This is a genomic window from Labilibaculum antarcticum (genome assembly GCF_002356295.1).
GTDB lineage: Bacteria > Bacteroidota > Bacteroidia > Bacteroidales > Marinifilaceae > Labilibaculum > Labilibaculum antarcticum.
The window spans coordinates 173,015-230,685 of the sequence record NZ_AP018042.1 but is presented as its reverse complement, the minus strand read 5'-3'; the positions used below and the strand labels follow the sequence as shown (position 1 = coordinate 230,685).

At 35.1% G+C, this 57,671-nt stretch carries 46 protein-coding genes (2 of these 46 running past the window's edge); 30 read left to right on the top strand and 16 right to left on the bottom strand.

Annotation, left to right across the window (positions count from 1 at the left end):
* Together ALGA_RS00835 and ALGA_RS00830 are read left to right on the top strand one after the other, a co-directional pair.
* Positions 1–640, top strand: the 3' portion of a protein-coding gene (locus ALGA_RS00835; RefSeq protein ID WP_096427497.1) for a hypothetical protein. It extends 218 nt beyond the left edge of the window; only the last 640 of its 858 coding nucleotides appear in the window; its start codon lies off the left edge, out of view; it ends in the stop codon at positions 638–640.
* A 40-nt stretch (positions 641–680) separates the two neighbouring features.
* Positions 681–1,112, top strand: a complete 432-nt coding sequence (locus ALGA_RS00830; RefSeq protein WP_096427496.1) for a hypothetical protein — start codon at positions 681–683, stop codon at positions 1,110–1,112.
* A 10-nt stretch (positions 1,113–1,122) separates the two neighbouring features.
* On the opposite strand, the gene uvrA is transcribed toward ALGA_RS00830, so the two are convergent.
* On the bottom strand, positions 1,123–3,930 hold the full coding sequence (gene uvrA / locus ALGA_RS00825) for an excinuclease ABC subunit UvrA (protein ID WP_096427495.1): 2,808 nt from the start codon (positions 3,928–3,930) through the stop codon (positions 1,123–1,125).
* A 200-nt stretch (positions 3,931–4,130) separates the two neighbouring features.
* Here uvrA and ALGA_RS00820 point away from each other — a divergent pair, with 200 nt between their 5' ends.
* The 4 genes from ALGA_RS00820 (at position 4,131) to ALGA_RS00805 (ending at position 6,222) form a co-directional block, all read left to right on the top strand.
* Entirely contained in the window at positions 4,131–4,718 is a 588-nt protein-coding gene (locus ALGA_RS00820) for an RNA polymerase sigma factor (protein WP_394339907.1), read from the top strand.
* A gap of 112 nt (positions 4,719–4,830) precedes the next feature.
* The gene (locus ALGA_RS00815; protein WP_096427493.1) at positions 4,831–5,070 is read left to right on the top strand and encodes a hypothetical protein; all 240 of its coding nucleotides are present in this window, start codon (positions 4,831–4,833) and stop codon (positions 5,068–5,070) included.
* A gap of 101 nt (positions 5,071–5,171) precedes the next feature.
* Entirely contained in the window at positions 5,172–6,026 is an 855-nt protein-coding gene (locus tag ALGA_RS00810) for an SPFH domain-containing protein (protein WP_096427492.1), read from the top strand.
* Between the two features lie 10 nt (positions 6,027–6,036).
* Positions 6,037–6,222 (top strand): Arc family DNA binding domain-containing protein, encoded by a 186-nt coding sequence (locus ALGA_RS00805; protein ID WP_096427491.1) that lies wholly within the window; start codon positions 6,037–6,039, stop codon positions 6,220–6,222.
* A 41-nt stretch (positions 6,223–6,263) separates the two neighbouring features.
* On the opposite strand, the gene ALGA_RS00800 is transcribed toward ALGA_RS00805, so the two are convergent.
* The 5 genes from ALGA_RS00800 to ALGA_RS00780 form a co-directional block, all read right to left on the bottom strand.
* Positions 6,264–6,908 carry a YgjV family protein gene (locus ALGA_RS00800; RefSeq protein ID WP_096427490.1) on the bottom strand — a complete coding sequence of 215 codons (645 nt, stop codon included), beginning with the start codon at positions 6,906–6,908 and terminating at the stop codon, positions 6,264–6,266.
* A 122-nt stretch (positions 6,909–7,030) separates the two neighbouring features.
* Positions 7,031–8,233, bottom strand: a complete 1,203-nt coding sequence (locus tag ALGA_RS00795) for a 6-phosphofructokinase (RefSeq protein ID WP_096427489.1) — start codon at positions 8,231–8,233, stop codon at positions 7,031–7,033.
* Between the two features lie 128 nt (positions 8,234–8,361).
* A complete protein-coding gene (locus tag ALGA_RS00790) occupies positions 8,362–9,018 on the bottom strand; it encodes a DUF4159 domain-containing protein (RefSeq protein WP_096427488.1) in 657 nt (218 codons plus the stop codon).
* A 7-nt stretch (positions 9,019–9,025) separates the two neighbouring features.
* Complete coding sequence (locus tag ALGA_RS00785) at positions 9,026–9,727, bottom strand: 16S rRNA (uracil(1498)-N(3))-methyltransferase (protein ID WP_096427487.1); 702 nt, start codon at positions 9,725–9,727, stop codon at positions 9,026–9,028.
* Positions 9,728–9,808: 81 nt separating this feature from the next.
* Entirely contained in the window at positions 9,809–11,002 is a 1,194-nt protein-coding gene (locus ALGA_RS00780; protein ID WP_162845357.1) for a Pycsar system effector family protein, read from the bottom strand.
* Positions 11,003–11,312: 310 nt separating this feature from the next.
* On the opposite strand from ALGA_RS00780, the gene ALGA_RS00775 reads away from it, so the two are divergent.
* From ALGA_RS00775 to ALGA_RS00760, 4 genes are all read left to right on the top strand, one after another.
* Positions 11,313–12,119 (top strand): SdiA-regulated domain-containing protein, encoded by an 807-nt coding sequence (locus ALGA_RS00775; protein WP_162845356.1) that lies wholly within the window; start codon positions 11,313–11,315, stop codon positions 12,117–12,119.
* Between the two features lie 42 nt (positions 12,120–12,161).
* A complete protein-coding gene (locus ALGA_RS00770; protein ID WP_096427484.1) occupies positions 12,162–15,776 on the top strand; it encodes a BamA/TamA family outer membrane protein in 3,615 nt (1,204 codons plus the stop codon).
* A gap of 61 nt (positions 15,777–15,837) precedes the next feature.
* A complete protein-coding gene (locus ALGA_RS00765) occupies positions 15,838–16,239 on the top strand; it encodes a response regulator (RefSeq protein WP_096427483.1) in 402 nt (133 codons plus the stop codon).
* Positions 16,240–16,346: 107 nt separating this feature from the next.
* A complete protein-coding gene (locus ALGA_RS00760) occupies positions 16,347–18,710 on the top strand; it encodes a type IA DNA topoisomerase (RefSeq protein ID WP_096427482.1) in 2,364 nt (787 codons plus the stop codon).
* Positions 18,711–19,027: 317 nt separating this feature from the next.
* Here ALGA_RS00760 and ALGA_RS00755 read toward each other — a convergent pair whose 3' ends face one another.
* From ALGA_RS00755 to ALGA_RS00745, 3 genes are all read right to left on the bottom strand, one after another.
* On the bottom strand, positions 19,028–19,534 hold the full coding sequence (locus tag ALGA_RS00755) for a SixA phosphatase family protein (protein ID WP_096427481.1): 507 nt from the start codon (positions 19,532–19,534) through the stop codon (positions 19,028–19,030).
* A gap of 35 nt (positions 19,535–19,569) precedes the next feature.
* Positions 19,570–21,681 (bottom strand): polyphosphate kinase 1, encoded by a 2,112-nt coding sequence (gene ppk1 / locus ALGA_RS00750; RefSeq protein WP_096427480.1) that lies wholly within the window; start codon positions 21,679–21,681, stop codon positions 19,570–19,572.
* A 136-nt stretch (positions 21,682–21,817) separates the two neighbouring features.
* Positions 21,818–22,285, bottom strand: a complete 468-nt coding sequence (locus ALGA_RS00745) for a hypothetical protein (RefSeq protein ID WP_096427479.1) — start codon at positions 22,283–22,285, stop codon at positions 21,818–21,820.
* A 388-nt stretch (positions 22,286–22,673) separates the two neighbouring features.
* On the opposite strand from ALGA_RS00745, the gene ALGA_RS00740 reads away from it, so the two are divergent.
* Positions 22,674–23,144: a hypothetical protein gene (locus ALGA_RS00740; RefSeq protein ID WP_145957553.1), complete on the top strand. Its 471-nt coding sequence runs from the start codon at positions 22,674–22,676 to the stop codon at positions 23,142–23,144.
* Between the two features lie 556 nt (positions 23,145–23,700).
* Positions 23,701–23,898, top strand: coding sequence for a YwbE family protein (locus tag ALGA_RS00730; protein WP_096427476.1), 198 nt, complete (start codon positions 23,701–23,703; stop codon positions 23,896–23,898).
* A 49-nt stretch (positions 23,899–23,947) separates the two neighbouring features.
* On the opposite strand, the gene ALGA_RS00725 is transcribed toward ALGA_RS00730, so the two are convergent.
* From ALGA_RS00725 to ALGA_RS00705, 5 genes are all read right to left on the bottom strand, one after another.
* Positions 23,948–28,420, bottom strand: coding sequence for a hypothetical protein (locus ALGA_RS00725; protein WP_096427475.1), 4,473 nt, complete (start codon positions 28,418–28,420; stop codon positions 23,948–23,950).
* A gap of 129 nt (positions 28,421–28,549) precedes the next feature.
* Positions 28,550–29,392 (bottom strand): 50S ribosomal protein L11 methyltransferase, encoded by an 843-nt coding sequence (gene prmA / locus ALGA_RS00720; RefSeq protein ID WP_096427474.1) that lies wholly within the window; start codon positions 29,390–29,392, stop codon positions 28,550–28,552.
* Between the two features lie 102 nt (positions 29,393–29,494).
* Complete coding sequence (gene tpiA / locus ALGA_RS00715; RefSeq protein WP_096427473.1) at positions 29,495–30,250, bottom strand: triose-phosphate isomerase; 756 nt, start codon at positions 30,248–30,250, stop codon at positions 29,495–29,497.
* Positions 30,247–31,500, bottom strand: a complete 1,254-nt coding sequence (locus ALGA_RS00710; RefSeq protein WP_096427472.1) for a BT_3928 family protein — start codon at positions 31,498–31,500, stop codon at positions 30,247–30,249. The genes tpiA and ALGA_RS00710 overlap by 4 nt, the downstream gene beginning before the upstream one ends.
* A 16-nt stretch (positions 31,501–31,516) precedes the next feature.
* Positions 31,517–32,059 (bottom strand): DUF1599 domain-containing protein, encoded by a 543-nt coding sequence (locus ALGA_RS00705; protein ID WP_096427471.1) that lies wholly within the window; start codon positions 32,057–32,059, stop codon positions 31,517–31,519.
* Between the two features lie 101 nt (positions 32,060–32,160).
* On the opposite strand from ALGA_RS00705, the gene folP reads away from it, so the two are divergent.
* The 18 genes from folP to ALGA_RS00615 all read left to right on the top strand — a co-directional run bounded on the left by folP (position 32,161) and on the right by ALGA_RS00615 (position 55,489).
* Complete coding sequence (gene folP, locus ALGA_RS00700; protein WP_096427470.1) at positions 32,161–33,036, top strand: dihydropteroate synthase; 876 nt, start codon at positions 32,161–32,163, stop codon at positions 33,034–33,036.
* A gap of 52 nt (positions 33,037–33,088) precedes the next feature.
* Positions 33,089–33,880, top strand: coding sequence for a diadenylate cyclase CdaA (cdaA, locus tag ALGA_RS00695; protein ID WP_096427469.1), 792 nt, complete (start codon positions 33,089–33,091; stop codon positions 33,878–33,880).
* 10 nt (positions 33,881–33,890) lie between these two features.
* Positions 33,891–34,757, top strand: a complete 867-nt coding sequence (locus ALGA_RS00690; RefSeq protein WP_096427468.1) for a TIGR01777 family oxidoreductase — start codon at positions 33,891–33,893, stop codon at positions 34,755–34,757.
* A gap of 203 nt (positions 34,758–34,960) precedes the next feature.
* Entirely contained in the window at positions 34,961–35,905 is a 945-nt protein-coding gene (locus ALGA_RS00685; RefSeq protein ID WP_162845355.1) for a response regulator, read from the top strand.
* Between the two features lie 48 nt (positions 35,906–35,953).
* Complete coding sequence (locus ALGA_RS00680; protein WP_096427466.1) at positions 35,954–37,438, top strand: PAS domain-containing sensor histidine kinase; 1,485 nt, start codon at positions 35,954–35,956, stop codon at positions 37,436–37,438.
* 13 nt (positions 37,439–37,451) lie between these two features.
* Entirely contained in the window at positions 37,452–38,831 is a 1,380-nt protein-coding gene (locus ALGA_RS00675) for a sigma-54-dependent transcriptional regulator (protein WP_096427465.1), read from the top strand.
* 353 nt (positions 38,832–39,184) lie between these two features.
* Positions 39,185–39,610, top strand: a complete 426-nt coding sequence (locus ALGA_RS00670; protein WP_096427464.1) for a hypothetical protein — start codon at positions 39,185–39,187, stop codon at positions 39,608–39,610.
* A gap of 160 nt (positions 39,611–39,770) precedes the next feature.
* Complete coding sequence (locus tag ALGA_RS00665) at positions 39,771–39,959, top strand: helix-turn-helix domain-containing protein (RefSeq protein ID WP_096427463.1); 189 nt, start codon at positions 39,771–39,773, stop codon at positions 39,957–39,959.
* 208 nt (positions 39,960–40,167) lie between these two features.
* Complete coding sequence (locus tag ALGA_RS00660; protein ID WP_096427462.1) at positions 40,168–44,931, top strand: T9SS type B sorting domain-containing protein; 4,764 nt, start codon at positions 40,168–40,170, stop codon at positions 44,929–44,931.
* A 1-nt stretch (position 44,932) separates the two neighbouring features.
* Positions 44,933–45,952 (top strand): PorP/SprF family type IX secretion system membrane protein, encoded by a 1,020-nt coding sequence (locus tag ALGA_RS00655; protein ID WP_096427461.1) that lies wholly within the window; start codon positions 44,933–44,935, stop codon positions 45,950–45,952.
* 176 nt (positions 45,953–46,128) lie between these two features.
* A complete protein-coding gene (locus tag ALGA_RS00650) occupies positions 46,129–46,635 on the top strand; it encodes a CsgE family curli-type amyloid fiber assembly protein (protein WP_096427460.1) in 507 nt (168 codons plus the stop codon).
* 17 nt (positions 46,636–46,652) lie between these two features.
* Positions 46,653–47,075 carry a curli production assembly/transport component CsgF gene (locus ALGA_RS00645; protein WP_197705659.1) on the top strand — a complete coding sequence of 141 codons (423 nt, stop codon included), beginning with the start codon at positions 46,653–46,655 and terminating at the stop codon, positions 47,073–47,075.
* 34 nt (positions 47,076–47,109) lie between these two features.
* Entirely contained in the window at positions 47,110–48,573 is a 1,464-nt protein-coding gene (locus ALGA_RS00640) for a CsgG/HfaB family protein (protein WP_096427459.1), read from the top strand.
* Positions 48,574–48,934: 361 nt separating this feature from the next.
* Complete coding sequence (locus ALGA_RS00635) at positions 48,935–50,566, top strand: hypothetical protein (RefSeq protein ID WP_096427458.1); 1,632 nt, start codon at positions 48,935–48,937, stop codon at positions 50,564–50,566.
* 345 nt (positions 50,567–50,911) lie between these two features.
* Positions 50,912–52,753 (top strand): hypothetical protein, encoded by a 1,842-nt coding sequence (locus ALGA_RS00630; RefSeq protein WP_096427457.1) that lies wholly within the window; start codon positions 50,912–50,914, stop codon positions 52,751–52,753.
* A gap of 76 nt (positions 52,754–52,829) precedes the next feature.
* Positions 52,830–53,363: a hypothetical protein gene (locus tag ALGA_RS00625; protein WP_096427456.1), complete on the top strand. Its 534-nt coding sequence runs from the start codon at positions 52,830–52,832 to the stop codon at positions 53,361–53,363.
* A gap of 176 nt (positions 53,364–53,539) precedes the next feature.
* Complete coding sequence (gene csgH / locus ALGA_RS00620) at positions 53,540–53,920, top strand: curli-like amyloid fiber formation chaperone CsgH (RefSeq protein WP_145957552.1); 381 nt, start codon at positions 53,540–53,542, stop codon at positions 53,918–53,920.
* A 30-nt stretch (positions 53,921–53,950) separates the two neighbouring features.
* Positions 53,951–55,489, top strand: a complete 1,539-nt coding sequence (locus tag ALGA_RS00615; RefSeq protein WP_096427454.1) for a carboxypeptidase regulatory-like domain-containing protein — start codon at positions 53,951–53,953, stop codon at positions 55,487–55,489.
* A gap of 94 nt (positions 55,490–55,583) precedes the next feature.
* Here ALGA_RS00615 and rplS read toward each other — a convergent pair whose 3' ends face one another.
* Together rplS and ALGA_RS00605 are read right to left on the bottom strand one after the other, a co-directional pair.
* Positions 55,584–55,931 carry a 50S ribosomal protein L19 gene (gene rplS / locus ALGA_RS00610; protein WP_096427453.1) on the bottom strand — a complete coding sequence of 116 codons (348 nt, stop codon included), beginning with the start codon at positions 55,929–55,931 and terminating at the stop codon, positions 55,584–55,586.
* A 265-nt stretch (positions 55,932–56,196) separates the two neighbouring features.
* Positions 56,197–57,671 carry the 3' portion of a dipeptidase gene (locus ALGA_RS00605; RefSeq protein WP_096427452.1) on the bottom strand. It continues 238 nt past the right edge of the window, so only the last 1,475 of its 1,713 coding nucleotides appear in the window; its start codon lies off the right edge, out of view; the stop codon is at positions 56,197–56,199.

Genomic DNA, 57,671 nt, shown 5'->3' with positions numbered 1-57,671 from the left:
TTTACTGAATAAAACCGAGAATTTAGCTGGATATTCTACTAGTCCATCTAGAGCAATTGCACTTGGGGTGTATTGCGCTGATTTAAGCTATGCAAGTTTGAACGAGCAATATCAAATTTCAATGGAGTATATTAATGTGTCTAGGAATCTTGCAGAATCATTAGGTGTGTTAAGAACAGTTGAACAAGATAAGGTTCGCTTACTTGAAAATAATGTGACGAATAAAGAACTCATTGTTGATATTATTTCGGAGATTTATATGGAGTCAAACGAACAATTACGTGAGCAAGACAGATATTCACTAGCCACTTTGATGCTAATTGGTGGATGGGTGGAAAGTATGTATATAGCGACTCAAAGTGTTAATCCAAGGGATAAATCGCATCATGAATTAATCAAACAAATTTTAGATCAGAAGTTGTCTCTTGAGAGTATTAAAGCTGTTTTACGAGACAATCAGTCAAACCCTGTTATTAAACCCATTTATCTCGATATATTGCAATTGGAGAAATTATTTGAGATAAGTATTAAAAATACAGACAAGAAAGAGGATGAAGAATTTATTGATTCTGTTGATGGATTAGTATTTGTACAACTAATTGCGAAAGTGGGTGATATAAGAGAATATCTAGTGCATTAATACGGAATTAATTTAAGATTTAAACATACAGTATTTAAATATGAAATATTATTTACTATCTACTTTGTTTGTATTCGTTGTTTCTATTCAGGTAGGGACTTCTCAGTGCCGGGATTTTGCAAAAACAAATTGCAAACCAAAGCTTGAAAATTACGTTCACGATGGAAATTACAATGGTGTTTTTTTAAATCAGCAAGAAGAGGTAGAATTGCATAAAGCTTTTTTTACGGGGCAAGAATACAGGATCGTAGTGGGTGGTGAAGAGCACATGCCAAAAATTCATTTTAAGATTACCGACTCGGATCAAAATCTGATTTTTGATAATGAGGAAAGTAATTATATTGATCATTTTGATTTTGAACTGGATGAGGCTAAAACACTGGTTATATCATTGGATTTTATTAAAGAAGAACCCACAGGATTAAAATTAGAAAGTGGTTGTGTTTCTATTTTATTTGGAATGAAATTATAAAAAAAGGTTCCTAAATGGAACCTTTTTTAGTTAGTTTTTCTTTTAAATATTTCCCTGTATAGGATGCAGAGCAATTAATAGCATCTTCCGGAATTCCTTCAAAAACAATTTCACCTCCTTTAATTCCACCTTCAGGGCCTAAATCGATTAACCAATCGGCACATTTTATTATTTCCATATTGTGTTCAATAATAATCAAGGTGTGTCCTCTTGATATTAGGGCATTAAATGCATCCATTAATTTATGAATATCATGAAAATGCAATCCTGTAGTTGGCTCATCGAATACAAATAGACAAGGTTCTGCTTTTTCTTTAGCTAAAAAGGAAGCTAGTTTCACCCTCTGACTTTCGCCACCGCTTAATGTGCTGGATGATTGTCCTAGTTTCACATAGCCCAATCCAACATCAACTAATGGTTGTATTCGCTGAACGATTTTCTTTTCGGTAGTGCTTTTTCCTTCGGAAAAGAATTCTGTGGCTTCATTTACAGTCATCTCCAGAATATCATGAATATTCTTTTGATTGTATCGAACTTGCAGAATATCATCTTTAAATCTTTGTCCTTTACAGCTTTCACATTGTAAGTAGATATCAGCCATAAACTGCATTTCTACCTTAATAATTCCTTCTCCTTGACATTCATCACATCTGCCGCCATCAATATTAAAAGAGAAATGTGAAGGTTTAAAACCGCTATATCGAGAGGCTTTTTGGTCGGCAAATAGTTTCCTGATTTCGTCGTACGCTTTTAAGTAAGTTACAGGGTTCGATCTTGAAGATTTACCAATTGGATTCTGATCAACAAACTCAATATCCCGAATTAGATGCAAATCTCCTTTTATAGTATCGAAATGACCACTTTTATCGGAATAACCGCCGTAATGTTTCTTTAAGGCAGGATACAAGATTGTCTTTATCAACGAAGATTTTCCTGATCCACTAACGCCGGTGATTACAGACATGATGTTCAGTGGAAATTTAATGTTTAGGCCTTTTAAATTATTCTCCCTTGCACCAATTATTTCAATGTAATTATTCCATTTTTTTCGGGTGGCTGGCACCGGAATCATCATTCTGCCTGATATGTATTGCGCAGTCAAACTTTCCGAGGACTCTTTTAACTGCTCAAGATCTCCATGAAATACCACTTCACCGCCTAGTCTGCCAGCATAGGGGCCTATGTCGATAAGTTCATCTGCCGCCAAAATAATATCTTCATCGTGTTCAACAACAATAACCGTATTTCCTAAATCACGTAATTGCCTCAAAACTTTAATAAGTAATTCAGTATCTCTCGAATGAAGGCCGATACTCGGTTCGTCGAGAATGTATAATGAGCCAACAAGACTACTACCTAGTGATGTTGCTAAATTAATACGTTGTGATTCTCCTCCGGATAAGCTACTAGACAATCGATTCAGTGTTAGGTAACCCAAACCAACATCCGATAAGAAATTAATACGGTTTTTAATGTCAACCAGTAATCTACTGGCAATTTTTTCATCTGTTTTATCCAGCTGTAAATTCTGGAAAAAAACACTGAGTTCATCCAATGGCGTTAAAACCAAATCCTGAATATTTTTGTCATTTACTTTAATGTAGCCAGCTTCTTTTTTCAAGCGGGTCCCTCTACAGTCAGGACATATCGTTTTTCCTCGGTAACGAGATAACATCACCCGAAATTGAATCTTATATTGTTTAGCTTCCAGGTATTTGAAAAAATCATTCAAACCCTTAAAGTGCTTATTCCCGCTCCATAGTAGTAGCTTTTCCTCTTCGTTTAGTTCAAAATAAGAACGATGAATTGGGAAATCGAATTTGTCAGCAGAATAGATTAGTTTATTTTTCCATTCCTGCATTTTCTCACCTTTCCAGCATACAACAGCATCATCGTATATGCTAAGAGTCTTGTTAGGAATAACCAAATCTTCGTCGATACCGATTACTTTACCAAAACCTTCGCAGGTTGGGCAGGCACCAACTGGATTGTTGAAGCTGAAGGTGTGCACATTTGGATCTTCAAATACGATACCGTCTGCCTCAAAACGATTCGAGTAAGATTTGTAATCAGTACTGCCATCGATAGAAAGAAGGCATTCTCCTTTTCCTTCGTAAAATGCAGTTTGCAGGGAATCAGCTATTCTGTTTTGAGTATCTTCATCAGAAGAAACCCGTATTCTGTCAATCACAATATGTATGGGCTCATCTTTTTGAAGAAGATCCTGGTTTTCAATTGCATCAAAAATTTTGTGGATTTCACCTTTACTTTCTATTCTTGAAAATCCTTGTTGAGATAAAACTTCCAACTGTTCTTTTTTATTTCGATCTCCATTGCGAATTTCTGCTAAAATCATTACCGGAATACCTTCATCCTGACTAAGAATAAATTTCACAACATCGGTAATGGTGTACCTTTTTACAATTGCATTCGAAATGGGAGAGTAGGTTTTCCCAATTCTTGCGAAAAGAAGTTTTAGGTAATCGTAAATTTCAGTCGAAGTACCAACAGTTGAACGAGGGTTTCTTGTATTTACCTTCTGTTCAATTGCGATTGCAGGTGGTATTCCTTTAATGAAATCAACCTCTGGTTTGTCAATTCGTCCTAAAAATTGTCTTGCATAGGATGATAAACTTTCAACATACCTTCGCTGTCCCTCGGCATAAAGTGTATCAAATGCCAGAGAGGATTTCCCTGATCCTGAAAGGCCAGTGATAACAATAAACTTATTTCGAGGAATTTTAAGGTCAATATTCTTTAGATTATGAACTTTTGCCCCTTTTATATAGATGTATTTTTCTGAATTCTTGTCTGCCATATTTGTAATCCGATCATAGATTAGGTTTCTTATAAGTTTACTAAAATCGAATCTACAAAGATATTTAACTTCTAAACATTTTCAAATCTCATTAAAAATTAGTTTCTTGCATACTATTAGGAATATTTAGTAATCATCAATAATAAAGGAGACCTTGCTTATAGATTAACTTTACACTGTTTTATTAAATAGCTGTGAAATTGAGAAAGATTAATCCTACTGATTATGATCTCGTTAAGCAATTCATTGATGGTAACGATGATAGTATTGATACTCTTGTGATCCGACATAAGGACAGAGTATATACCTATATTTATCTAATCGTAAAAAATCATCAGCTTTCCGAGGACTTATTTCAGGATACCTTTATAAAGGTAATCCGATCTCTCCGTTTGGGGAAATATCAAGACAATGGGAAATTTTTGGCTTGGGTGCTAAGAATTGCTCACAATTTAATTATTGATCATTTTAGAAAAGAAAAGCAAAATAAAACCTTTTCGAAAGATGATTATGAATTGGATATATTCAATTCAGCAAAATATTGTGAGGAAACCTACGAAGATGAATTAATTCGAAATCAGATTCATTCTGATATCCGTAATTTGGTTGACGAACTACCAGATGATCAACGGGAAGTCGTAATTCTTAGACATTATAAAGGTTTGAGCTTTAAAGAGATTGCGAACCAGACTAATGTTAGTATTAATACTGCATTAGGACGGATGCGTTATGCTCTAATTAATATGCGAAAAACAATTGAAGATCGAAATATGAGTTTGACGTTTTAATAATAGATGTATTTATAAGACTGAAAAGTGATCGCTTTTGAGTCTTTTTCATGCTTAAATACTAAAGTAGAATTTAAAGCGTTAATAGGGAAATAGAAATAATTATTTGCCTATGAAAGATTTTTATACTCTTTTAAATTTTGATCGTAAAAATACCGGACAAGAAATGATTTCGCTTATGGATCGGCTTGCAAATTCTGATGTGTTTGAATCTGCTGAATTGCCTGAATATCTTGACAGATTCAAAGTAGAGTCAAAAACAAATCTTCTTCATCGTATTTTGGGATTTCGTCAATCCACAAAAAATGTAAATCTGAAATTTCCAGATATTGCAGAAATCTTATTAAACTAAAAATAAACCGGGGCATATGCTCCGGTTTTTTTTGTTCCAAAATTTTCAGATTCAAAAAAAAGACGTATATTGATATCAAAATGATATCAAAATAAATGATTATGAGAGAAGAAAAGAGTTATTCTGCAAAATCAGGATTTTTAATGGTTTTCATTGTCCTTGCTCTGTTAGTAATTGGCATAGGCGGATTACTAATGGTAAGGAATCCATTTTTCGTTATTTTTATTCCTTTGATTATTGCTTGTATACCTGGTTTTACAATTGTTAACCCAAATGAAACCTCTGTTTTGGTGCTGTTTGGAGCATATAAGGGAACCATACTGACTAATGGATTCTTTTGGGTAAATCCATTTATGGTAAAAAAGAAAGTGAGTTTGAGAGCCCGAAATTTGGATAGTGATCCAATAAAGGTGAATGACAAAATTGGAAATCCAATTATGATCGGAGTTGTTTTAGTTTGGAGAGTTCGTGATACTTACAAAGCTACTTTTGATGTGGATAACTTCGAACATTTTGTAAATATTCAGTCTGAGGCTGCTATTCGACATATGGCTGGTTCGTATCCGTATGATAATTTTGAGGATGAACAGGCTGAGATTACCTTACGTTCGGGTGGAAATAATGTAAGTGAATTATTGGAAAGCGAATTGACGGATCGATTAGCGATTGCAGGGATTGAAGTCATGGAAGCAAGGATTAACTATCTTGCGTACGCATCTGAAATTGCAGGTGCTATGTTGCGTCGTCAGCAAGCTACGGCAGTAGTTGCAGCACGTTTTAAAATTGTTGAAGGTGCTGTAAGTATGGTTGATATGGCTTTGGATCAATTGGCACAAAAGAATATTGTTGATCTTGATGAGGATAAGAAAGCTACTATGGTTAGTAATTTGATGGTGGTACTTTGTTCCGATAAAGATGTAACTCCAGTAGTAAATACCGGAACGTTGTATCAATAATTGATTAATTATGGCAAAAAAGAAATCATTTGTTCTGCGTCTTGATCCTGAGATGTACAAAGTGTTGGAAAAGTGGGCTGTTGATGAATTTCGTAGTACGAATGGGCAAATAGAATGGATTTTGAATAAAGCCTTAAAGGAGGCAGGACGAAAAAAGGATAATGGCTCGGAAGATGCCATTAAATTAGAAGAATAAAAAAAGCCCAAATGTTGCATTCAACATTTGGGCTTAACTTATTATGAGGATTTTTTTAATGTTTTTTGCATGATGGATTTGCCATCTTTCTCGGATGGTTCAAATCCCATTTTTTCCATATATATTAGATTCATTTTTGTATCGCAATAAACAGAATCGATATTGTGTTTGTGTAAAATATTACTCAATTGATTGTATAAATAAACCCCTACTTTAAAGTCGCGATATTGTGGTAAAGCATAATCTAATTCAATTCGTAATCCGGATTGGTCTTTAGATCCGATGAAAATTCCTGCAACTGCCATATCTCTCAGTACGAACATTCCCAATTGTCCTTTTTCCATTTTATAATCTGGAAAGAAACTCTTAATGTCCCTTTTATAAAAGTCAAGAAAATGCATTAATAATTCGTCATTTTCCTTTATCTCAATTATTTTAAAGTCTTCTTTGCGTTTGTACATTTTCTGTAGGTTATACACGTTTGCGCAAACAATAAGGAAATTCATTATTCCGACAGGTAGTGAGCCAATTAGAAATCCATAAGTAGAAAAAAGAATAGCTCCTGCTAAATTGTACCACCTCAATTTTACAATTGAAGTCATTGTTAAAGAAACTAAAACTAATACCGAAGCGGCATAGCCAATCCATTCAAGTAATTGAATGCCTAAAATGTTGTATTCCAGCATGATAAGTTAGATAGTGAAATCAATAATTAATAAAATGATTCAAAAAATGGTTGGTAGGTTCTTTTAAAAATAGAAACCTTCCGATAGCGAAAGGTCTCTCAATGTACTAAACATTTTTCTTCTTACAATCCAGTCATTAAAAATAGTGGTTGCATCTCGAAACTGTTGTATTTTGGTCTTAAGCGATCAACATTGTAATATCGATCAACATCAACTAATTTTTTAGAACTAGTAACGATATCTATTGGAGCATTATCATATCTTCCATTTCTAAGTGTTATTAATCGGCCATGAACACCTTTAATAATTAAATCTAGTGCAAGATTTCCAAATGCCATAGGAACAATCGAATCGATAGCATCAGGATCGCCACAGCGAACCATGTATCCTAACTTTTGATTGATAACATTAATTGGCTTTGAATTGTTGTATTGGGGCGATAATCGTTTTAGGTGTTCTGAAACTCTGTCGCCAATTCCACCCAGTTTTTTGTGTCCATAATCGTCTCTAATATCATCCTGAAAAATCATTTCTTCCCCGGCTATGCTGGCTCCTTCCGAAATGAGCACTACCGAATAATGGCTTGGATTCGAGAAGCGATCTTGTATCATTAATTCAGTTAAGCGTTCCATGTTAAAATCGTGTTCTGGGATCACACATCTGTTTGCTGCACCAGCAAGTGTAGGTAGAATTGCCGTAAATCCTGCATAGCGACCAAAAACTTCCAATACAAGTAATCTTTCATGCGATCCGGCAGATGTTCTTAGGCTGTGTGTTAAGGAAATAGTACGTGTAATACAGGTGCTAAATCCAATGCAATAATCAGTACCAGGAACATCGTTATCCATTGTTTTAGGAATGGCGATTACCTTAAAGCCTTCCTTATATAAACGAACCCCATAACTTAAAGTGTCGTCACCTCCAATTGGAATTAAATAATCGATGTTTAGAAAAGCCAAATTAGCAAGAACTTCTTCGGTTAAATCATTTACATCATTATCGTATTTGTCTTTAAGGTGAGCAGGAATTCTATCTTTTGAGGTTTTTGAAGGATTCACTCTTGAAGTGTGAAGAAATGTTCCGCCAGTTCTTCCTACTTTGTTTACCAATTCTTCACTTAATGTTATGTAACTTTCGCTATTGTCTGCTTTTTTATCGCGTACAATATCTATTAAACCTCTCCACCCTTTGCGAATACCGATTACCTGATAACCTTCCCGAATTGCTCTAATGGTGACAGCACGAATAGCGGGATTTAATCCAGGGACATCACCACCACCTGTTAGAATTCCAATAATTCCTTTCGTTGAATTTGATTTTGCCATAGTTAATATCTTAAGTGATTGATTACAATGTAATATCACTATAAGGTATCATTTTGTTAAGAAAGATTCAAGTTGTTGGTGGATGAAGATTAGTTTATTGTTAGGTAATTGGGTAATTAAGAATAATTCTAATTACTAAAGGAGTAAGAAATGATGTTTGCGCCCATTTTTAGAGCCTTTTGATGATTGATTTCTGTATCGTTATGAACAGAAGGATCTTCCCAGCCATCTCCTAAGTCTGTTTCATATGTGTAAAAACAAACCAATCTTCCTTTGTAAAAAATGCCGAAGCCTTGAGGTGCTTTCCCGTCATGTTCATGTATTTTCGGAAGTCCCGTTGGGAATTCGTAAACCTGATGATAAATTGGATGGGAGTAAGGCAATTCAACCAGCTCTTCATTGGGGAATACCTTTTTTATTTCTCTCCTGAAATAAGCATTTAAGCCATAATTGTCGTCAACATGCAGAAAGCCACCATTTTCAAGGTATTTTCTTAAATTCGCAACTTCCTGGTTATCCAAAACGATATTACCGTGTCCGGTTAGGTGAACAATGGGATAGGAGAATAACTCAGGACTTCCTACTTCTACTATATTGGCATCTTTGTGGATGCTTGCAATATTATTACGATTACAAAATTTGATAAGATTGGGAAGAGATCCAGGATTCGCGTACCAATCGCCTCCGCCATTGTATTTTAATAAACCAATTCGAACAGTAGTATTTTGTGAAAATGAACACAAACTAATGAGCAAAAAAAATGCGATATGAATTATTTTACTCATGAAAAATTTATTGATTTTCTAAACTAATGATATTACAAGCAACAATTCCAGCAGTTTCTGTTCTTAAACGGCTTTCTCCTAAAGTAATTTCTTGAAACCCATTTTCTTTAGCCAGATTTACTTCTTCAATACTAAAATCTCCTTCGGGTCCAATTAATATTAACGCATTTTGCTCTGCCTTGTAAAGATTTTTTAGATGCGTTTTTTCACCTTTATTGCAATGAGCAATGTATTTTTCTCCATCGTAGGGTGCAGTTACCAAATCAGAAAATTTTGTTTGTTCATTAAGTATAGGGTGATAAGCTTTAAGCGATTGCTTAACCGCTGAGGTAATAACTTTGAATAAACGTTCCTGTTTTACAACTTTTCTTTCGGAGTGCTGACATAAAAGGGGAGTGAATTCATGAATGCCAATTTCAGTGCATTTTTCCATAAACCACTCTGTCCTATCCATGTTTTTTGTGGGTGCCAGAGCAATGTGTAACTTGTAATTCAGTTTCCCGAATTCCGTTTTGGTCTCAAAACATTCAACAGTACACCTTTTAGGATGAGCGTCAATTATTTTTGCTTTGTAAAGTGTGCCTTTACCATCAATCAGATGAATAATATCTTCTTCTTTTAGTCGAAGTACTCTAACGCAATGTTTCGATTCAATTTCATCCAGTTGATAAAATTTATTTTGAATATCTGGTGTGTAAAATAAGTTCATAAGCTTTCATCAGTAAGAAAAACATGATGTCACAAAGTTAGTCGATGTATTTCTTTTGAGGGATTATTTTGAAAGAAAAATTTACCAAATCATAGGTTGATAGATTGCCGCAAGAATAAATGTTAATACCGAGAATATTAGACCAAACATAAATATGGTATAAGATATTCGTAGGAAACGATATTTTCGACCTAAAACCTTTCCTAGGAAAAATTGATCTTTTATTAAACTATCATATAAATCATCGTAATCAGACATCATGCCTTTTAATGCACTTGAATAATCTGCAAGATCCATTTTATGAAAATTTCCGAAAAACATCAAATTCACCTTCTTCTTTTTAATATCTTCTTGCGAGAATGTTCCTGATGTAACAATCGGCCTGGTTGCCAATACGGAGTAGGTAATTGTAAATAGACAAACAATTAATAGGATAATGCAAGGGATAATGAAATGAGGAACGTCCATTATGTTTTTGAAAATAAAGAAGATCGCTGAGATGATGATCGAATTTACGGAAATCATTAAATTGGCTTTTTTATCAGCTATGGAGCTCAGGTTAATTTGATTTCTTGATGTTACCTTAAACATGGTTTCGATACCACGTTGTGGAGTTTTTAGCTTGATGTTTTGCTGTTCCAATTTACTAACCATATCGGTTAGTTTTTTAATTTCTTTAGTTTGGTAGGTACCTACCTTTTCTACTACTTTTTGATAATTTTCTTCTTTCTTTTTAGCAAGAGTTTTTTTGCCGTAAGTCGTCTGATAGTGATGCTCTTTTAAAAACCGTAAAGTTTCTTCCCAATACAATTTTGGAGGTACTTCGTGTTGAAGAATGCCACTTCTTTCTTCTCTAAGTTTTTCCGAGGTTTTCATGTAATTCTTAGACGATAGGTGATGCAAATCTGCATCACAAAGCACGTTACATATTTTTTCATCACACAAAAGATGAGGCATCTTTGTATGAGCAATAGCATTGGTTATTTGATTGATTTTTTCTTCTGGATAATTATGTTCTTCAAGAAATTTTCTGGCGTATGTCGCACTTATTTCTTCATGTTTGGCAAAGTTTTCATAGTAACCGGTATCATGAAACCAAGCAGCAATTATTAGGTTTTCCATTTCATTGGGAGATAATCCCGTTTCTAATCCTATTTTTTTTGCCTGTTTAACTACATTTTGAGTGTGTTTTAAGTTGTGATAGGTGAATATAGGTTGGTGGGTGCTTTCTATTAAGTTAGTAACAAATGTTTCCGCTTCATGGATGATATTCATTTCTCTTCTTTTTTTTTCTGATATAGACAAAATAAAATTGTAATGAATAAATATAGTCATTAAAGCGGAAATCGATTTGAAATTTTCTGAATAATCCTGTAGTTCCCTCTTTTTTGTTGGGAATTGAGCCTTATTTATGTAATTTTAACTTCCTAAATTAAAACCCAAAGCTACTCTTATTATAATGAGGCAATTTTTGATTTTTTCCTTTACTCTTATAAGTTTTCTTGTTTTTTTTGAATCCTGTCAGCAAAAGTCTGCCAATTCGAAATTGATATATGAATTAGACGACACCTATAAATTTCCATATTTGATAAGCGAAGCAGACGAAGAGTTTATGTTAAAAAATGAATTAAGGGAGATTTCTGGTTTGTCGTATTTTAATGATCATAGCTTGCTGTGTGTTAACGATGAGAAAGGGACAATCTACAAGTTCAGTTTAAAGAAAAAAGAAATAACTAAAAAGTATAAGTTTGATAGGTCCGGTGATTATGAAGGGGTGGAGGTTGTTGGTGATCAGGTTTTTGTATTACGTTCCGATGGGAATGTTTTTGCGGTTGATCACATGAGGGATGAAGATATTTTATCCGTAAAAAACAACACACAACTTAATGCTGGAAACAATACGGAAGGTTTAGGTTATGATTCAAAAAGCAATAGTCTTCTTATTGCCTGTAAGGGCAATCCTGGTATCGATGAAAAGTTTGAAGGGAAAAGAGCAATCTATAAATATTCTCTTGATTCCAATATATTGTCTGATTTCCCTGCTTTTTTAGTTGATCAGGAACGAATTCGGGAAATTTTGGATTTTAATGGATATACAAATTTTGCGATTACCTTATTGGAAAGTATTAATCCATCAGAAGGTGATGTTACCTTTCAACCATCGGGAGTGGCAATGCATCCTATTACCAATAATTTGTATGTGATTGGTTCGGTAGGTAAATTGTTAATTGTGCTTAGCCCGGAAGGAGAAATGCTTGCGGTTGTGAAATTAAGGCGAAGTATGTTCAGACAGCCCGAAGGAATTTGTTTTACTCCTGATGGAACAATGTTTATCTCTAATGAAGGGAAAGGCAGTGTTGCTACTATTTGTAGGTTTAATTATAATCAATAGTAAATTCCAAAAGTCGATTTGTCAAAAAAATAGTGCAAAATAATGAGAAAGATATTGCTGTATATATGTGTGTTATTTACTGTTAACACTGCCCTTGCTCAAAATAATAATTTTCCGGAAGCTCCCGATTCCTCAATGCTCGATCATTCTATTTTTTTTATGGGTGATGTGGGCGAGTCGGCAATTGTTGATTCAAATATTGAAATGCTGAAAAGCCAAATGGATCAGGTAGGGAAGAAAGGAACTTTGGTTTTTTTGGGAAATACAATATCAAAGGAATACTCGAAAGAGGAAATAGAAGATGTTGACGCAGATGATCCTGGTTTGGTTAAGCTGTTAAATTCGATAAGAGATTTTAAGGGAGAATTAATTTTTGTTCCTGGGGATAAAGAATGGAATCAAGGGAAACAACAAGGATGGGAAGCTCTTATGAATATTGAAACGTTTGTAGAGGATTATTTAGACCGGGGAGATGTTTTTCTTCCTTCGGGTGGTTGTCCTGGTCCTGTTGAGATTGACTTAACGAATGAAGTGGTTTTACTGATAGTCGATTCCCAATGGTGGCTTCACTTGGGAGATAGACCCGAGGCGGAGTGTGATCTGGAAAGTAATGATGATTTTTTAATCTTATTAAATGACGCCATAAAGAGGAATAAAAATAAGAAAATTGTATTTGCCACCCATCATCCTATATACAGCGCAGGAAAACATGGTGGAAATTTTGCCTTTCCCGGGCCAGTGGAATTGTATCGAAAATTTTTCGGAACATCTCAGGATTTTGCATATCCTTTTTACAAACAAATGCGCTACATGGCTCGACAGGTGGGGCGGGGACACGAAGGAATAATTACCGTTTCGGCCCATGATAACAGTTTGCAGTTTGCCAAAAAAGACGGATCGTTTTTTGTTGTTTCCGGTTCAGGAAGTAAGAGTGATTATGTGTCGCAAAAGAAAATGGATGTTGCCATTCGGGAAGTCGGATTCTCAAAAATAAACTTTTACTCAAATGATGAAGTTTGGTTGGAGTTTTGGGCGGTAGGAATAGATGGAAAGGGAGAGCCGCATTTAGCATTTCGGGAAAAGCTTTATACTAAGGATATTCCTTCGGAAGAGGATTTGATCAGTAAGTACAAAGAGATTGATTTTTCGGATAGTACCATATCGGTTGCCGCAAGTACGTTTTATGAAACTGATAGCAAATTAAAAACGAAGATGCTAGGTCAGAATTATCGAAAAGATTGGGCTACTCCTATAACAGTTCCCGTTTTTGATATTGCAACTGAAAAAGGAGGGCTAAAAATAATGAAAAGAGGAGGAGGACAACAAACCCGTTCTTTACGATTAAAAGCCAAAGATGGAAAGCAATATGTCTTGAGATCGGTTGAAAAATATACCTCGAAAGCGATTCCATCGGGATTAGAAGGTAGTTTTGTTGCAAATATTGTTCAAGATGGAATTTCTGAATCGCATCCGTATGCGGCATTAGCTATTCCTAAAATGGCAAAGGCTGTCGGAGTTTATCACACCAATCCAAAAATCGTTTATGTACCCGATGATCCTCGTTTTGGTATCTATCAGAATGGCTTTAAGAATGAACTGTTCCTTTTCGAGGAGCGTCCCAACGACGATGTATCTGATATGGATAATTTTGGGAATTCCGAGGATGTTTTAGGAACAGATAAGCTGCTAAAAAAGAGATTCAAAAATTCAGACCTTCAAATTGATGAAACGGCTGTATTGCGTGCCCGTTTATTCGATATTTTTTTAAATGACTGGGATCGGCATGATGATCAGTGGAGGTGGGCTACCTTTAAAAAAGATGGCAAAACTATTGCAAGGCCAATCCCAAGAGATCGTGATCAGGCTTTTTTCTTTAGCGATGGGGCAATTCCCTGGTTAATTAGAAGAAAATGGGCAATGCCAAAGTTCCAATCCTTCGACTCAATTGTCGAAAATGTTGATGGTTTAGGTTTTAATTCTCGTTATTTCGACCGGAATTTTGTGCAGTCTAAAGAAAAAGAGGATTGGATTGAAATGGCGGAGGAGCTAAAGGGAAAATTAAGCGACGATGTTATTATAGAATCGGTTAAAGGTTTGCCAAAGGAAGTGTTTGAAATTTCGGGCCTTGAGATCATAAAAAAATTAAAGGCAAGAAGAGATCAATTGCCAGCTTTGGCAATTAAATTTTATGATTTTCTGGCTAAAGAAGTTGATGTTGTTGGTACGAATGACAGTGAACTTTTTGAAATCAACTGGATGGGAAATGGCCAATTAGAGATTGCTGGTTATGAGCTTAGTAAAAAAGGGAATCAGAAGGACCGTTTTTATCGAAGAACCTTTACTAAGAATGAAACCAAGGAGGTCCGGATTTTTGGATTGGATGGAAAAGATAGGTTTGAGGTGAATGGCAAGAACGATAATGGTATAAAGATCCGAATTGTTGGGGGTAAAGGAAAAGATAAGTTTGATATTGACAATACTGAAAAGCAAAATTTGGTTATTTACGATAAAAGAAAAACTAAAGTAAAAGGAAATGGAGCTTATCGTAAGAGATTTGGGAAAAGCTCTGAGGTGAATACTTACAGCAGAAAATCATTTAAATATGATGTGGTAAGTCCTAATGCAAACCTTAATTTTGTAAGTGACGATGGTCTGATTCTAGGTGCTGGAGTAATTGTTAAAACTCAAGGTTTTAAAAAAGAACCATACGGATCACTCCATAAAGTTCTTGTGAATTATGCATTCGCTTATCCATCGGTTGAGTTAAAGTATTCCGGTGAGTTTAAACAGGTGTTTCGAAAAACTGACTTTTTAACAGATATTCATTATAATACACCCAATTTCCAAGGGTATTTTTATGGTTTGGGGAATGAAACTGGAAATCTTCAAACTGATGATGATGCTTATAATAGGATACGAATGGGACAGTTTGTAATTCACCCACGATTTAGAAGATATTTAGGAGATAAGCATAGCATAGCAATTGGTTCATTTTATCAGAAATTGGAGTTAAAAGCTACACCAAATAGGTTTATTACTGATTTTACCAATCCAAATAATAATCTGAATCCGTTAACCGATTTTAACACCAGAAGATATGTTGGTCTTAGTGCAAATTATTTATGGGATTCACGTGATAATTTAGTTACTCCTGCGAGGGGAATCTATTGGTCATCGAGCTGGAAATACTACAAGGGAGTAGAAGAAAATGATCAGGATTTTCATAAGTTAGAGACTGATTTGAGAATGTATTTTAGTTTTGGCAGGCCGCAAAGAACCATTTTGGCAATACGTGCGGGTGCTGCGCATAATAGCAGTGGTTATTCATTTTATCAAGCTAATAAATTAGGTTTAAAATCAAATTTAAGAGGCTATCGTCAAGATCGATTTGCAGGTGATGATATTGTTTTTCAAAATACAGATTTAAGACTTCGTTTGACTCGTTTTAAATCTTATTTTCTGAGGGGAGATGTAGGAATTTTAGGTTTTAATGATTTTGGGCGTGTATGGCTTGAAAATGAGAACTCTAATAAGTGGCACCATGGTTATGGTGGCGGATTTTGGTTCGCGCCTTATAAATTAATGGTAATTACTGCTAATTTTAGCCATTCAATAGAAGATAATATTGTTTCGATTGAATTTAAATATTTGTTTTAATGATTTAATATGATAATCGGATAAAACAATACATATTTACATTGAAAAAAAAAGCAAAATAATGGACGAAGAAAAGCCTGAGTGTGGTACCGGTAGAATACTGTTGGTAGAAGACGATTTTGTAAATGGTAAAATTATATCACGTCTACTGGAGTTGGAGAATATTCCTACTGCATGGGTGAAAAATGGCAGGGAAGCTCTGGATTTTTACAGGCAAAATAAAGATTCTGTTCTGATGGTGTTCATGGATTTGCAAATGCCTATTGTAGATGGATATCAAGCAACTCAGGAACTTCGAAAAAATGGATTTAAAAGACCAATTATTGCGATGACGGCTAATGCTTTTTCCGATGATCAAGTGAGATCTGCGGAAGCAGGAATGAACGATTTTCTTTTAAAACCAGTTTCGAAAATTGATTTGTCCATGATGGTTGAAAAGTGGATGAATAATGATAGAAATTAATAAAACTATATTTTTATAGAAAGTATTGTTCGGTTCATGAATAGATATTTCAATTACGAACTGAATGATTGCCGAGAATTTTTTGCATTTAAACAGGAATAGTACGCATGATAGTTTGTATAGCTGAGAAACCAAGTGTTGCACGTGAAATTGCCCTAATATTAGGCGCAAAAAGTAAACGAGATGGATATTTTGAAGGAAATGGTTATCAAGTTTCATGGACTTTTGGCCATTTGTGTGGTTTAAAGGAACCTCATGAGTACGATCTAAATTGGAAGTATTGGCACTTGAATGACTTGCCAATCATTCCTGCGCGTTTCGGTATTCGTGTAATACCTAATAAAGGGGTTCAAAAACAGTTTGATACGCTAGCAAAATTAATTTCCAACGCTACAGAGGTAATTAATTGTGGTGATGCGGGTATCGAAGGGGAAGTGATTCAACGATGGGTTCTACACAAAGCCAAATGCAAGGTGCCGGTTAAAAGACTTTGGATATCATCTCTAACAGAAGAGGCTATTCGCGAGGGATTTAATAATTTACGGGATAGCAAGGAGTTTGATAAATTATATGCTGCAGGATCTTCAAGATCAATTGGTGATTGGCTTTTGGGAATTAACGCAACACGACTTTATACACTTAAATATGCCAATGGTAAATCTGTACTTTCCATTGGAAGAGTACAAACACCAACTTTGGCTTTAATTGTAAATCGTCAAAAGGAGATTGATAATTTTATCCCTCAAACTTATTGGGAACTAAAAACTATTTATCGTGAGGTAAGCTTTGCTGCAACTCATGGTCGATTCGATCGAAAGGAGCAAGGAGTTGATTTTCTGGATAAAATTAAATCGGAGCCATTCGAAATTGTTTCGGTTGAGAAAAAGAGTGGGGTTGAACAACCGCCAAGATTATATGATTTAACCTCTTTACAGGTGGATTGTAACCGGAAATTGGGCCTTTCGGCCGAGGATACGCTGCGCATGATTCAAAGTTTGTATGAGAAGAAATTAACTACATATCCTAGGGTTGATACCACTTACCTTACGGATGATTTGTATAAAAAGATACCCGGAATACTTCAAAAACTAAAATCATTTAGTGAATTTACCGAACCTCTTTTAAAGGCTAAAATTAAAAAATCAAAGAAGGTTTTTGATGATAAGAAGGTGACGGATCACCATGCTATTATTCCTACTGGTGTTGCCCCTGCGGGATTGTCGTACGACGAAAAGCAGGTTTATGACATAGTAACCCGAAGGTTTATTTCGGTATTCTATCCGGATTGTAAAGTGAGCAACACAACCGTATTGGGAAAGGTGACCACCATCGATTTTAAAGCAACAGGGAAACAGATTTTGGATCCGGGTTGGCGTGTTTTATATGCTAAAGACGGTAACATTGGCGACGGTGTTCTTCTTCCTTCTTTTGTGAAAGGGGAGAGTGGAGAACATGTTCCCGATTTGGCAGAAAAACAGACCCAAGCACCCAAACATTATTCAGAGGCAACATTGTTGCGAGCTATGGAAACTGCAGGAAAACAAGTCGATGATGATGAGTTACGGGAATTAATGAAGGAGAATGGAATTGGTCGTCCTTCGACTCGAGCCAATATTATTGAGACATTGTTTAAAAGGAAGTACATTAAAAGGGAAAAGAAACGACTTGAGGCAACAATTACAGGTATTCAGTTAATTGATACCATACAGAATGATTTGTTGAAATCGGCAGAGCTTACCGGACAATGGGAAAAGAAACTTCGGGAAATTGAGTTGGGTAACTACGAAGTAAACCAGTTTATGGCCGAACTTAAAAATATGGTTGTAGGAATTGTTTGGGATGTAAAATCGAGGAAAAACATCAGTCAAATTGAAGTGATTGATGAGGAGAAGGAAAAAGAAAAGAAAAAGTCTCAGGCTAAAGCACAGCCTGCTGCCAAGAAGGAATTAACTTGTCCTAAATGTGGAGAAGGGAAGATTTTAAAAGGCAAAAATGCTTGGGGATGCTCCAATTGGGGAAATGGATGTAAAATTCGAATTCCCTTTGAATTTGAAGGGAAAAAGTTAACCGATAAGCAAGTTGAGGGATTGGTGTTGAAAAAAATAACTCCCAAAATTAAGGGATTCGAAATTGGAGGGAAAAAGCAAAATGGTCAACTGGCATTTGCACCTGATTTTAGTATCGAATTCATTGCCGAGGAAGCTGACGTATGGACTTGTCCGGTTTGTAAGACAGGGACACTCCTTAAAGGGAATGCTGCCTATGGTTGTTCCAATTACCGAAACGGATGTAAGTTTATTGTCCCTTTTGTTTTTATGGAGAAAAAGTTGAGCGAAGCCCAAATAAAGTCGTTAGCCACTCAAGGAAAAACGCCTCTGATTAAAGGCTTTAAAGATCCGCAATCACAAGAATCAGTTGATGGCAAATTAATTTTGGATAATCAGGGAAAGATCATTTTTGGGAAACAGTAATTGAAGTATTTACCTATTTGTTTATGGTATTGTGAACATTCCGGCAAAATAGAATTTCTCATTTTTCTTGACAAAAGAGAATACTAACCCATAAGCTCCTTCAGGAGCTTACTTACATTTAATATTATAACTAACAATACTATCATTCATAAATGTCGAAAATCCTTATTGGTCAAGGTATCGAGATGCATTAAATTATCAAGGTAATTTTGAAAAATAATTTCTTATTTGAAGAAGCTATTAATAATATTGATGTAAGTATTTTGAAAAAGTGAATCACAGTGTTATTGTAATAATCATTTTTTAAATATCCCCACCTACTTCGCCTCCTTATACTTCTTAGGGTACTCGTATAAAGCCAATTTTCCTGTTCTTACTTCAATGTCAGCCCATTTATCAACATGAAAATCGATGCCAATTACTGTACAGGTTGGTACCGCGTTATAAAACTCTTCGGTAAGGTTAAAGGCCAAATATTCAATGCTAGGATTGTGTCCAACCACCATAATGGTATCATTCTGTTTTCCCAATTGGTTGAGTAAGTCTAAAAATTCATGGGTGGTGAAACCATCGTACAAATCATCGTTTTGCTCAATTTTATCGATTGGGTATTGCAATACATTGGCAAACAGTAAAGTAGTTTCAATAGCCCTGTTGGCGGGACTAGAAATAATCAAGTCTGGAATTATATCCTTTAAAAATAGCTTGTTTGCAATTAGTTTTGAATCATTTATTCCTCTGTCAACCAAACTACGTTGATAGTCCGAAATATCGTATCTAATAACTTCTGTTTTAGCGTGTCTAACAAGAATCAGTCGTTTCATTGGGTTTGTGGCTTTAGGAGTAATTATTTCAAGTTTTATACGGAATCTTTTGCGGATCGGGTTTTTCTTGATTTGCTTAAAATTCCCTTTTTGTTTAAGTAGGCGAAAATTTCCTTTTGTGATTGAATTTTCTTTGTTTTCCCATTGATTGGAATGGGTAAATTATTAAATTTTCCATCTAAAAGTCGGGCACTAACATTATCCTGAAGTTGGATGTTCAAAATATCAATAATCTCTTTTTTTATTTTTTTATCCTGAATTGGAAAGGCACATTCAATTCGTCGGTGTATATTTCGATTCATCCAATCGGCCGAAGACAGGTACAGGAGTTTTTCTCCTAAATTGTGAAAGTAGAAGATTCTTCCATGCTCTAGGAATTGATCAACAATACGAATAATCCGAATGTTTTTTGCGTAGGTTTTGTTTGGTTTCAGACAACAAATTCCACGAATAATAAGGTCGATTTTCACTCCTTTTTCGCTGGCTTCGTATAATTTGGTAATCATATCGCGTTCCTGAAGGCCATTCATTTTAAGAATAATATAGCCTTTCTGCCCATTTTTCACATTCTGAATTTCCTGATCAATTAATTCAATCAGGCTTCTTCTTAGATTAAATCTACCCACCAAAAGTTTTCTAAATTCATATCCCTCCGTTTGATTTTCAAGATAATCGAATAGTTGTTTCAACTCGGTAATAATTACTTCATCGGAAGTTAGTAAGCCATGGTCAGAATAAATTTTGGCTGTGTTCTCATTAAAATTACCGGTGCTTAAAAAAGCATAATCCTTTTTATCGCCTTTACGCAATACCAAAGCTAGTTTGGCGTGAACTTTTAGTCCGGGAATACTGTCAATAATCTTTACTCCGGCTTTTCTCATTTCACTTGCCGATCTCAAATTGGCTTCTTCATCGAAACGCGCCTTAACTTCAACAAATACGGTCACTTTTTTACCGTTTAATGCAGCATTAATTAATGCATTTACAACGGCCGAATTATCGGCAACCCGATATTGAGTCGCTTTAATTTCTTCAACTTTAGGATCTACGGCAGCTTCGTTTAAAAAGCGAATTACATATTCGTACGACTGATAAGGGAAATGAAGAATTTGATCTTTTAGTCGAATGGTTTTAAAAACTGATTTATTAGCATGCAATTCATCCACCTTTAAGGGATGAAACAATTCTTGCTCTAGTTCAGGATATTTTGGATTTGGAAAACCGAAGAAATCCTGAAAATTATGATATCGGGCTCCTTTAACCATGTCATTGTTTAACAGATTAAACGAATCTTTTAGAAATTTAAGAAAGTCTTTTGGGATTTCTGCATCATATAAAAAGCGTGAAGGAGTGCCAGTTTCCCGTTTTTTTAAACTGTTCGCGATCATTTTAATTAAATCGCCTGAATATTCATCTTCAATCAGTAAATCGGCATCGCGGCTAAGCTTAAAGCTGTAGCTGGAATCTATCTTGTAGCCAGGAAACAATAGCTTCATCCGCAATTTAATAATGTCGTCGAGAAACATGATGAAATGCTTGTCATCTTTCGCAGGTAATTCTATAAAGCGAGGGAAACGATGACTTGGAACTTTTATAATCGCGTATCGGGAACGACGAGCCTTTGGAGCTCCTTCTTCCTCTTCTTTTTTGTTTTTTTTAAACAACTTAACCGCAATATAAATCACGTTATTTTGAAGAAAAGGCTGAATCTGCTTTTTCAGTAACAGGATGGGCTGAACATGAGGCAACAAATTATCAAGAAAAAAATCTTTTACGAACTGATGATGCTCTTCGCATAAGGCCTGATCTCGCAGTAGAACAATATTTTCCTCTTCCAACGCAGGAATAATTTGCTGCGTAAAAATGTTCCCAAATTCATTTTGCTGACGATCAACTTCAGCGTTGATGTTTTTCAATATAGCATCAGGATTCTCTCGCAGAATATCCTTGTCTTCGTCTGGTAATTCGGTAAAGCGTTTGTAGGTCCCCAGGCGCACCCGATAGAATTCATCGAGGTTTGAAGAATAGATTGCTAAAAATTTGATTCTCTCGTATAATGGCAGTGATGTGTTTGAAGCCTCTTGTAAGACTCTTTTATTGAAGGATAACCAACTTAAATCTCTGTTAAGGAACTGATATTTTGGCATATGATGATGGACTTTGGAATATTTATCTATACAGATAAAATTAAGCATTTTTTTGTTTCCATAGCTATCTATTGTTGGCTTATGCAAAGGTTTTCCTTACTTTCCTTACTTGTAAGAATTAGTTTGTTTTGATTTGCTAACTTTTGTTTGTTGAAATTTTTACGTTGGCATAACTCATGTTTTTGAAGAAATCGGAATAGGCATCGTCTTTTGTAATCGACATTTTATGCTTTAATCCATTTGTAAATTCGAAAGCTAATTTCGCATTTTTTTTCGATTCCCGAATGCGAACCGTTTTTATTTCCCGGAAAGTAAACTCCTTGCCATCCATTGTTTTAGCTTCCTTGTATTTATATATTGTAAGAATGGTTAGTGCAAAACTAATTATGAGGATGGATATGAAAAAAATCATCTCATAATTTGATTCATCTCTGTATGCACTGTACAGATTTAAAGAGTTTGAAATGATTAAAATGGGAATAAGAATAATAGGTACTGAAAAACTAAAAAAATTCTTTTGAAAACTGAGTTTAGTATAAGAGAATGAAATATGACCATTGTTTGAGAATCTGGCTTTAACGACTTGCTGATTAGAGACCTTCATTCTTTTCGGTTGTTTGTTAAAAAACTGTTCTTATAATAGTTGTCTGATGATATACTGTACAATTTAACTAAGAATATACCAATTAATTTATCATGAATATATTGCTTTTTTACTTAACCTCATAATTTAATTGTTGATGTATGGGCGGTTTCGTTTAAATGTTCAACTAATTCCTGCCAGATTAACCGTAGTTATCTTTTTATCGATTATGGGGTGGTTCGTATTTGTCTCATAAGTATCTGCAGTAGAAACAATAGGGTTGTGATGTGTGTTTGTAATTAATACATAATATAAATAAACACATTTTGTTGTGTTCTGTGAAATGTTTTAATAAATTACATAAGTAAATTATTAAGGGTAATATAAACAAACATTTTAAATGACAAATATGGAGAATAAAATTTCATTTATATTAACACCTGAAGAGCAAAGTCAGGTAAATCAGGCATTGGTTACCTTAAAAACAGTTTTGGAGCCAAAATTGATTTCTTTATTGGCAAGTGATAAAAAGGAGTTGCCTAAAATGGGCGATAAAACATTGGCATTTGTCGAGAAATCGCTCGAATATGCTCGAATATATCCCGATTTTATGCCAAATTTTATTGATGTGCCCGAAGCAAAATTAGATTTGGAAAGTGTTAAAGCATTACGCCAAATACTAACGCCACTGGAGCGCATTACAAACGAAATTGATGATACAATGACTTTGGCTGGAAGTGAAGCTTACAGCGCGTCGTTATCGGTATATAAAGTTTTGAAAAATGCTGCCAGTATGGGACAGCCAGGTGCTGCAGAAGCTAGTGCCGAATTAAAGAACCGTTTTCCCGGCAAAAAGAAAACTGTTGTAATTAGTGAATAATTTTTTGAGAATATCCCTTTAACTGCATACAATTGAATGTCCCGGGTACTTGTGTCCGGGTTTTTTTATGTGTTGATTTTAACCCATAGTTAAGAAAATCATTGTTTGCTTGTTCTCTTTCCTGTTTGCATAAGGAAACGTCCTATCCAAAGAGGCAATTTTCCTATTCCGATAGGGAAACTTCCCTGTTGAATAAGGATTGTTCCCTGTTTTATACAGCAACTTGCTGCTATGGGCATCAAGCTTTCTTCTGTAACCAGCAAGCTACTTGTAAAAAGAGGCATGCTTCTCTATTGTGATTGCAAGCTTGTTTGTTACAGATGCATGCATGCCTCTTTGGGGCAAGTTGCTCTGTTTTTTTTGCAAGCTTCCTGCAGCGGGAGGCAAGCTTGCTGTAAAAAGAGGGATGTCCGAGTATGGAGGTAGTAATTTTTCAATAAAAAGTGCGATGCTCGATATCCTACTGACAGTAAAATATCCGCTTGGTTGATAATCCGTAAAAAGGCTTTACTTTTACTCTGTAGAGATTTACAATAATATTCTTAAAAATATAGAAATGAAAGACGGAACAAAGAGGGCAGATATTCATCCAGGACTTGAGGTTCGAATTGTGCTGAAAGCCGATCAGCGATCAGGAAAACTGACCGAAGGGGTTGTGAAAAATTTGTTAACCAATTCGCACATGCATCCACATGGCATTAAGGTAATGCTCGAAAATGGTCAGGTGGGTAGGGTAAAGGAAATTATTGAATAATGGGAGTGTAGAGGCGCAGCATGCTACGCCTCTACGAAAACCCCACAATCTATAAATTAAATTGCTTCAGAAATTTTGTTTTTTGAGAGCGCGGACAAATAATATACGAATACGGATTTTTCTTTAACGGATCTTTAAATTCACGATTTTTTTCTTTGGTTTCGTGCAGTATGGTATTGAATTCCTCGTTCGATGATCTTACAAACATCACTCCATGGTGATATTCGAAAAAGAACCATGTCGATTTATCAATTTCAAGATACATGGTTAATCGGTTTCCACTTCGTTTCTTGTCCAGTTCTATTTTCCCTTTTATACTTTTATTGATTTGCTTATCGTTGATATTTCCTATTCCAATTTCACCAATTGATTGATATGCCTTAGATTCTTTGTCCCAAATAAAATCGAGATTGTTGAAATAGATGGTGTGTAAAAGTTCATTAGGCAAGGTTTTAAATGTGCCGTTACCATCCATTTCAAGCACCGCTAATTCGGCTCTTTTGCGTCCCATTATTTCAGCCAGTTTTCTGGTGTAGTTCTGCTTGTTGATGTTTGTGGGTTTTAAATTGGCTTGAGTAAAGGCTGTTTCCATAATCTTCATGGCCTGATTATTCATAAAGAAATCAACACCAAAAATCAAATCAAGGGTTACAATATCACTCGATAAATCGTGCTCGATAGCTCCGGCCGAAATTTGTTTTATTTGTCCCAATTCGGCTCCCAGATTAACCAGTCCTTCTCCTCTCATATTGCAATTGCCCTGATAAAAAGAAAGGATACTTCCACTTGCGTCCATATCTTGCAGTTTTTCTTTTGAGGCAATCTGGTAGGCCTGGAAATTAGGTTTGTAGGTCAGGAATCCTCTGGCTTCCAATAATACATTGTCGGTGTAAAATATTCTGCGCGACAGGAATGACGAGTAGATATGAATGGAATCGTTCGTTAAGAAAAAGCTATTGTACAGCATTAAACTCTCGTCATCTGTTACGTGCAAATCAACAGGGATATAAATCTCTTTCGGATCAATCTGTGAATTGAAATCAAGCCAATTGTCCCCAATGCTTTCACATTTGTTGTGAATTTTGGTCTGTCCCTGAAAGAAAAGAGATTTTTCGCGTGCTTCCAATCTCACTTTTCCTTTGTAATCAAAATCTGGACTAAGGCTAAACGATTTTTCTTCGGGCAGATTTCCCATGGCAATGGTTTGTCCGAGGCTATCTACATCTATCACATCAAAAAACAGTTCCTGTTCACCTTCTGTTGCATCCAAATAGCTGTAATTACCCGATCCGGAATAAGAATTTTTGCTGTGAATATTAATGCTTGCATTAAAAATATTGTGAAACGAATTAATCGTGTCTGCCAGTACTTTAGAGTTCCGAAGCGTTTGCATCAGTCCTCCGTCTTCAATGTTAACATCTCCCTTGTCAGGATATATTTTAGCATCGGCAACAGCCAAATCCATCACATATTTTGCTTTAATAGTATGATCGATGGAACTGTATCGTGCTAAAGGTGTCATAAAGCTCAGTGAATCTTGTTTCATACTGGTAGAAATAAATTCATTGTAAGCTGTTTTTGGTAAGCTTTCCATTTTACCTTGTTCCCATAATGAGGCCAAGTTGCTTTCATCCTCACTTCCGAATAGAAGTTCTTGTTTGTCCATTTCCCAGTCGAAACTATTGATGTAAGCCATGTATTTGTTTGAAGGGAATTCACTAATGCTACCTACAGTTGTGCTTGTAAATTGTCCCGTTCTGCTGTTAAAGTCGATATATGCTCTTACATCTTTACTTTCGAAGGCATAACCTTCTGCATCTGTATTTTTCAGCTTAAAACCAGCTGTATCTGCAACAATGGTTTTTGGGGTGTAGGTAAAATAATCTGATTGGAGTTCAGCATTAACCAATTCCATGTCGCCAAGTCCGGTAATTTCTGTTGGGGTTATTTTGAGTGTTCCGGAAAGTGTTGCTAACTTTTTATACATATCAATAGGCAGAGCAGTACTCTTCACGTAAAGTTCATCTTTGTACGGATACCATGTTGCGAAAATTTTCTCGCCATTCACTTCCGGGTTGTTCATATGCGAAGCCAACTCTTTTAGCTCGAAACTTTCCGCTTGTGTTGTCATTATTTCCGGTCTGAATACGAATTTCTCAGATTTTGTAGTAGAGGTAAGGTAGTTTAGTGTTCCATCACCAATTAAGCCAGCATTGGAAAGGTGAATGGTATCCGTAAAAGTTCCTTTACCATAAACGGGTAAGCCGTTTTGAGGGGTTACGTGATAAAATCCCAGAGAATTATCATCAGCAATACTTAGTGTTTCTCTAAATGTTGGGAATATGCTATCGGAAACAAAAGTTCCTTTTAATGAAATGTCTTCCTTTTTAAAGTTGTTTATATTGTTGATTGTGTAAGGATCAACCTTGAAATAGAATGCTTCCTTTTTATAAGCCCCATCTTGAATTTTTTTGCTGTCGTAATATACAAAACAAGAGTCCGAGCTATTAAAAATTGGATATTCTGCGTAATTTTTCAATCCCGACTTGTTGTTAGGGTCATCAATTAATAAATTTCCCGTTATTTTTTCCAATACACTTCCTAAGCGCGCTGTGTATCTTCTTCCGTAGGTTGAAAGCGAATCATTTACGATGTTTATTTGCAGGGAGTCAATCAGGTCAAGGTCAATTTTGAAATTTTCATACGAGAAATTAAAATCCTTTCCATACAGATCCAGTAATCCGGCCATAATTCTTCCGTCGAACTGAAAATCGCGATCCTTTTTAAGTGTTATTTTTTGATGTTTTGGAAAGATGACAACATTTTGAGAATCACTAACAGCGATGTGTCTTACACCGTTAATATCCAAATTGTAACTTCCCATACGAAGGGTCGCATCATCTTCATTATTTTCTGTTTCAGTTGAAAATCGTATTACATCGTAATCTTGTCGTCCCATTCCCGATTTAATGTAGTCGGTAAGGCGTTGCTGCAAGGTCACTTCATCGGTGTTTCTGTTGTAGATTACAAATCCTTGAAACGACAAGCGAATAATTTGCTGACGTACCTGATTAACCGGTTTTTTAATGAAATTGGCGTATTCCATTGCCGTAAATGTTTCAACATAAGAGTAGTCGGCATATTTATGCAGGGAGACCAAAGGGTTCTCCTTATCCATCCCTTGTATCTTCATAAATCGATTGATACTAAAATAATTCATCGACTCGAAGTGTGCCTGACGACTTGTAGCGCCTTTCATACTTGTAAAGTGCATTAGGTTTTCATCCATATTCCATATCAACATTCCAAAATCCATAATCAGATTGTGATAGGTGTTGAAGTAGGGACTCAATGCAATTCCTTCTCCTTCGCGGATTAAATTGACTTCTTTTTTGTCTGGGAAATATTGAAATAACAAGCCGGGGTGATAGATTTGACAAGTATCAAGAAGAATTTCAATTTCGGTATCTTTCCCAACAACACGATTATTATGAAATGAAAAGTGTTCAGATCTTGCTCTTAAGAATAATGTGTCATGTCTGGATAATTCAATAACCGAGGGTAATTCAGGACTTCCTTTTCCCAGAAATTTAGCTCCATGAATGGCAATACCTCCTTTGTAATTAAGGTTTTCGAATAGGTTTTTAATTTCTATTTCCTTCTCGAACGATTCAAAACGAGGATAGATTGCCAAAGATGGATCATTCACTGAGTTCATTTTATCAGAGAGACTGCCCTCAATTTTATCATCAAAAAGTTCCTTGTTATAGTAACTAACCGTGTCAATTTGGAAAGATGTTTTTTGCGTATCTATAGTATATGAATCGAATGTTGCAAATTCTTCCGAATCGCTTTTCCCAGCTCTCTTCCATGTTACCTTTCCTTTGTTTCCGGTCCAAATCCTTTCGAAAGGATCATAAATTCCGCTTGTATTGTAAATGCATGAACTATCGCGCTGTGCGATGCAATATAGGTCGGCCTGATCGAATTGAATACTTAATTTTTTATCGAACAAGAATTTGAATTTTGCATTCTTACATTTCCATTTGGTTGCGTATGATTCATGGATGATTGTATCCTGTAATAAATTTTGTGTTTGAATTAGAAAGTCATGAGTAGCACTTAACCTATTCTTTTTATTACTGATCTGATGAATCAAACCCTTCTCCCAATTGGAGTAATCTTTCTCATCCCGATTTTGCTGTTGAAACAACATCAGCGTTTTAAAATAGTTGTAAAAATCAGGAAATGATCTTGCTTTTCTTGAAAGGAAAATATCGCAGATTTCGTATATATTCTTTCGTTTTTCACTGGTCATTTCCGGAGAGAACCAAAAAACAGGAAATTGATCCTCAAACTCTTTGCTTTCCTTCTTTTTGGTTGGATGATCCATAAATTTCAAAAATTCATCTTGAAATGTAATCGAGTCATGAGAGAAGGACTTTATACTTTGCGCTAAGACTGAATTACTTGAAATTGCGATTCCAAAAAACAGGATAAAAGAGAAGAGAAGCTTATTCATTGTAAATGAAGTTTCATGTGTAGATTTTTTTGCAAAGGCAATTTAACAAATTTGCTTGGATCAGGAAAGTAAATTGCCAGTTCTGTATTCTGTTTCAGAAATTACGAGAACCGGCAATTGTAAATTGTTTTATTTTTTTGTGAAGCGAACGGCAACCCAATTCAAATCAACTTTATGGCTGATGTATTCCAAGTTGTTTTTTTCAGCTTCCTCTTTAATGTACTTTAAATCTTCAGTATAGAATCCACTCATGATCAAATTGCCATTTTTAGGAAGACATGCAACGTAATGATGCATATCATTAAGCAAGATATTTCGGTTGATGTTGGCCAAAACAACATCGTATTTTTTCCCATCTAATAAAGCTGCATCACCAAGAAAAATGGATACGTTTTCAGCCTTGTTGTTTTTGATGTTTTCCAATGAGTTTGTATAAGGCCATTCGTCAATGTCGATAGCATCTACTTTTGAAGCATTTCGTTTTGATGCTAAAATTGCCAGTAAGCTAGTTCCACATCCCATATCTAAGACCGTTTTTCCTTCTAAATTTAATTCAAGAATGGTTTGAACCATTAGTGAAGTTGTAGAGTGGTGTCCTGTTCCAAATGACATTTTTGGATCGATCACAATATCGTAAGGAACTTTTGGTGTGTCGGTGTGAAAAGAAGCTCTTATCACCACTTGATCGGAGATGATCACGGGACTAAAATTGGATTCCCAAAGTGCATTCCAATCTTGAGATTCAATTGTTTTGTGCGAATAGCTCAATTTAAAAGGAGCATTGGGTAAATGATTAAGACTAAGTTGGTTCACTGCATCCATATCGAACAGAGGAGCCTGTATGTATGCTTCAACAGCATCTTCATTTTGTGTAAAACTCTCGTAATCCAATTCTCCCAGCTCGGCAATTACTATTTCGGCAATTTCTTCCGAGAAAGGTTGAATCTGGCATTTCAGTTCAATATAATCCATTGTTTTGGTCTTACTATTTTGAGGGTACAAGTTAATTTAATCCTTATCAAAAAACAAAAGCCGATACTACTGTATCGGCTTTAATCATATATGTTTACGCTATTAAAAAGCGGTAATAATTCCCATGAAATCTTCAGCGTTAAGAGAAGCTCCACCAATTAAACCTCCGTCTACATCAGCATTTTCGAATAATTCTTTCGCATTAGATGGCTTACAGCTTCCTCCGTAAAGGATAGATGTATTGTCTGCAACTTCCTGACCGTATTGAGCAGCTACAGTCTTACGGATAAATGCATGCATTTCTTGTGCTTGAGCAGAGGAAGCTGTTACGCCTGTTCCAATAGCCCAAACTGGTTCGTAAGCCAAAACAATTTTTCCAAATTCTTCAGCTGATAAGTTGAATAATCCTTCAGCAATCTGAGTTTTAACAACATCAAAATGTTTTTCTGATTGACGTTCTCCAAGAACTTCACCAAAACAGAAAATTGGAGTTAGGCCGTTTGCAAGACTTAGAGCTACTTTTTTAACTAACTTCTCGCTAGTTTCGCCATAGTATTCTCTGCGTTCCGAATGACCAAGAATAACATATTTGCTTCCTGTTGATTTAATCATCGAAGCTGAAATTTCTCCCGTGTAGGCTCCGCTAACCTCGTCTGCACAGTTTTGTGCAGCAACACCAATTTTATCACTAACAATTTTGTTTACTTCTGTTAAGTGGATAAAAGGAGTGCCAATTACAACATCGACTCCATTAAGCTCAGTTTTTTCAACTAAATCATTGATTTGTCCCGCCAACACAACACCTTCTTCAAGTGTATTGTTCATTTTCCAGTTTCCTGCAACAATTTTCTTTCTCATAATCGTAATCTGTTTTTTGCCCCTGCAAATCGAATTCTAATCAGACTGAAAAGAACAAGAAGCAATAGCAACGTTGATGTAATACTAATAATAAATAGAATGATATTTAGTGTTTGATGTTTTGTAATAGAGTAGGCTGCAAGATCGCCTTGAAGTTGCTTTGCTTCAGGAAAATCTCTAAAATGCCATTTGTCAAGAATAGTTCCCTTTCTAATAAAAACCAATCCCGGATTTGACCGGATAATTGTTTTTAACTGAATTTCATCTGTATTGTAAAAGTCAAAAGGAAGTTCGTGTGATGATTTAAATGCTTCAATTTCTCTATTTCCCGATGATGTTAAGCCAATAAACTGAATGTTGTTATTCAAAGAATAAATAGCCAAGTCGTTTATTTTGCTTGCTGTTTCATCATCAATTTCTGAAATGTTTTTTGAAATCAACAAAAATGAGTATCCTTCATTGTTCAAAACCATATTGGTTATATCTCCATCAATATCATTCGAAATCGAAAAATCGTGAATAGGAGGAGTATATCCTTCTTTTATTTTTATTTGTTCAGAATCAACATATTTCCATGTTGTGTCCTGCCAAGGATAATTCGTTTCGTCGAACTCTTTTACCACGCCATCTTTTTCATATTTTAGAATACTTCGGTATTCACTGGCAGGTGCTCCGTCGGGAATTTTCATTCCATCACTAATATTAGCACCAATATGATAGGGTCTGAAATCAATTAATGGCAAATGACCATACGAATAGTTTGAGATCCAAACGGAAATACAAAGGGCGAAACCAATTAGCAGGTTCTGCTCCCAAACAGGATGCTGATTATCATCTTTTTTTCTCCTGAAAAAGATCACTAATGTGAACGCAAGTATGATGATGTTTTTCCCAAAGGTTTCCCAATTGCTAAGAATCAAGGCGTCTCCAAAACAGCCACAGTCAGTCACCGGGTTGGTAAGCGCCAGAATAAAGGTTAGAGGGGTGAAGAAAATCATGAATAGGAGCGCAAGCCAGGCAGTAATGTTTTTTCTGCTGTTGAATATCAAAGCCATCCCCAGCGTAAATTCAAGAGTAGATAAAAGAATTGCCAAAGGAAAGGCAATCTCCTTTAATCCATCCAAGCCAAAGGCCAGAAAATAATCTGTGAATTTGAAGGTTGAACCCATTGGATCAACCGCTTTTACAAATCCGGAGAAGATAAAAATCAGCCCCACAAAAATACGACTTACGAATTGTAATATTCTCATAATATGATGAATCTTATTAGGCGTTCTCGAATTCAATTTTAATTAGACCAAAAACAGCGTAATTAATCATATCGAAATAGTTGGCATCAATACCTTCTGATATTAATGTTTTTCCTTGCAGATCTTCAATTTGTTTGGTTCGGTTAATTTTCATCAAGATTAAATCGGTATACGAACTAACCCGCATACTTCGCCAAGCTTCATCGTAATCGTGATTCTTGGCTTCCATTAATTCCTTAGCCTCTGTAAAATATTTTAAGTATAGTTCAAGAGCTTTCTCATTAGGAAGTTCATCTTCTGAAGGACCAAGTTCCAATTGTATAATACCCATAATGGAATAGTTTACAATTCCGATAAATTCATCCCGAATATTGTCCTCAATTTTACTGATGCCTTTGGTTTCAAGACTTCTTATTCGTTGTGCTTTAATGTATATCTGATCGGTTATGGAGCTTGGGCGAAGAATTCTCCAGGCAGTTCCGTAATCGTGCATTTTTTTTGTGAAGATATCCGTACAGATTTTAATAATCGAATTGTATTGTTGGTCTGTTTTATTCATAATTTATTTTAGAAATATTCTCCGTAAAAGTAAGGAAATAGCTTAAGCGAAGGTATTTTATTTTACTTTTGCTTCCGTATTTGTCCAAAAAGAAATTCGTAATGCAAAATTATAAAACAAATTGTTTTAACAGCGATAATCTGTGTATTAAGTGTGGGGATAAGGTAATAAATTTTGAAAAGCCTTTGGTTATGGGGATTTTGAATCTTACTCCAGATTCATTTTATGACGGCGGTTCTTATCTTGATAAAACAGCTATCGTTAAGCGAGCGGAACAAATTCTTTCTGATGGTGCGGAAATTATTGATTTGGGAGCTTATTCTACTCGACCGGGAGCGGCGGAAGTTTCAACTGAAAATGAGATTCTTAGAATGATGCCTGCTGTTGATTGTATCCGTAAAGAATTTCCAAATGCTATTTTGTCTATTGATACTTTTAGAGCAGAAGTAGCTGAAAGCGTTGTTGCCGAATTTGGTGCCTGCATTATTAATGATATTTCTGGAGGAACTATGGATGAGAAAATGTTCCATACTATTGGCAAGCTAAAGGTTCCGTACATCATGATGCACATTAAGGGAACCCCACAAACAATGCAGCAAAACCCTATTTACGATCATTTGATGAATGATATGCTTAGTTTTTTTCGATCCCAAATTAAAAGATTAAATGATTTTGGAGCAAAAGATATTATTATTGATCCTGGATTCGGATTTGGAAAAACATTGGACCACAATTATGAAATCATAGCTAAGCTTCAGAATTTTAATCAATTGGACTTGCCCGTATTAGTTGGCTTTTCTCGTAAATCGATGATTTATAAATTTTTAGGCGGAGATGCTTCTTCCAGTTTGAATGGGACTACTGCTTTAAATATGATGGCATTGGAACAAGGGGTAAACATTTTGAGGGTGCACGATGTGAAAGAAGCAGTTGATTGTGTTAATCTGTATTCGAAGATCAAATCCTCATTGCAGTAATATGTCCAATAAAATTGTAATTTTGTTAACAGACTGAACTTAATAGAAAATAATGACCACAGCATTCATTACTCTTGGACTATTTGATATTCTTGATATATTACTTGTCGCCTTTTTACTATATCAGGTTTACATGCTAATTAAGGGAACTGTTGCAATCAACATATTTGTTGGCTTGTCTCTTTTTTACCTCATGTGGTTGTTTGTACGTGCATTAAACATGCAATTACTAAGCAGTATTCTTGGTCAGTTTATTGGCGTAGGTGTAATTGCATTAATTATTGTTTTTCAGCCGGAAATCAGGAGGTTTCTTCTTTTGCTTGGAACCAGATATAATGTAAGCCAGAGATTCAACTTGCATAATTGGTTTGCTCTTGATGAAAGAGGGATCCCTGACATTGAAATCAGATCAGTTGTTGGCGCATGTGAGTACATGTCAAAAACGAAAACGGGTGCTCTGATTGTAATTGCAAAAAATATGGATTTACAAAGTTATGCGGATACGGGTCAAATTTTAAAGGCAAGAGTATCTAAAAATCTCTTAGAAACCATATTTTTTAAAAATTCACCTCTTCACGATGGTGCTGTAGTTTGGGCAAATAGTAGATTGCTCGCTGCCCGTTGCATATTACCCGTTTCAGATGACACGAATATTCCGGGTAGTCTGGGGTTAAGGCACAGGGCGGCTATTGGAATGACTCAGGCAACAGATTCGCATGTAATTACTGTATCTGAGGAAACAGGAAATATCTCATATGTAATGGGAGGGAATATTAAGGTGCGGATTAGTCCAAGCGAGTTGCGAACATTTTTAGAGGGCGATTTTTCAAGTTTTATCATTTAATCTGTAAGAAATGAAAATTGGAATCACTGGAGGAACAGGTTTAATAGGATCTCATTTGATTGAAAAATTGAAAGGTGAACTGAATGCTGATATTTTATTGATTCCAAGAAATATACTGTACGGAAATGTTCAGGATCTTTCTGTTTTTATAAAATCTTGTGAAATAATTATTCATCTTTCGGGGGCACCAATTGTGTGCAGATGGAATTCAAGAAATAAACAAATACTTCGCGACAGTCGAATTCTTACAACTCAGAATCTGAGTCATGCAATTGGCTTGATGGAAACAAAACCAAGGCTTTTCATTTCAACTTCAGCTGTCGGCATTTACGATACAGATCATACGCACAGTGAGTCTAGTTCGAATTTTTCGACTGATTTCCTAGGAGACCTTTGTGTAGATTGGGAAAAGAGTGCTAATGAAGTGAAAATTCATGGTGTGCGCACTGTTATTTTCAGGTTGGGAGTTGTTTTAAGTGAAAAAGGAGGAGCATTGACAAAAGTTCTGCCGTTGTTCCGATTCGGACTAGGTGGTAAATTAGGAAATGGAAAACAGGCATTCCCTTTTATTCATATAAGCGATCTTGTAAATGCCTATGCATTTGTAATTGTAAATACAGACTCCGAAGGCACCTACAATTTGATTGCTCCGGAATTAATCACTAACAGAGATTATACAAAAACACTTTGTTCTGTCCTAAATCGCCCAGCCTTTTTTCACGTTCCGGCATTTATTCTTAGAGCGATTTTTGGAGAAGGGGCAAAAGTTTTGCTTTCGGGTCAAAAAGTTGTGCCCAAACGCTTGTTAGATATGGGTTTTCTATTTTATTTTCCAAGCATAAGAGCCAGTCTTACTTCACTTTTAAGTACTAAGTAGTTAAACTATTAGTAGCCGTTTTCGGATAGTTAGTCTCTAATATATATATGCCTAAGGAGTTTAAGATACCTTTAATCATAAAGGGGTTGGTTTTCTAGTGCATTAGTTTTAATTTTGATTAAACAAGCTTACTATGAAATAGATAGTGTCCGATGAGGATGTTTTTTTTCTTTTCATATTTAGCGAACACTAACTCAAAGCCTATGGTATTGGATTCTACACCCCAATTATTGATTGTTGACGACCGTGCCGAAAACTTGCTATTACTAAAATCCTTGTTAGGAAAGTTAAGTGTCGATTTAGAGTTAATACAATCACCTATTAAAGCTTTACAGGACATTGAAAAGCAAGAGTATGCTCTTATCATTCTCGATGTCCAGATGCCACAAATGGATGGATTTTTACTTGCCCAAAAAATCCGAAGTGGATCTGTAAATAAATCAACTCCTATTATATTTCTTACCGCAGTATTCATTGATAAGCAAAGTGAATCCAAAGGCTATAAATGCGGTGGTGTTGATTTTATTATGAAGCCTTTTGATCATACGATTTTAATTAATAAGGTAAATATCTTTCTAGAGTTATATGCAAATCGAAAATTGATTGAATCGCAGAATAAGAAGTTGACAGTTGCTCTTAATGAGAAAGACCTTTTGGAGGGAAGCTTGCGCAATCTTGCATCAAATTATCGCTCTATTTTAGAGGGGCAATCGGAACTTATTTTGAAATTGGACAGTTCGCACCGAATCGAATTTGCCAATAAATCATTTACGGATTTCTTTGATTATACCCTAGATGGTATTTCGCGCGATTCAGTAGCTTCGGTAAGTTTGATCTTGAAGGAGCAGTTGATTCAAGGAATTGAAAAGATGAATGGCAAAACAAAAACGATAACTTTTGAAGAACCGATTTCAAATTTCGAGGGAGATGACATTTCCTTGGAATGGACAATTTTTAAAGAAGTTGAATTTGATGATACCTATTATTTGGCTGTTGGCCGGGATGTTTCTGAACGGAAACAATTAAAAGACTCATTAATAAAGAAGGAGAGTGTTTTAAGGAGAATTCAAAAGAGGGCAAAAATAGGAAGTTTTGAATGGGATTCTTATTCAAAGATTATTCGAGGTTCTGATGAATTTTTGAATTAGTATGAAATTCTTGCTAAGAATGCAGATAATATTTTCGAGGAAATTAAATTGAAAACTCCTAAGGAAGATAGGGATCCAATTGAACGCATTCTTTTTAATCTTCCTGAAAAAAATCAACACGTAGAATTTGAACATCGTTATGTATATAATAATGGTGCGTTAAAATATTTTAAAGTTGAAATCTATTGTGAGTTCAATGAAATTGAAAATATTTTAAATCTGTATGGTTTAGTATCTGATATTTCTCAGGAAAAAGAATTGGAATTTGCATTAAAGGAGAGTTTAAAGATTGAAAATGAGACAAATGGTAATAAGGCTATTTTTGAGTTAAATGGGAAAAACCAAATAAGCTATTTAAATGATTACGCCTGTGAATTCTTGGAACTCCAAGGATTGAAAGACTCGAAAGGAACTGAATTCATTCAGTTTTTTAAGGATGAGGATGCGAATAAGATTAAAAATATAATGAATCTATCGACCTTAAAACAAGGTTTTGCTCTTGAATTGTTATCGATTATTACAAAAAATAACACGTCGAAACGTATTGCTTTAGTAGCCCATTCTGCATTGGTGAATAATGAAAAAGGCGTGCGTGGCATTATGATGGAAATAGTTACAAATGGTGAAGTAGGAAATGATGCGTCCGAATACAATACTATTATTACTGGCCTTAAGCGGCAGGAGAAAGAATTTAAGGACAAAACAGCAAAGCTGAAAGAAAAAGTTGAAAAGGAATTGAAAATCAATGAATTTCAACGTCAATTGTTGTTGAAAAAATCTGAACTTGAATCTCTCGGAAAAATGGCAAGCTCGATGGTCAATGAAATCAACCAGCCTTTAACCGGCATATCTATGATAATGGATAATATACTTCTTCGTTTATCGATGAATAAAATCGATGAAGAGTATATACGAGAAAAATGTACGCAAGTGTTTAGTGATATTGATCGGATAAAGAAGTACTTATCGCAAATTGGAATTTATAATTCCGCACAAAAGGAAAATTCGAAGAGCTTAGTTAATATCAAAAGTCTTATTAATGATTCTATAAATTTGATAAAAAAGCAATACAAAAGAAGAACTGTTGAAATTTCTTTTAACGCATGTTCTGATGATTTGTATGTAACAGGTAACAAGTATAAGCTTCAGAAAGTTATTGTTGGTATTTTGAATAATGCCTATGAATCTATTGAGTACAAAAATCAAAAATCAAAAGAAAAGAAAAAAGTTGAATGGATTAAAATTACTACTGGTTTGCTTGGGAAAAATGTAGTTATAGCCATTAAGGATAATGGCAACGGAATAGATCCAGATAATCTTAATTATATATTCGAACCATTTTTCACCACTAAACAGTCTAGTATAGGTTCGGGTCTGGGCTTATATATAAGTAAAGGAATAATACAGAAAATGAATGGGCAAATTACAGTTAGTAGTGCAAAGAATGAATTTACAGAAATGAAATTAATATTGCCATTTGAATTCGATAATTCAAAAAAACGATCAGGTTTGATAGTAACTAATCACCAATAAAGTTCATTTCACTATGGTATCTATAAGTAATTTAAGGATATTGATTTTAGATGATGAGAAGCTGGTTCGTGATGAATTGGAAGAATTTCTCGTAGATCCCAACTTTAGCGTATACAAAGCAGCAAGCCCTTCCGAAGCTTTTGATATTATGGATAAAAATGATATTCATATTGCTGTAATTGATGTTAATTTACCTGAGATGAGTGGCTTGGATGTTTTGGAGAAGGTGAAGCATGATTTCCCTGAAATTGAGGTGATAATGATTAGCGGATACAGTGAGATGGATTCTGTTATTCACGCAATGCGACTAGGAGCTTTAGATTTTTTCACAAAGCCATTTCGTTTAAGCGATGTGGAAAGCGCAATCGAGCGAACCAAAAAATTTATTCATTTAAATAAAAGTTTGATTGAAGTTAAACGGAATTTTTCGATTATCTCAGAAGAGTTTCAAAAAGCCATGGGTTGTGAAATCATCGGGGACAGTCCGCAAATGAGAAACTTAATGAATCTTATTGGGAAAGTTGCAAAGACCGAGAATACGTCAGTTCTAATTACCGGAGAGAGTGGTACAGGGAAAGAGTTAGTTGCTCGTGCCATTCATTATCTTAGTAATAGAAAAGAAAATTATTTTTATGCTGTTAATTGCAGTGCTATTCCTGAATCGCTTTTCGAAAGTGAATTTTTTGGACATACTAAAGGCGCATTTACCGGAGCCGCTAGTTCTAAAGTAGGATGGTTCGAAGCAGCTAATAAAGGGACATTATTTCTTGATGAAATAGGTGATATGCAACTTAATCTTCAAACTAAATTTTTAAGAGTTTTAGAAGACCGAAAGATAATGAAGGTTGGTTCTAATATTGAAATTCCTTTTGATACGAGAATTATTGCTGCAACAAATCAAAATATCGAAGGACTTCATTCTGAGAAGGGTTTTCGATTAGATCTGTATCACCGAATAAGTTCTTTTATTATACATTTGGAACCATTGCGAAACAGAAAAGAGGATATCCCCTTACTATTGGATTATTTTGTGAAATATTTTAATAGAGTAATGGGAAAAAGTATAAATGAGATTGATGGTACTGTTATTAGGCGTTTGTTGTCCTATGAGTTTCCGGGTAATGTTAGGGAGCTAAAAAACATGGTTGAACGAGCTGTTATTATTTGTGATGCAAACAGGTTAAGTTTATCACACTTTCAACTAACTCATCATAAAGAAAAAAATCGAAAAATTAGTTTTTCAACCGATGAAAATCTAGATCTCGAATTGGTTGAGATGGAGTGCATAAAAAAGGCTCTTGAGCGCTCAAATAATAATAAATCAAAAGCTGCGGATCTTTTAAATATAACCTGGCAGTCTCTTGATAGGAGAATTAAGAAATACAAAATATAAGTTTAATATCGGGTTAAAGCCAGATGTTTTTTTCTCCATTATGGGTCATTTATACCCATGGAAAGTACCTATGAGTTATAGGTACCAAAACCACCGCCTTCCAAATTTTCCAATATATCCGTTTTTTTATTATATCCGAAAGTGGATAAAGCGAAGAGGAATTACGTGTCTCTAAGGGAGTCAGGTAGTTACGGCTCTTGTTTTAGTTTTCTTAAACTTTAGTATCCGTAAACGGATAAATTGTTTTGATGTAAATAATACAGGCATATGTGAATCTGGTTGATATACAGTTGTTAATGTATTGTGGTATACGGATTGATATAAGAATACCGTTGTTAAAAGGGTATTAGTTTATGGATGTATTAATATTGGAAGGAAACTTATTGAAAATTCTTCCTTCATCAGAAGAACCTATGAATATTCTATTTGTAAAAGAAAATAGATCACTAATTGATGAGCTGAAAGAATACATTCAGAGCTTAGACGCTAGAGCTTATTTTGCTGATGATCCTATTGAAATGGAAATTATTTTAAATCGAACAAAAATTGATTTGGTAATTATTCCACTAAAGGCTTTAGCTAATTTAGATATGCTCAAATACATTAATGACAATTTTAAGGAAACCAAAGTTGTGATAACGGTTGACCGCCTGGAAAAATCTTCCAAATTGGAAAATCGGAAAGCACTCTATACGAACTACGAATTGTTGCAAAAGCAGCTTCGTTTGTTCGAATTAAAAAAAGCTATTGGTTCAGGTCTTGATTATAGTCCTAACTAATATTTTGCTCTATTCACTTTTCAACCAACCATGTAAATTGATAAAAAAATTTACAAAAAAGAATTTGAACTTTGGAAACAGATGTGATGACCATCTGTTTCCAGTTCAAATCTTTAAGAAGTAACCTTAATCTCAATTGTTAAATTTTAAAACTCAAGTTATGAAACAGGAAGTTCAGAACGATCTTGTTAGAATTAAAGACAGACTCAGAATTCTAGATGACAAGAAGAAGAAAGTAGCCAAGATTATTGGTGTAACAGATGTGTATTTGTCTTATATCCTTAATGGAAAACGACCTTTGACTACAACCGTAAAGTCAAAACTCTTTGATTACTTAGGCCTTAGTTAGTTTTTTTTGACAAATGCCGTTTAACTAATATTAATAATCAGGTAATTATTCATGATTCATGGAATATTTGCCTGATTTTTATTTAATAAGAAACGACATCTGAATAATTGATTGGATTTATTTTGTAAATTGTGTATAAGTGGGAGATAGTCAGGGTTTAAGCAATATTAAACACTGGTGGTGATCCTTTTCCAAACACATATTAAAGATGAGATTTCTATTTCGCATATTTCTTTTCTATATCGTTTTGGCTTCAAATGTAGTGTTTGGTCAGGGACAAGCGGGTATATGGTATTTTGGAGAAAATGCAGGTTTAAATTTCAATGTTACTCCTTCAGTTGCTTTAACTAATGGTAGTTTAAATACGGAAGAAGGTTGTTCTACTGTTTGCACAGCACAAGGTGATTTGTTGTTCTACACAGATGGAGTTACGGTTTATAATAAAAACCATGCAGTAATGGTTAACGGAACTGGCTTGGATGGAAATGCTTCAGCAACTCAATCATCAATAATTGTACAGCAACCAGGAAGTGCGATACTCTACTATATATTTACTGTCGATGCTCATCAAAATGCACTTCGAAATGGATTAAATTACTCCATAGTCGATTTATCGCAAAATGGAGGTCTGGGTGCGGTAACTGTTAAGAATACATTGCTATACGGAAATGAAGTATGTGAGAAAGTAACTGCGGTAAAACATGCTAATGGAATTGATTTCTGGATTCTTATGCATCGATGGGATAGTCGTGATTTTTACGCTTATCAATTAACCGCTACAGGTGTTTCAGCTCCTGTAATTAGTACTATTGGAGTAAGGCATAATAGTGATAGAAAATCAGCAATTGGATATATGAAGATCTCCCCGAATGGATCCAAGCTTGCTTTAGCCATATTTACACAGGATAGAGTCGAGTTGTTCGATTTTAATTCGTCTTCCGGAACTGTTTCAAACCCCATTCAGCTTAATAATTATACTTCACCTTATGGAATTGAATTTTCTCCTTCGGGGGAATTCTTATATGTAAGCTCATTCATGAATGGTGATTTGTATCAATTCAATATAACTTCTAATAACGAAGCTACAATTAATAGTTCAGCTCAAATTATTGGAAGTGGGTCATGGTTATATGGTGCATTACAGTTAGCGCCGGACAATAGGATATACATGGCTAAAACTTTTACTAATGGGTCGACTGGAAGTTTAGATTTGGATGTGATAAACAATCCGGATGTCGCAGGTGCAGGTTCTAATTTTGTTGCCAACTCAAAAAATTTAGCAGGGAGAAGGTGTCGCTTAGGTTTACCTAATTTTGTGACCAGTATTTTTACTCTTGAATTTGCATACCAGTTTGATTGTGTTGGAGACAACACAGAGTTTACCATTAGTTCCGATTTGGCAAATATTTCCAGTGCAACCTGGGATTTTGGTGATGGAATGAGCTTAACTTCCAATACAAGTCCTTTTACTGTAAATCATGTTTATGCGGTAGCTAATACCTATAATGTCAACCTCCTGGTTAATTTGATTTCTGGCGGAACTTATAATATCACTCAGGCGGTAACGATTCGTACTTTGCCTACTGTTGTTGATCAGTCGGAATCCGTATGGGAGGATATTCAGGGAACCGGAATAGCGAGTGGTGTAGATCTTACCCTATTGGAAAATGCGGTGAATAGTACTGCTGGCGCAACCTACATCTGGTATTCAGATGTCGCCTTAATAACTCCTGTTCCTAATGCTGCTAATGTAACTGTGAGCAATGGAACGCAGTTTTGGGTGGAAGTGAATGATGGTTTTTGCAGCAAGGTTGCTGTAGTAACCTATACGGTACATTCTTTGCCAAAAGCTTTGGATCAAAATATCGTTCTCTGTGAAGATAATTACAATTCAGGTATTGTATCTAACATTGATTTAACATTACTCGAGCCGGCAATTACAAATAACAATGGTTTTTTAGTGACATGGTTTCATAATCTTGCTTTAAGTCTGCCGGTAACAAATCCGAACAATCGAATCGTTTCTGATGGTGAGATTTTCTATGCGAAAGTTTCCACTGGAACCGAGACAAGTGTCGCAGTGGTTACTTATACTATTGAAAATCTGCCGGAAGGTAATAATGTTTCAGTTCAGATTTGGGAAGATAGTTTTGGGTCCGGCATGGCTTCTGGAGTTGATCTAACATTCTATAATGTTCAGGTTGCAGGAGCAAATAATATTGTGTGGTTTAGCGATGCAGCTCTAACAAGTCCTATTGCTAATCCAACTAATCTTGTGGTAAACGATCAAGATGTTTTTTACGCCTATATTGATAATGGATCATGTTTAAATAGCGGAAGTATTCAATTCACGGTTCGTTCATCTCCAATTGCGAATGATTTGGATATAGAGGTTTGTGAGGATGTTTTTGGAAGTGGAGTAGCCTCTAATATTGATTTATTATTGCTCAATGGTGCTATAAATGGAGGGACAACCAGTAGTGTTAGTTGGTTTTCTGATGCAGCATTGTCTATTCCTGTTACGAATCCTGCAAATGTAAGTGTTACAAATGGACTCATGTTTTACGTTCTTGTCCAAAGTGCGGGAGAATCTAATTCAGCCATAGTTACCTACACAGTTCAATCGTTACCAATCGCAAATAACCAAAGTGTTGTAGAGTTCGAAGATGCACCAGGATCGATGATTTCTTTGGGTGTCGATTTAAGTTTTTATAATAATGTTATTTTAGGAGGACAGTCAAATTCTATTGATTGGTATTTAGATTCTGGTCTCACTACTTTGGTTTCAGATCCAACGAATCATGATGTCACCGATGGGGATGTTTTCTATGCTCTCGTGTCGAATGGAACTTGTTCGAATGTTGCTGTAGTCGATTTTTCGGTTGTAAATACTCCAGTAGCAAGAAATGCTTTTCCTGTTGTATGTGAAGATGTAGAAGGAACAGGAACTGCTTTAGTTGATTTAAGTTTGCTGGAGAATCAAATTAACGAAGGAAATGGGGATACTTTTGTATGGTATTTTGACTGGCCCACAGAACCAAGTGGTTTGCCTGTTAATGCAATTGCTGATCCTGCAAATGTAATTGTTAATGACGGGGATCGATTTTTCGCCGCTGTAAGTGATGCGTTTAACACTAATGTTGCTGCAGTAACTTATACAGTTTATTCACGACCTAATGCAACTGATCAAACTATTGATGTGTGGGAAGATAGTTTTGGTACCGGATTGGCTTCAGGTCTAAATTTAGTAGCCTATAATCCCCTTATTTCAACTAATTCTATATCATGGTATGAAGATGCCTTGATAACAATTCCAGTTGCAACTCCTAATAATGTAAATGTTATTACAGGAGATGATTATTATGCCTTAGTAGATAATGGTAATTGTCAAAATACGGCGGTTTTAATATTTAATGTTCGCAATTTGCCGGAAGCGAATAATCTGCAAGTTGAATTGTGTGAAGACATAACGGGAAGCGGCACATTCTCCTCCTATGATTTTTCTCAGTTAGAATCAGCTGTAAATAATGATCCAGGAACTCTAAAAGAATGGTTTTTTGATACAGGTTTGACTTTACCGGTTCCCACTCCAACGAATACAAGCGTTTCTAACGGAGATCGTTTTTTTGTTCGGGTAAGTTTTGGTGCTGAGAGTAATGTCGGGCGCATTGATTTTATCATTAATGCATCTCCTGATGCTCAAAATCATGTTGTTGCTTTATGCGAAGATATTTTTAATACGGGACAGGTAGTCGGCGAAAACTTAAATAATTACGAGTCCTCTATTTCATCATCATTAACCAGTACAATTATCTGGTATTTTGATCTAAGCTATTCAAATCCAGTTTTAAATGCTCAGAATATTTTAGTTTCTGATGGAGATATTTATTATGCTCGGGTTTGGGACGGTACTTGCGATAATTTCGCAGAACTATCATATGATATTTCGTCATTACCTCAAACATCAACAGTAAATGAAGTCGTTTGTGAAGATAATTTTGGTTCGTCATCATTATCAGGAATAAACCTGACCGATTATAATTTGCAGGTAAGTAATGATCCTGTTGCAAATGTAGAATGGTTTGAAGATGATCAATTAAATATTCCTGTGGTGAATCCTCTTGATGTAACCATCTTTAATCAAAGTTCATATTACGCCCAAGCTACTAATCCGGGTGGATGTGAAAATTCTGGACGCTTGAATTTCATTGTGAATCCACTTCCTGAAGCAATTGATTTGGGTCTTGAATTGTGTGAGGATGTTGTTGGGAATGGGGAGGTTGCAGATTATGACTTAACTACACTTAATAGTCAAATAAGCACTACTCCATCCGTTATTGTTAGTTGGTATAAAGATGTTGATTTACTTATTCCTGTCGTAAATCCGGGTGACCTAACGATTCGTTCAGCTGAAAGTTATTTTGCGAAAGTTGAAAATGGATGTGTTAATTCATCAATGGTTGATTTTATAGTTCACGACAAGCCCATTTTTGATTTAGGAATGGATACCACAATATTCTACACAGAATCTAAAATATTAGCACCTTCAATAAATATCCGCTTTTTGCCTGGCAATTATTTGTGGCAAGACGGAACTACCAGCTCAACCTATACGGTTACTGCTGAAGGAAAATATTTGTTGAAATATACAGATATGAACGGTTGTGTAGGAGTAGATTCAATTACGGTGTACATGGATAGATATCGAATATTTGTTCCTAATGCTTTTACTCCTGATGGAAATGGTGTTAATGATACTTTTAGACCATCAATAACAGGTGATATTGCAGGTGAAGATATTGAGATGTATATATACAACCGATGGGGCGAATTAATTTATGAATTTACTGATTTAGGTCAAGGTTGGGATGGCACCTATAAGGGACAGAAAGCAAATACAGGTGTATATGTTTGGATCCTGATCGTTAATGGGAAAGCTCGTAAGGATGGTAATGTTTCTTTAATTCGATAAAATGGTAAAATGGAGATTTATTCATATCATCTGTTGTTTGCTTTTGACTTCACTAGTCAAGGCTCAGGACGTTGAGTTCTCTCAGTTTTATGCGAATAGACTCTACCTTAATCCAGCGTTTGCCGGATCAGAATATGTTCCAACATTAGGAATGTCGTATCGTAATCAATGGCCGCAGAACAATCGCCCTTTTGTTACTTATAGTGCTTCTTTCGATCAATACGTTGATTTAATGAATGGGGGAGTAGGACTATTAATACTTCAGGATAATCAGGGACAAGGAGCGATCAAAACAACAACAGCTTCAGCAATGTATTCATATTCATTGGATGTCAATAGGAATTTATCAATGAATATTGGATTCAAAGCCGGCTATATTCAAAGGAAATTGGACTGGGGATCATTTGTGTTTTCGGATATGATCGATCCATTGTATGGTGTTATTTATCCTTCGAGAGAAGTTCAGCCAAGTAGTTTGAGTAAATCGTACTGGGATTTTTCGATGGGGATCATCGTGAATTATAAGAGTCTTTATTTTGGAGGTGTAATTGATCATCTTTCAGAGCCTAATGAAGCATTCAATTCAGAACAGAACATAGCGGTTTTACCGCGTAAATATACAGTGCATGCGGGTGCAAATATTCCCATGGGTTATTCTCGTGGATTAATGAAGAGCAATTTTTCAATTTCGCCAAATATATTGTATCAACGACAGTTAGATTTCGAGCAAATAAATTACGGATTGTATTTGTCCAGAAATAATTGGGTTGTTGGAACTTGGCTTCGACACAACCTATCTTTCGATTTTGATGCATTCATTATTTTAATTGGTTACCAAACGGAAAAAATAAGAATTGGTTATTCCTATGATTATGTGGTCTCTAATTTGGTTAAAACCAATTCTGGAGCTCATGAGATATCACTTAGTTATTTATTGGGAACGGCAAAATCGTCTTGTTCAGGAACTCATTTTTTAAGAAAGAAAAGAAGAATACGAGCTATTCGATGTCCTAAATTTTAAGCATCCTATGTTTATATTCGCTGGTAATCAACAGTTTGAAGGTTGAGTGTTATAGACAGGTTAACAAAAGTTAAGATTTCTTAAGAGAAACCTAATGAATCCTGTAATATTATGATATTAAATTTAGAAATGATATATTTATAAGTGTTATAGTCATTAATCTTATTAAGATTAAAATGAGATATTTTTATAGAAGTTTTATATTTATTTTCCTTTTTATGTTTTTTGTTTCATTACCAGAAATGAAGGGGCAGGAAGTTGAAAGTGATTCTGTAAAAACATTAAAGATCCTTCAACAAGCATTGGATGATATAGTTGATGAAAATAAAATGGCTAATGATCCAAATTTTGATATGGAAATTGATGGATTGGTTATGGATGAAACAATGACCAAAGTAGGACGTGATTTCTATGATATGTTTTTTTCCATTTGGGTTGCGCCAGAAAAGGCGAAAAATTTCACCATTTTAATTAAAGAAATGATTTTACCTGGGGTGGCAACTCAAATTACTGTTTTTGTAAATGAAACTGAAGTGTTTAAGCAAAGAGTGCAACCGCGTTATGAAGTTTTGGAGCAAATGTCCCAATATGCTAATCAAATGGCGGTGCAATTTTTAGATAATTATGAAAAAATGAAGGCCCAACTTGAAGATGAAGATCAACAAGGAACGGGATTGTTTTGAACTTAAAACTGTAAACCATGAATATTATTAAAATAGTATTTGTCTTGTCTTTTTTGTGTTTGTTAATGCCAAACGAATCGAAGGCTCAGGATTTTGTTTATAAGCCAATAAACTCATCTTTTGGAGGTGATCAATACAATTACAATTGGTTGTTAAATTCGGCTACTCAGCAAAACAGAATTGAAGATCCCAATTCTGATAGTGCATTAAATTCAGATCCGTTGGATGATTTTGAGTCGAACTTGAATAGGCAAATCCTTAATCAATTATCTAGTCGCTTGGTGAATCAAATTTTTGGAGATAGTGGAGACTTAGAGGCAGGGTCGTATAATTTGGGAAATTATAAGGTTGATGTGTTTGAAGATGCGAGTGGAGTTACTGTTAATATTCAGGATATCACGAATGGAAATTTTTCCAATGTCGTAATTCCAAGTTATTAATCAATTTTAATATTTTCCATTTAATTCTCTTTACATGCTTAGATATATACTCCACTACACTTGTTGTTTATTGTTATTGATTTCTATTAATGGATGTGTTCCTTATTTTAATCAGCCTTTAAGCGAGCAAAGAGCAGAAATTGGCGCTGAAACACCGGCTAGGAAAAGTTTGGCTAATTTACCTTTGCCAAAAGAGAAGATAGTTGCTGCTGTTTATAAATTTCGCGACCAAACCGGACAATATAAACCTTCTGAGACTGGAGCGAGCTGGTCAACTGCTGTAACGCAAGGAACTACATCTATACTTTTAAAAGCAATTGAAGAATCGGGTTGGTTTATTCCTATTGAAAGGGAAGGCTTATCTAATTTACTCAATGAACGAAAAATTATACGATCAAGTCGTGCAAATTATGCAGGTCAAAACGAAAGTTCACAATTGCTGCCTCCACTACTTTTTGCAGGATTGGTGCTGGAAGGTGGGGTTATAAGTTACGATGCAAATGTATTAACAGGTGGTGCTGGTTTGAAATACTTTGGTGCAGGTGCTTCCGGGCAGTACCGACAAGATAGGGTTACAGTATATCTTCGTGCAATATCGACCAGTAATGGTCGAATTTTAAAGACTGTATATACTTCAAAAATGATTCTTTCCCAAAAATTGGATGCTAGTATTTTTCGATATGTGAAATTTAAACGTCTTCTTGAAGCTGAAGTTGGCTTTACTTATAACGAGCCGTCTGAAATGGCGGTTAAAGAGGCAATAGAGAAGGCTGTTGAGTCTTTGGTTATCGAAGGTGTGATAGAAGGTCTTTGGGACTTAAAGAATCCAGAGGACGTTAATTCGGATGTTATTACTAAATATGTTGAGGATAAAGAAGATAATCAAGGAGCAGATTTTTTCGACCAGTTAATTACTCCTCGCCGTCGTAAGTTTGGTTTAGGTTTTAATGCTGGGTCATGGTTATATATGGGAGATTATAAGCATACAGAGTTGGAAGTTATGGCTGGGGTGTCTTTATTATACGATACCCAATCGGCCTTGCAGTTTGGACTTAATTTTGGGAGAGGGGATTTAGCAACAACGGATTATTTTCAAAAGACATATAATTCTTTGGATGTAACAGCTAAATATCGATTATTACCTTATAAAGATTGGACACCTTATATTGAAGGTGGTTTGGGTGTGTTTTCGGAACATGATAAATCAGTATATACCATTGATATTTCAAATTCTATTTATACCCAAGCCTTGTATGGTGCTGGAATAGAATTTATATTTAATGATAGAATCGGATTGAATTTTTCCGTATTGAATCATTATATTTTTAATGATAATATAGATGGGAAAGAGCAAGGGAATTTTAATGATTATTTCTGGGAAGGCAAAGTTGGCCTAAACTTTTATTTTGATAAGATTTGGGATCGAAATAAAAAGAATAAGAATAGAAAAGAAAAAATACGGAAAAAAGCAGTAAGTAAAGGTGCTCCTATTGAATAAAATAGGAACAGATTAGTAACAAGGTCGGATACTTATCCGGCTTTTTTTTTGTTTTTTTTTTGCTTGTGTCTGACTTTAAATAGCCAGTAAACACCGGTGCTATGCTGGATCGTTTAATTTATTTTAATCTTTCATGATGAATTTAAAACTTTATCTTGTCTTAATCAAAGTCTTGTTATTGTTCATCATGTAAATGTGATGTTCTGCGTAATCTAATATTATAAATTCAATTGAACTCATTACATTTAATTGTAGTAAAAACACAAATCAATTAATTATTATCAACCAATAACCACATTTTATAAAAATTTAACCTCAGGGAAACCTGATTTATTCACTTTAAACCTGAAAATTCACAACCATGAAAAAGATTTTATTCACGTTTTTAGCAGTTTTATTTACTGGGCTTGTTTCGTTTGCCCAAATTAATCAATCCAATATTAACCAAGACGGAAATGACAATGCTGCAACAGTGCAACAAGTTGGCGTTTTTAATATTAATGATATTTATCAAAATGGTGATGATAATATCGCGGGAGTTACGCAGTCTGGCTTCTTTAATATGTCATTTTTAGATCAATATGGAGTGGGGAACGAGTATCATGCGACTCAGTCTATGACTAATTTCTCAAAAGCGTTACAGGTAGGTAATTATAATCTTGCTGATGTTGATCAGTTAGGATTCAATGCGTCTTATATCTCTCAGTTTTGGGGTTCTTACAACAAGGCCTATGTTGAGCAAATTGGATTTTTGAATCTGTCTACAATTAGTCAGTTTTTAAGTCATTCTGAAACTACTGATGTATTTCAGTTTGGTTTTTTAAATTCAGCTAATATTATGCAGTCAGGTGGAAGATTTGATAAAGCTACAGTTAGTCAGTGGGGTGTTTTAAATAGAGCTGATGTATATCAAACTCTCACCTATAAAAATAGTGCCTTAGTTGATCAGCATGGATATGGTAATTATGCTCTTGTTAATCAGTTTGCTGGTCTTTTAAATAATGCTGAAGTTTCTCAAAGAGGTCAAATGAATACTGCCTTGGTTGATCAGTTCTTCGGAATGGGAAATAACTCTGTTGTTATGCAGAAAGGCAAAGAAAACTTTGCTTGGACATACCAGGTTGGCGGTTTTTTAAATGATATTGATGTAAACCAAGAAGGGGAAGGAAATGAAGCATATGCAGGACAGTATGGTGGTGCTTTTAATAATTCAACGATCAAGCAGCAAGGAAAGAAAAATGTTGCCGTAACTGAGCAAGTTGGTGGTGCTTTCAACTCTGCTGATGTAAACCAAAGAGGACGCAGTAATCTTGCAATGATTGCACAACTTGATGGAGCTTTTAATAGTGCTTTACTTACACAAAGAGGAAAAGGGAATACTGCAGAAATTATTCAGGATGGTGGTGCTTTTAATTCTGCAGATGTAAGCCAAAGGGGTAAAATGAACGAAGCTTCAGTATATCAATTAGGTGGTGCATTTAATGCCGCTGAGATTGAGCAGTATGGGAAAGGTAATGATGCTGTGATTACTCAGGTTGACGGTTCATTTAATAATGCATATATTCTTCAAGATGGTAAATATAATGAGGCAGAAATTCTACAGGTGTCCAATTCTGGCAGTTTTGCAGGTGTTGCACAAATTGGTAATGAAAACTACGCATATATAGAGCAGTATGAAACCAGCAATACTTTCGCTGGAATAATTCAGGTTGGTAATGGTAATGCTGCTGCCATTGGTCAGTACGAAGTTGGCAATAATTATGCTTTAATTCAGCAATATGGGGACGATAATGAAGCCGTTTCAATACAGGCATTGGGTGAAAATAATATAGCAAATACCCTGCAAGTTGGTTCCGGAAATGTGTCTTATACAGAACAAATTGGCAGTAACAATACTGTTCGTGTTTACCAGAGTGGTTATGGTCACTCTTCTGTAGTTACTCAGTATGGTAATGGCAATAGCGTAACCGTAAGTCAGTATAACGGATTCTAATTTGTAGCCAAAATTTAATTGATTTTACTAATTAAACCGCCAAAATTGAGATTTTATTCAAATTTGGCGGTTTTTGCAATTTTGGAATTTAATACTCCTTAAACTTTTGTTTAAATTTTCTTATTCTTTTTTAGAACGAATAAAGATTAGCATAAAAGAGACTTGGTTTAATCACTGAATCAGTGACGTTTGTGTAAAAACATATGAGGTTGGAAAGGCTTTTGCTTAATTTAGATAAAAAGATCGAAGGGTGCTATAAGTGCATTATTAGATCTAACGGAGCTCTTAAACCTTTAAAATTGATTTTTAAAATTAATTCACTTTAAACCTTTAAAAAATTCAACCATGAAAAAATTTTTATTTTTATTTGTAGCTGTTGTTTTTGCAGTATCTTCTGCATTTGCACAGGGGAACAATTCGGATGTCAACCAAACTGGTTGGCTGAACACGGCTGGTGTTACTCAGGTGGGTTGGTTCAATAGCAGTGATGTTAACCAATTAGGCTGGTTTAATGATGCAACAGTTGATCAAACAGGACTTTTAAATATTTCCTATGTGGATCAATTCTATATGAATAACATGGCCAATGTTACTCAAGATGGAGTTTTAAATGTTTCATACGTTGATCAAATAGGATTTTTAAATTCTGCTGCAGTATGGCAAATGGGACTTCATAACATTTCTAGAATTCTTCAATTTGGAGATGATAATAGTGCTATGGTAGGTCAAGTTGGTCTATTTAATATGTCATCGGTTAATCAATTTCTTGTTGGAAATACAGCATCTGTTTCTCAAATGGGTGTGTTAAATGTTTCATATGTTGACCAGTTGGGATTCTTTAACTCTGCTCTGGTTTCACAATCGGGACTTCATAACATAGCTCGTACAACACAAATGGGCTCATGGAATATGGCTTCTACAGCTCAAATGGGTATGTTTAACATGTCTAACATTACGCAGTATGACTTCTTGAACGCTGCAGTTGTTATGCAAATGGGATTAGCTAATTATTCTACAGTTCTTCAAGCCAACCATAACAATATGGCTATGGTAAATCAAATGGGACGTTTTAATAATAGTGATATTCTTCAGTATGGTGCTTTGAGTACTGCATCAGTTTGGCAAATGGGAGCATGGAATTCAGCTAACATTACTCAAATTTTACCTATTTTTACTTCTGCTGATATTATGCAACAAGGACGAGCTAATCGTGCTAGCGTACTACAAAGAAGAGGTGCTTATAACTCAGCTTTCATAAACCAATGGGGATTGAGAAATAACGCTCGTGCAGAACAGTTTGGTGGAGAGCTTAATCATTCCTCAATTACTCAATTGTTTGCTTTTAACAGAGCTAATACATTGCAATTAGGTGGATATGCTAATCTTGCTAATATTCATCAAAATGGTTTTCGGAATATGGCTTCAACCTTCCAAAGAGGTGGTTTAGCTAATGAGGCTTTCATCATGCAAAATGGAGAAGCTAATCGCGCTCGTACAGTTCAAATTGGTGGAGACCATAATGTTGCTAGAACTAATCAAATTGGTACAGCTAATTATGCTTTTGTTGAGCAGATTCATGAATCAGGTGGAGATGTTGAAGTATTCCAAAAAGGAGAAAGACATTTTGCAGACGTAACTCAAAAGTATGGAACTGGTGACAACGCAACTGTGAAGCAATATGGATATTTGCAAACTGCTTATATTTCTCAATTGTGGGGAACCAAAAATAAAGCTAAAATCACTCAGAAAGATCATAGTAATACAGCAATTATTGATCAGCTAGGTGGAAAGAAAAATAAAACTGATATTTTCCAAAAAGGAGAATATAACTTCTCATTTGTTGGTCAGTTTGATGGAGAAAAATCTGAAGCTTTTGTAGAGCAAAGAGGTGATAACAACAGAGGTTGGGTATTTCAGTACGATCAAGAAGAAAGTTTAGCAGACATCTTGCAAAATGGTGACCGTAACGTTGCAGTTATTGCTCAAATGGATGGTGCTAGAAACCAAGCTTTCATTATCCAAACAGGTGATGATAATACAGCTTTAACTTATCAGTATGGTGATGATAACTACTCATTCCTTGAGCAAGTTGGTAATGATCATTATGGTTTGGTTATTCAGGATGGTAACGATAACTTTGCTGTAACTCAGCAAGGAAACGCAGGGACTATCTTTGTAACTCCATAATTTAAAAATATTTAATCGAAAAAACATCCCGCTTCGGCGGGATTTTTTTCCTCTAATAGTTTTTCACAAACTCGCTATGTCAGTAATTATTCGGAAATATTTATGGTTAGCTCTGTTCGTATTTTGCTTCGGTAATCTAGTAGGACAAAATTATAATGTTGAGGATCAGATTCTAAACCAATTGAATTACGGTGCCGTTGATGCTATAAATGCCGAAAATGTTGTTTTGGCAATGCAATCAGGAGATAGAAACGAATTGATTCTAAATCAATTTAGTCGGGAACAGTTGGCCATTATTCAGCAGGTTGGAATGGGGAACTTGATTAAGGCAATACAAAAAGGGGATTTAAATCTCTTGGAAATATTACAATCAGGAGATAGAAACTCCATTGAATCCTTACTTCAAGGGAAAAACATTTCCACTAGCGTTCATCAAAATGGCGATAATAATTCATTGCAACAAGAAGTTATTGGGAATAATAAGAGCTTTGAAATTACTCAGGCTGGTAATGACAACCAATTGCAGATTGATTCCGGATTAGCAAACAACGGAATGATCGTAACGCAGGTTGGAACTGGAATGAACGTAATAATAAAAAGTGGTTTGTGAATACAGAGCAGGTTTAAATTGACGGGGTGCCCATTTATGGGCATCCCTTTTTTTAAAGATAATTTAAGGAATAGGTACTTTTTTTTAAAGTTATTATAGTAAATTAACGAAGTTTATGTTGATTCACAGTTAAATATTAAATAAATTTAGGATAGATTAATTAATCAAGATTATATATGTTCCCTAAAATTATCATGGTTATTATCATGTGCTTTTGTAGTAACACATCAGAGCTTAAACAGGAGTTTCCTGTAAGAGCATGGATTGATATTGAAGGGGAAGTCCAGAATTTGTCAGTAAAGGCAATGTTTCAAAATAATGGGGATAACTCCTTGTCATTAAGTTACGTTCTTAACGTAACAAAAAAGAGTCAGTCGGGAAGTTCCAACTCTTTGCAAAAAGGTGCATTTATTGCTCCCTTGAATAAGATTATTTCTCTTTCAGAGTCGAGAATGAATCTTAGAAAAGACGATGAATTAATTGCTAAATTGTTAATTTATCATGATAACTTGATCGTAGCTAAAGATTCTGTTGTTTTCCATGGAGATAATTCTTAATTTAAAAATATAATAAAACCGACAATATATATGCGACTATTCTACCTACTCCGCAGACCTATCATATTACTTTGTCTGTCTGCTATTATTTTTTCTTGTAATGAAAGTACCATTGATCCGGATTTATTTGGTTCGATAAGTGGTATTGTGAAAACTTCCGAAGAGAATGGAAGCTTGCCAATGGAAGGAGTTACTATAACAACTAATCCAGGAACTACATCCGTAACAACTAATGAGGAAGGGTATTTTGAATTAAATGAAGTACTCGTTGGTGATTACACGGTTAGTGCCAAAAAGGAAGACTATACTGCTGTAAGTACAAGTATTTCGGTTCGCGAAGCACAAGAGGTGGTAATGCAGGTGATTATGCAAGTAGCACCTCTTGATTCAAAGATTCCTGATGATATAACATATGTTTCACCATTAGATATACAGAATGATCAAACTAAACTTCCAAACAAAGTAAATCTAGTTTGGAAGAATGGAGAAACAGAAAATGGTGATACATTGCGCTTTGATGTTATTATTTTTGAAGGTGCAAGTGATGTGAATGGTACAAAGGTTGCTTCAAATATCTTGGATACAACTTTTACTGTTCAAAATCTGAAATTTGAACAAACCTATGAATGGCAAATTGTCGCTAGAAATAAACAGTTGGATGAAGTTGAAGGGGAGAAATGGCGATTTACAATAGAAGATTACCCCGAGAATGGTTACTTATTTGTGAAAGATACTTTGGGATCTAGAGATATTTTCTCATGGGATTTAGCTGATAATCATTTGGTTCGATTGACAAAGGATGGAGGAAGTGAAGTTTCCCCTAGAATTTCGCCAAATGAAGAGTTGATTGCATATGCCTCTAATAAGTCCGGAGAATACCATATTTACACGATGGATACCAAAGGGAAGAATGTTGTGAAAGTGACCGACAAACCTGTAGCTAGTTATCACAACAACGGAACAGGTTTTGTTTGGTCTCCTGAGGGAGATCAAATTCTTTATGGATTTTATGGAGATCTTTATACTATCAATTATAATGGAACAGGTGAAAATAAAATTGATGATGCTCCGGTAAATCGTCACTTTACAGATTGTGACTGGACAGATCAGTTTGATAATGATCCAAAGGAGAAAATTGCTGTTCTTACACAAGGCGAGAAGCCATATGATAACGAAATCTATTTAATGGATCCAGATGGATCTAATCGATTTTTATTAGTAGATAATTTGGAAGGAACAATTTCAAACCCGTACTTTTCACCAGATGGTACTAAAGTGATTTTTTCTTTGGATTCACTTTTTGAGTCTGATAAAGGCAGACAATTGAATGCAAGAATATATAGCGTAAATATTGATGGTACCAATTTTGTTGATTTATCTGGTGATGATAAACCCGCAGGGACAAACGATCTTCAAGCTAGATTTACAGAGACTGGTGGTAAAATTGTGTTCATGAATGTGCTCAATGATAATGAAGGAGTAAAGAGTATTTGGATTATGGATCCTGATGGTAGTAATCGGGAACAGATTATTACAAATGGAGAGATGCCTGATTTGTATAATCCTTAAAGGGAATTTAATTAGAGTATTTTAACCGAAAAATCAAGACATAAAAAAAGCTTTCCAATTTGGAAAGCTTTTATATTTTTTGGAATAAGGTAAATTAGAATCTTCTTTCTTTAATTCTAGCTTTTTTACCTGTAAGTTCACGTAGATAGAAAATTCTTGCTCTTCTAACACGACCTCTTTTGTTCACTTCAATTTTATCGATTAATGGAGAATAAAGTGGAATGATTCTTTCAACACCTACATTACCAGACATTTTTCTGATAGTGAATGTTTTAGTTGTACCAGTACCTTTAATCTGAATAACAACACCTCTAAAAATCTGGAGTCTTTCTTTAGTTCCCTCTTTAATTTTGTAAGAAACGCTAATAGTATCCCCTGATTTGAATTCAGGATTCTGAATACCTGTAGCGAAAGCTTCTTCTGCAATTTTAATTAAATCCATTGTCTTAATTTGTTAAAGTTCACGAACGCAATATAAACATATTCATCTATTACCATGTCAGAGATTACGCACGAATTCGCGACAAAATTAGTAAAAATATCTATATGACCATCCTAATAAAGTTATTTTTTAACTGATATTTTGGATTCTTAAATATTTGATGGTGGATAGTATAGAAATCGTTAGTGTTTAGAGGATTAAGCTAGTCGTCTAAACAAAAAAAAAGGAACCGGAAAGGTCCCTTTTTTACTATATCTTATATTTATTAATGAGAGTCACCAACAACTTTTAGCTTGTCACCTGTTGTTTTTACAATCGTTTTGTAGAACTCTTTACTGTAACCAGGTTGTTTCATTTTAGGATTTTGATTGTTACCATCCTTTTCTTTGATATTGCCATCCATAAATTTCGCAAAAAGGTAACCATAGAAATCTTTCCATTCATCAACTAGATTATTTCCCTGGTTGCAAGAGAAATCTGTTAAGAATTCGATTGCTGTTGCTTTGTTTTTCTTAAACATACCCTCAGCAGCAAGATCAATAATATTTGTAAAAGCAAGATATTTGGTCTCTAATGCTTTTTGTTTAGTTGCAATCTCAGGATGTATTTCGTTGTAACGAGTATAGGCGAAATTACTAACCTGATTAAATATCCAAAATGCAGATTTACTTGTGAAATCCATCAACTTTCCGTTTCCTACAGCGAAAGTCTCAGGAACTCTTGTAATTCCACAATATACAGGGAAGTAAACCGAAGAAGATGCATCATCAACACCAAACCAGTTAATTCCACCAACAGCATCTGGTAACCAGTTTCTGCTTTGTGCAACAAAAGAGAAACCTGTTTGTTGTGTAGCAGTAGCACGTTCATTACAATACGTTACACCATCTACCTTCCAGGTTAAAGGTCTCCATCTGTATGGATTTCCGAAAGGCCCTGCTCCCATATCCTTCGACATATCTAAATCTGTACCTTCTAAATGATTTCTCATAAAATCCATCACCTCAAGTACATTTATTTTGTGATCAGGTTTAATCCACAAGGGCATTCTGTTAGTAGCATAGCCCTTTTCGTCGTGTTCTATATTGCCCTTGCAATAGTCAAAATACTGATCCATTCCTTCTTTTACATCATTAAAGAAAGACCAAACTCTAATTTCACAAAAACGTGCTCCTCCAAAATCAACGGGAGCATATGTATCTGAAAAACTAAAATCTTTATTTTTTCCTTCTTTAGAATAGAATCCTTTTTCCTTGGCAAATGAAATAACGTCTTTTGCGTAAACATTCTGAACTTCAGAATTGAAAATTTTATCCATTTTATCCGAAGAAATCGATGTTTTACCCTCTAGAGGGAAAGTAGTGATTCTTGCTTGATTTGCATGACCACTAACATATCCGTCAGGAATCATACGTGCAACCCAAACGGCACCCTTTTCACCATTACCCTTACCAATCAGTTCTAAAATCCAAACTTCATTGGCGTCAGAAATAGAGAAAGACTCGCCTGAACTGTAATAGCCGTATGTCTCAACAAGCTCAGTCATCACTTTGATTGCTTCACGTGCATTTTTTGATCTCTGAAGAGCTAGATAAATAAGACTTCCGTAATCAATTATTGCGCCATCCTGAGATCCTAGTTCTGAGCGACCACCATAAGTGGTTTCCCCAATTGCTACTTGGTATTCGTTCATGTTACCAACTACAGAATATGTATGCGGTACTTGTGGAATTTGACCAA

Excerpts from the sequence above, each read along its gene's own strand:
- ALGA_RS00830 (WP_096427496.1), top strand. The coding sequence starts at position 681 with ATGAAATATTATTTACTATCTACTTTGTTTGTATTCGTTGTTTCTATT.
- uvrA (WP_096427495.1), bottom strand. The coding sequence starts at position 3,930 with ATGGCAGACAAGAATTCAGAAAAATACATCTATATAAAAGGGGCAAAA.
- ALGA_RS00815 (WP_096427493.1), top strand. The coding sequence starts at position 4,831 with ATGAAAGATTTTTATACTCTTTTAAATTTTGATCGTAAAAATACCGGA.
- ALGA_RS00810 (WP_096427492.1), top strand. The coding sequence starts at position 5,172 with ATGAGAGAAGAAAAGAGTTATTCTGCAAAATCAGGATTTTTAATGGTT.
- ALGA_RS00805 (WP_096427491.1), top strand. The coding sequence starts at position 6,037 with ATGGCAAAAAAGAAATCATTTGTTCTGCGTCTTGATCCTGAGATGTAC.
- ALGA_RS00800 (WP_096427490.1), bottom strand. The coding sequence starts at position 6,908 with ATGCTGGAATACAACATTTTAGGCATTCAATTACTTGAATGGATTGGC.
- ALGA_RS00795 (WP_096427489.1), bottom strand. The coding sequence starts at position 8,233 with ATGGCAAAATCAAATTCAACGAAAGGAATTATTGGAATTCTAACAGGT.
- ALGA_RS00790 (WP_096427488.1), bottom strand. The coding sequence starts at position 9,018 with ATGAGTAAAATAATTCATATCGCATTTTTTTTGCTCATTAGTTTGTGT.
- ALGA_RS00785 (WP_096427487.1), bottom strand. The coding sequence starts at position 9,727 with ATGAACTTATTTTACACACCAGATATTCAAAATAAATTTTATCAACTG.
- ALGA_RS00780 (WP_162845357.1), bottom strand. The coding sequence starts at position 11,002 with ATGAATATCATCCATGAAGCGGAAACATTTGTTACTAACTTAATAGAA.
- ALGA_RS00770 (WP_096427484.1), top strand. The coding sequence starts at position 12,162 with ATGAGAAAGATATTGCTGTATATATGTGTGTTATTTACTGTTAACACT.
- ALGA_RS00765 (WP_096427483.1), top strand. The coding sequence starts at position 15,838 with ATGGACGAAGAAAAGCCTGAGTGTGGTACCGGTAGAATACTGTTGGTA.
- ALGA_RS00760 (WP_096427482.1), top strand. The coding sequence starts at position 16,347 with ATGATAGTTTGTATAGCTGAGAAACCAAGTGTTGCACGTGAAATTGCC.
- ALGA_RS00755 (WP_096427481.1), bottom strand. The coding sequence starts at position 19,534 with ATGAAACGACTGATTCTTGTTAGACACGCTAAAACAGAAGTTATTAGA.
- ppk1 (WP_096427480.1), bottom strand. The coding sequence starts at position 21,681 with ATGCCAAAATATCAGTTCCTTAACAGAGATTTAAGTTGGTTATCCTTC.
- ALGA_RS00745 (WP_096427479.1), bottom strand. The coding sequence starts at position 22,285 with ATGAAGGTCTCTAATCAGCAAGTCGTTAAAGCCAGATTCTCAAACAAT.
- ALGA_RS00740 (WP_145957553.1), top strand. The coding sequence starts at position 22,674 with ATGGAGAATAAAATTTCATTTATATTAACACCTGAAGAGCAAAGTCAG.
- ALGA_RS00730 (WP_096427476.1), top strand. The coding sequence starts at position 23,701 with ATGAAAGACGGAACAAAGAGGGCAGATATTCATCCAGGACTTGAGGTT.
- ALGA_RS00725 (WP_096427475.1), bottom strand. The coding sequence starts at position 28,420 with ATGAATAAGCTTCTCTTCTCTTTTATCCTGTTTTTTGGAATCGCAATT.
- prmA (WP_096427474.1), bottom strand. The coding sequence starts at position 29,392 with ATGGATTATATTGAACTGAAATGCCAGATTCAACCTTTCTCGGAAGAA.
- tpiA (WP_096427473.1), bottom strand. The coding sequence starts at position 30,250 with ATGAGAAAGAAAATTGTTGCAGGAAACTGGAAAATGAACAATACACTT.
- ALGA_RS00710 (WP_096427472.1), bottom strand. The coding sequence starts at position 31,500 with ATGAGAATATTACAATTCGTAAGTCGTATTTTTGTGGGGCTGATTTTT.
- ALGA_RS00705 (WP_096427471.1), bottom strand. The coding sequence starts at position 32,059 with ATGAATAAAACAGACCAACAATACAATTCGATTATTAAAATCTGTACG.
- folP (WP_096427470.1), top strand. The coding sequence starts at position 32,161 with ATGCAAAATTATAAAACAAATTGTTTTAACAGCGATAATCTGTGTATT.
- cdaA (WP_096427469.1), top strand. The coding sequence starts at position 33,089 with ATGACCACAGCATTCATTACTCTTGGACTATTTGATATTCTTGATATA.
- ALGA_RS00690 (WP_096427468.1), top strand. The coding sequence starts at position 33,891 with ATGAAAATTGGAATCACTGGAGGAACAGGTTTAATAGGATCTCATTTG.
- ALGA_RS00685 (WP_162845355.1), top strand. The coding sequence starts at position 34,961 with ATGGTATTGGATTCTACACCCCAATTATTGATTGTTGACGACCGTGCC.
- ALGA_RS00675 (WP_096427465.1), top strand. The coding sequence starts at position 37,452 with ATGGTATCTATAAGTAATTTAAGGATATTGATTTTAGATGATGAGAAG.
- ALGA_RS00670 (WP_096427464.1), top strand. The coding sequence starts at position 39,185 with ATGGATGTATTAATATTGGAAGGAAACTTATTGAAAATTCTTCCTTCA.
- ALGA_RS00665 (WP_096427463.1), top strand. The coding sequence starts at position 39,771 with ATGAAACAGGAAGTTCAGAACGATCTTGTTAGAATTAAAGACAGACTC.
- ALGA_RS00660 (WP_096427462.1), top strand. The coding sequence starts at position 40,168 with ATGAGATTTCTATTTCGCATATTTCTTTTCTATATCGTTTTGGCTTCA.
- ALGA_RS00655 (WP_096427461.1), top strand. The coding sequence starts at position 44,933 with ATGGTAAAATGGAGATTTATTCATATCATCTGTTGTTTGCTTTTGACT.
- ALGA_RS00650 (WP_096427460.1), top strand. The coding sequence starts at position 46,129 with ATGAGATATTTTTATAGAAGTTTTATATTTATTTTCCTTTTTATGTTT.
- ALGA_RS00645 (WP_197705659.1), top strand. The coding sequence starts at position 46,653 with ATGAATATTATTAAAATAGTATTTGTCTTGTCTTTTTTGTGTTTGTTA.
- ALGA_RS00640 (WP_096427459.1), top strand. The coding sequence starts at position 47,110 with ATGCTTAGATATATACTCCACTACACTTGTTGTTTATTGTTATTGATT.
- ALGA_RS00635 (WP_096427458.1), top strand. The coding sequence starts at position 48,935 with ATGAAAAAGATTTTATTCACGTTTTTAGCAGTTTTATTTACTGGGCTT.
- ALGA_RS00630 (WP_096427457.1), top strand. The coding sequence starts at position 50,912 with ATGAAAAAATTTTTATTTTTATTTGTAGCTGTTGTTTTTGCAGTATCT.
- ALGA_RS00625 (WP_096427456.1), top strand. The coding sequence starts at position 52,830 with ATGTCAGTAATTATTCGGAAATATTTATGGTTAGCTCTGTTCGTATTT.
- csgH (WP_145957552.1), top strand. The coding sequence starts at position 53,540 with ATGTTCCCTAAAATTATCATGGTTATTATCATGTGCTTTTGTAGTAAC.
- ALGA_RS00615 (WP_096427454.1), top strand. The coding sequence starts at position 53,951 with ATGCGACTATTCTACCTACTCCGCAGACCTATCATATTACTTTGTCTG.
- rplS (WP_096427453.1), bottom strand. The coding sequence starts at position 55,931 with ATGGATTTAATTAAAATTGCAGAAGAAGCTTTCGCTACAGGTATTCAG.